The organism is Sphingomonas sp. HF-S4, assembly GCF_032911445.1.
Lineage (GTDB): Bacteria > Pseudomonadota > Alphaproteobacteria > Sphingomonadales > Sphingomonadaceae > Sphingomonas > Sphingomonas agrestis.
In genome coordinates this window covers 741575-799245 of the sequence record NZ_JAWJEJ010000001.1, presented here as the reverse complement: position 1 = coordinate 799245, position 57671 = coordinate 741575, and the positions used below count along the sequence as shown (strand labels likewise).

50 protein-coding genes and 1 riboswitch (2 of these 51 running past the window's edge) are annotated in these 57671 nt (G+C 67.7%); of the genes, 12 read left to right on the top strand and 38 right to left on the bottom strand.

Going from position 1 to position 57671, the window contains the following annotated elements:
• Positions 1-2602: the 5' portion of an amidohydrolase family protein gene (locus RZN05_RS03470; protein ID WP_317225229.1), read on the bottom strand. 752 nt of this gene lie to the left of the window's left edge; only the first 2602 of its 3354 coding nucleotides appear in the window; its start codon is at positions 2600-2602; its stop codon lies off the left edge, out of view.
• A gap of 152 nt (positions 2603-2754) precedes the next feature.
• Between RZN05_RS03470 and RZN05_RS03465 the strand changes: the two genes are divergently transcribed.
• Positions 2755-2982, top strand: a complete 228-nt coding sequence (locus RZN05_RS03465; protein WP_317225228.1) for a hypothetical protein — start codon at positions 2755-2757, stop codon at positions 2980-2982.
• Here the strand turns inward: RZN05_RS03465 and RZN05_RS03460 are convergent.
• Positions 2979-5237, bottom strand: coding sequence for a TonB-dependent receptor (locus RZN05_RS03460; RefSeq protein WP_317225227.1), 2259 nt, complete (start codon positions 5235-5237; stop codon positions 2979-2981). The genes RZN05_RS03465 and RZN05_RS03460 overlap by 4 nt on opposite strands.
• A 229-nt stretch (positions 5238-5466) precedes the next feature.
• Between RZN05_RS03460 and RZN05_RS03455 the strand changes: the two genes are divergently transcribed.
• From RZN05_RS03455 to RZN05_RS03440, 4 genes are read left to right on the top strand one after another with little or no spacing between them, the layout of a single operon-like run.
• Positions 5467-6081: a helix-turn-helix domain-containing protein gene (locus tag RZN05_RS03455; RefSeq protein WP_317225226.1), complete on the top strand. Its 615-nt coding sequence runs from the start codon at positions 5467-5469 to the stop codon at positions 6079-6081.
• Positions 6082-6137: 56 nt separating this feature from the next.
• Complete coding sequence (locus tag RZN05_RS03450) at positions 6138-6488, top strand: hypothetical protein (RefSeq protein WP_317225225.1); 351 nt, start codon at positions 6138-6140, stop codon at positions 6486-6488.
• Between the two features lie 39 nt (positions 6489-6527).
• Complete coding sequence (locus RZN05_RS03445) at positions 6528-6965, top strand: hypothetical protein (RefSeq protein WP_317225224.1); 438 nt, start codon at positions 6528-6530, stop codon at positions 6963-6965.
• Complete coding sequence (locus RZN05_RS03440) at positions 6878-7543, top strand: JAB domain-containing protein (protein WP_317227554.1); 666 nt, start codon at positions 6878-6880, stop codon at positions 7541-7543. The genes RZN05_RS03445 and RZN05_RS03440 overlap by 88 nt, the downstream gene beginning before the upstream one ends.
• A gap of 4 nt (positions 7544-7547) precedes the next feature.
• Here RZN05_RS03440 and RZN05_RS03435 read toward each other — a convergent pair whose 3' ends face one another.
• From RZN05_RS03435 to hemN, 3 genes are all read right to left on the bottom strand, one after another.
• A complete protein-coding gene (locus RZN05_RS03435) occupies positions 7548-7730 on the bottom strand; it encodes a hypothetical protein (protein ID WP_317225223.1) in 183 nt (60 codons plus the stop codon).
• A 115-nt stretch (positions 7731-7845) separates the two neighbouring features.
• Positions 7846-8556 carry a Crp/Fnr family transcriptional regulator gene (locus tag RZN05_RS03430; RefSeq protein WP_317225222.1) on the bottom strand — a complete coding sequence of 237 codons (711 nt, stop codon included), beginning with the start codon at positions 8554-8556 and terminating at the stop codon, positions 7846-7848.
• A 67-nt stretch (positions 8557-8623) separates the two neighbouring features.
• Positions 8624-9943 carry an oxygen-independent coproporphyrinogen III oxidase gene (gene hemN, locus RZN05_RS03425; RefSeq protein WP_317225221.1) on the bottom strand — a complete coding sequence of 440 codons (1320 nt, stop codon included), beginning with the start codon at positions 9941-9943 and terminating at the stop codon, positions 8624-8626.
• Between the two features lie 125 nt (positions 9944-10068).
• Between hemN and RZN05_RS03420 the strand changes: the two genes are divergently transcribed.
• Positions 10069-10743 carry an OmpW/AlkL family protein gene (locus RZN05_RS03420; RefSeq protein ID WP_394804775.1) on the top strand — a complete coding sequence of 225 codons (675 nt, stop codon included), beginning with the start codon at positions 10069-10071 and terminating at the stop codon, positions 10741-10743.
• Positions 10744-11118: 375 nt separating this feature from the next.
• Here the strand turns inward: RZN05_RS03420 and RZN05_RS03415 are convergent, their stop codons facing one another.
• From RZN05_RS03415 to RZN05_RS03370, 10 genes are read right to left on the bottom strand one after another with little or no spacing between them, the layout of a single operon-like run.
• On the bottom strand, positions 11119-11304 hold the full coding sequence (locus RZN05_RS03415; protein WP_317225220.1) for a hypothetical protein: 186 nt from the start codon (positions 11302-11304) through the stop codon (positions 11119-11121).
• The gene (ccoS, locus tag RZN05_RS03410; RefSeq protein WP_317225219.1) at positions 11304-11447 is read right to left on the bottom strand and encodes a cbb3-type cytochrome oxidase assembly protein CcoS; all 144 of its coding nucleotides are present in this window, start codon (positions 11445-11447) and stop codon (positions 11304-11306) included. Before ccoS ends, RZN05_RS03415 begins: the two co-directional genes overlap by 1 nt.
• On the bottom strand, positions 11444-13549 hold the full coding sequence (locus RZN05_RS03405; RefSeq protein WP_317225218.1) for a heavy metal translocating P-type ATPase: 2106 nt from the start codon (positions 13547-13549) through the stop codon (positions 11444-11446). Before RZN05_RS03405 ends, ccoS begins: the two co-directional genes overlap by 4 nt.
• Entirely contained in the window at positions 13546-13986 is a 441-nt protein-coding gene (locus tag RZN05_RS03400; protein ID WP_317225217.1) for a FixH family protein, read from the bottom strand. The genes RZN05_RS03405 and RZN05_RS03400 overlap by 4 nt, the downstream gene beginning before the upstream one ends.
• On the bottom strand, positions 13983-15488 hold the full coding sequence (gene ccoG, locus RZN05_RS03395) for a cytochrome c oxidase accessory protein CcoG (RefSeq protein WP_317225216.1): 1506 nt from the start codon (positions 15486-15488) through the stop codon (positions 13983-13985). The genes RZN05_RS03400 and ccoG overlap by 4 nt, the downstream gene beginning before the upstream one ends.
• Positions 15475-16440, bottom strand: a complete 966-nt coding sequence (gene ccoP / locus RZN05_RS03390) for a cytochrome-c oxidase, cbb3-type subunit III (protein WP_317225215.1) — start codon at positions 16438-16440, stop codon at positions 15475-15477. Before ccoP ends, ccoG begins: the two co-directional genes overlap by 14 nt.
• Positions 16433-16594 (bottom strand): cbb3-type cytochrome oxidase subunit 3, encoded by a 162-nt coding sequence (locus tag RZN05_RS03385; protein WP_317225214.1) that lies wholly within the window; start codon positions 16592-16594, stop codon positions 16433-16435. The genes ccoP and RZN05_RS03385 overlap by 8 nt, the downstream gene beginning before the upstream one ends.
• The gene (gene ccoO, locus RZN05_RS03380) at positions 16591-17322 is read right to left on the bottom strand and encodes a cytochrome-c oxidase, cbb3-type subunit II (RefSeq protein WP_317225213.1); all 732 of its coding nucleotides are present in this window, start codon (positions 17320-17322) and stop codon (positions 16591-16593) included. Before ccoO ends, RZN05_RS03385 begins: the two co-directional genes overlap by 4 nt.
• Positions 17323-17333: 11 nt before the next feature.
• On the bottom strand, positions 17334-18986 hold the full coding sequence (gene ccoN, locus RZN05_RS03375) for a cytochrome-c oxidase, cbb3-type subunit I (RefSeq protein ID WP_317225212.1): 1653 nt from the start codon (positions 18984-18986) through the stop codon (positions 17334-17336).
• Positions 18987-19022: 36 nt separating this feature from the next.
• Entirely contained in the window at positions 19023-19322 is a 300-nt protein-coding gene (locus RZN05_RS03370; protein WP_317225211.1) for a hypothetical protein, read from the bottom strand.
• 127 nt (positions 19323-19449) lie between these two features.
• Between RZN05_RS03370 and RZN05_RS03365 the strand changes: the two genes are divergently transcribed.
• Positions 19450-20109, top strand: a complete 660-nt coding sequence (locus RZN05_RS03365; RefSeq protein WP_317225210.1) for a Crp/Fnr family transcriptional regulator — start codon at positions 19450-19452, stop codon at positions 20107-20109.
• Between the two features lie 169 nt (positions 20110-20278).
• Here RZN05_RS03365 and RZN05_RS03360 read toward each other — a convergent pair whose 3' ends face one another.
• The 18 genes from RZN05_RS03360 to RZN05_RS03275 form a co-directional block, all read right to left on the bottom strand.
• Positions 20279-21841: a sensor histidine kinase gene (locus tag RZN05_RS03360; RefSeq protein WP_317225209.1), complete on the bottom strand. Its 1563-nt coding sequence runs from the start codon at positions 21839-21841 to the stop codon at positions 20279-20281.
• Entirely contained in the window at positions 21838-22542 is a 705-nt protein-coding gene (locus tag RZN05_RS03355; protein ID WP_317225208.1) for a response regulator transcription factor, read from the bottom strand. Before RZN05_RS03355 ends, RZN05_RS03360 begins: the two co-directional genes overlap by 4 nt.
• 11 nt (positions 22543-22553) lie before the next feature.
• The gene (locus tag RZN05_RS03350) at positions 22554-24146 is read right to left on the bottom strand and encodes a DUF4153 domain-containing protein (RefSeq protein WP_317225207.1); all 1593 of its coding nucleotides are present in this window, start codon (positions 24144-24146) and stop codon (positions 22554-22556) included.
• Positions 24147-24289: 143 nt separating this feature from the next.
• Entirely contained in the window at positions 24290-24610 is a 321-nt protein-coding gene (gene trxA / locus RZN05_RS03345; protein WP_317225206.1) for a thioredoxin, read from the bottom strand.
• Between the two features lie 54 nt (positions 24611-24664).
• Positions 24665-28087 (bottom strand): double-strand break repair helicase AddA, encoded by a 3423-nt coding sequence (gene addA, locus RZN05_RS03340; protein ID WP_317225205.1) that lies wholly within the window; start codon positions 28085-28087, stop codon positions 24665-24667.
• 141 nt (positions 28088-28228) lie between these two features.
• Positions 28229-31159: a double-strand break repair protein AddB gene (addB, locus tag RZN05_RS03335; RefSeq protein WP_317225204.1), complete on the bottom strand. Its 2931-nt coding sequence runs from the start codon at positions 31157-31159 to the stop codon at positions 28229-28231.
• A 125-nt stretch (positions 31160-31284) separates the two neighbouring features.
• On the bottom strand, positions 31285-32040 hold the full coding sequence (locus tag RZN05_RS03330; RefSeq protein ID WP_317225203.1) for a nucleotidyltransferase family protein: 756 nt from the start codon (positions 32038-32040) through the stop codon (positions 31285-31287).
• On the bottom strand, positions 32037-33011 hold the full coding sequence (locus RZN05_RS03325) for an aminoglycoside phosphotransferase family protein (protein ID WP_317227552.1): 975 nt from the start codon (positions 33009-33011) through the stop codon (positions 32037-32039). Before RZN05_RS03325 ends, RZN05_RS03330 begins: the two co-directional genes overlap by 4 nt.
• On the bottom strand, positions 33008-33454 hold the full coding sequence (tsaE, locus tag RZN05_RS03320) for a tRNA (adenosine(37)-N6)-threonylcarbamoyltransferase complex ATPase subunit type 1 TsaE (RefSeq protein WP_317225202.1): 447 nt from the start codon (positions 33452-33454) through the stop codon (positions 33008-33010). Before tsaE ends, RZN05_RS03325 begins: the two co-directional genes overlap by 4 nt.
• Complete coding sequence (locus RZN05_RS03315) at positions 33451-35781, bottom strand: PAS domain-containing sensor histidine kinase (protein WP_317225201.1); 2331 nt, start codon at positions 35779-35781, stop codon at positions 33451-33453. Before RZN05_RS03315 ends, tsaE begins: the two co-directional genes overlap by 4 nt.
• An 83-nt stretch (positions 35782-35864) precedes the next feature.
• Positions 35865-36113 (bottom strand): hypothetical protein, encoded by a 249-nt coding sequence (locus tag RZN05_RS03310; RefSeq protein WP_317225200.1) that lies wholly within the window; start codon positions 36111-36113, stop codon positions 35865-35867.
• A gap of 3 nt (positions 36114-36116) precedes the next feature.
• Positions 36117-36383, bottom strand: a complete 267-nt coding sequence (locus RZN05_RS03305; RefSeq protein ID WP_317225199.1) for a hypothetical protein — start codon at positions 36381-36383, stop codon at positions 36117-36119.
• Positions 36384-36435: 52 nt separating this feature from the next.
• The gene (locus RZN05_RS03300) at positions 36436-36759 is read right to left on the bottom strand and encodes a YnfA family protein (RefSeq protein ID WP_317225198.1); all 324 of its coding nucleotides are present in this window, start codon (positions 36757-36759) and stop codon (positions 36436-36438) included.
• A gap of 106 nt (positions 36760-36865) precedes the next feature.
• Positions 36866-39838: a TonB-dependent receptor plug domain-containing protein gene (locus tag RZN05_RS03295; RefSeq protein WP_317225197.1), complete on the bottom strand. Its 2973-nt coding sequence runs from the start codon at positions 39836-39838 to the stop codon at positions 36866-36868.
• A 201-nt stretch (positions 39839-40039) separates the two neighbouring features.
• Positions 40040-41455 (bottom strand): adenosylhomocysteinase, encoded by a 1416-nt coding sequence (ahcY, locus tag RZN05_RS03290; RefSeq protein ID WP_317225196.1) that lies wholly within the window; start codon positions 41453-41455, stop codon positions 40040-40042.
• A 121-nt stretch (positions 41456-41576) separates the two neighbouring features.
• Positions 41577-42011, bottom strand: a complete 435-nt coding sequence (locus RZN05_RS03285) for a DUF1810 domain-containing protein (RefSeq protein ID WP_317225195.1) — start codon at positions 42009-42011, stop codon at positions 41577-41579.
• A 14-nt stretch (positions 42012-42025) separates the two neighbouring features.
• Positions 42026-44491 carry a M10 family metallopeptidase C-terminal domain-containing protein gene (locus tag RZN05_RS03280; protein ID WP_317225194.1) on the bottom strand — a complete coding sequence of 822 codons (2466 nt, stop codon included), beginning with the start codon at positions 44489-44491 and terminating at the stop codon, positions 42026-42028.
• Positions 44492-44822: 331 nt separating this feature from the next.
• Positions 44823-45383 carry a YqgE/AlgH family protein gene (locus RZN05_RS03275; protein ID WP_317225193.1) on the bottom strand — a complete coding sequence of 187 codons (561 nt, stop codon included), beginning with the start codon at positions 45381-45383 and terminating at the stop codon, positions 44823-44825.
• Positions 45384-45477: 94 nt separating this feature from the next.
• On the opposite strand from RZN05_RS03275, the gene RZN05_RS03270 reads away from it, so the two are divergent.
• The 5 genes from RZN05_RS03270 to RZN05_RS03250 all read left to right on the top strand — a co-directional run bounded on the left by RZN05_RS03270 (position 45478) and on the right by RZN05_RS03250 (position 49468).
• Positions 45478-45960 (top strand): peroxiredoxin, encoded by a 483-nt coding sequence (locus RZN05_RS03270; RefSeq protein ID WP_317225192.1) that lies wholly within the window; start codon positions 45478-45480, stop codon positions 45958-45960.
• Positions 45961-46033: 73 nt separating this feature from the next.
• Positions 46034-46285 carry a hypothetical protein gene (locus RZN05_RS03265; protein WP_317225191.1) on the top strand — a complete coding sequence of 84 codons (252 nt, stop codon included), beginning with the start codon at positions 46034-46036 and terminating at the stop codon, positions 46283-46285.
• A gap of 70 nt (positions 46286-46355) precedes the next feature.
• A complete protein-coding gene (locus RZN05_RS03260) occupies positions 46356-47792 on the top strand; it encodes an AMP nucleosidase (RefSeq protein ID WP_317225190.1) in 1437 nt (478 codons plus the stop codon).
• A 96-nt stretch (positions 47793-47888) separates the two neighbouring features.
• Positions 47889-49244: a M28 family metallopeptidase gene (locus RZN05_RS03255; protein WP_317225189.1), complete on the top strand. Its 1356-nt coding sequence runs from the start codon at positions 47889-47891 to the stop codon at positions 49242-49244.
• Positions 49241-49468 carry a hypothetical protein gene (locus RZN05_RS03250; protein ID WP_317225188.1) on the top strand — a complete coding sequence of 76 codons (228 nt, stop codon included), beginning with the start codon at positions 49241-49243 and terminating at the stop codon, positions 49466-49468. Before RZN05_RS03255 ends, RZN05_RS03250 begins: the two co-directional genes overlap by 4 nt.
• 197 nt (positions 49469-49665) lie before the next feature.
• On the opposite strand, the gene metE is transcribed toward RZN05_RS03250, so the two are convergent.
• The 5 genes from metE to RZN05_RS03225 form a co-directional block, all read right to left on the bottom strand.
• Positions 49666-51951, bottom strand: coding sequence for a 5-methyltetrahydropteroyltriglutamate--homocysteine S-methyltransferase (metE, locus tag RZN05_RS03245; protein ID WP_317225187.1), 2286 nt, complete (start codon positions 51949-51951; stop codon positions 49666-49668).
• A 108-nt stretch (positions 51952-52059) separates the two neighbouring features.
• Positions 52060-52260: riboswitch (cobalamin riboswitch) on the bottom strand.
• 52 nt (positions 52261-52312) lie between these two features.
• Positions 52313-52906 (bottom strand): FMN-binding negative transcriptional regulator, encoded by a 594-nt coding sequence (locus RZN05_RS03240; RefSeq protein WP_317225186.1) that lies wholly within the window; start codon positions 52904-52906, stop codon positions 52313-52315.
• 28 nt (positions 52907-52934) lie between these two features.
• Complete coding sequence (locus RZN05_RS03235) at positions 52935-54659, bottom strand: amidohydrolase (RefSeq protein ID WP_317225185.1); 1725 nt, start codon at positions 54657-54659, stop codon at positions 52935-52937.
• Positions 54660-54733: 74 nt separating this feature from the next.
• Complete coding sequence (locus RZN05_RS03230) at positions 54734-56836, bottom strand: TonB-dependent siderophore receptor (RefSeq protein ID WP_317225184.1); 2103 nt, start codon at positions 56834-56836, stop codon at positions 54734-54736.
• A 199-nt stretch (positions 56837-57035) separates the two neighbouring features.
• Positions 57036-57671, bottom strand: the final stretch of a protein-coding gene (locus RZN05_RS03225) for a helix-turn-helix transcriptional regulator (RefSeq protein WP_317225183.1). 2037 nt of this gene lie beyond the right edge of the window; 636 of the gene's 2673 nt are visible here — the last part of the coding sequence; its start codon lies beyond the right edge, outside the window — the gene reads right to left on this strand; it ends in the stop codon at positions 57036-57038.

The following is a 57671-nucleotide window of genomic DNA, read 5'->3' as shown; positions in this document are numbered from 1 at the left end:
GGTTGTAGTTCTTGACGCTGTGCGCGCCCTGCGCCTTGAGGCGACGGACATGCGCGAGCGCATCGTCGAGGCTGTCGATCTGCGCGTACACGTCGGCGGCCTTGGCGCCGTAGACGATCTCGCCGGTCGAGAAGATGCGGGGGCCGAGGATCAGCCCGGCGCGCTGCATCTCGGACGCGGCGAAGATCTCGCTCGACCGGTTCGACGGGTCGTGGATCGTCGTGGTGCCGAGCGCGAGGTTCTGGTGCATCGACCAGTTGCTCTGCGGGATCAGCTCGTCGCTGCCCGCGGGACCGTGGGCATGGGCGTCGACCAGCCCGGGAATGATCGTCTTGCCGGCGACATCGACCTGCTTCGCGCCGGCAGGGATCGGCGTCGAGGCGCGCGGGCCGACCGCGACGATGCGGTCGCCGCGGATCACCACCACGCCGTCGTCGATGATTCCTCCATCGGCACCCGCCATCGTCACCAGGCGCGCGCCGGTGAGCGCCACCGTGCCGCTCGGCTTGGCGGCGGTGACTTCGCGGGCGAGCGAGACGCCGCTGGCGGGGGGCACGAACTTGGGCGCGTCCTCCCCGCGCGGCGCGCCGGCGAAGAACTGCGCGGTATCGGCGGTGTAGAGCGTCGGGCCGAGGCTCCAGTGGAGCCGGGTGCCGTCATTCGACCAATGGATATAGTCCGCACCGCCCGCGCTCACCCGCGTGACCGGCATCGCCTTGGCGTCGCTCGCCAGCGCGACCGACTGGTTGCCCGGCATCAGGGGGGCGACGAAGGCGGCGTAGTTCTGGCGGAAGGCGACATATTCGCCGGTGGGCGAGACGACGTAATCGGTGACCAGCTCGCCGCTGGCGTGGACGCGCTTGTCCTGGCCGCGCAGATCGGTGCTGACCAGCTCGCGCGCGCCCTTCTCGCCCTCGCCGATCATGTAGATGCGATCACTGGACGTGCCGAACTGTGGTGCGGCCATGCCCTTGGCGACGCGGACCGTCTCGCCGCCCGAGCTGGCGACGCGGTACACGCCGGGGTCCTGCGACCAATTGGGACTGGTGAGCCCGCCCGCCGAAACACGCTCGAACACGATCATCTTGCCGTCGGGCGAGAAGCGCGGGCGGGCATAATGGCCGGGCTGGCTGGTGACGTCGCGCGCGGCGCCGCCGCTCGCCGCCACGGTGCGGATGCGGCCGAGCCCGGCATCGGTCCAGCCAACGAAGACCACGCTGCGCCCGTCGCGCGACCAGCTCGGGAACAGCTCGAAGCCGTCGCCGTCGGTGGTGAGGCGCTTGGCGGCGCCGCCGCCCGCCGGCTTGATCCAGAGCTTGCCGAGACTTTCGAACACCACGCGATCGCCGGCGGGGGATACCGCGGCGAAGCGCGGCATCGTCGTCGTGAAGCGATCGGGCGCGACGGCGATCTGCGGGTGCGGCGCATCGATCACCCCGCGCGTGTCGTCGATCGCGAAGGGGATCTCGCGCGCGTTCGATCCATCGGCGTCGATGCGGCGGATCTTGCCCTTGGCCCAGAACAGCAGCGACTTGCCGTCGGGTGTCCAGGCCATGTTCGGATAGACGCCAGTGACCGCCCAGGTCTCCTGCACGTCCTGGTCGAGATCGCCGTAGATCTTGCGCTCCTCGCCCGAGGCTAGATCCTTGACGTAGAGCTTGGAGCGCGTCGCCTCGCGGCGGACGAAGGCGATCTTCCTGCCGTCGGGCGAGGGCGTCGGGCGCACCGATCCGCCTGCCCCCGTCACCGCCTTGCTGGTCTCGCCGGTGTCGAGGTCGTAGCGCTCGATGTCGAACAGCCCGGTGTTCGAATCCTGGGCATATTCGAAGATCGGGCCCGGCGTGACATTGCGCGTGAAGAAGATCGACTTGCCGTCACGCGCGTAGATCGGCTCGCCGAGCTCCTTTTGGTGCGTCTCGTTGGGGCGCTTGACCAGCATCACCCCGCCGCCACCCGAGACGTGGTATAGCCACACCTCGCCGGTGCCGAGCGAGCGGCCGGTGGTGAAATGCTTCTTGGCGGCGATGTAGCGGCCATCGGGACTCCAGCTCGGCTGGTTGAGCAGGCGGAACTCCTCCTTGGTGACTTGGCGCTTGTCGCCGCCATCGCGATTCATCACCCAGATATTGTCGCCGCCGCCGCGGTCCGACGTGAAGGCGATACGGCGCCCATCGGGCGAGAAGCGCGGCTGGACCTCCCAGGCAAGCCCCTCGGCGATCCGCGTCGGCGTGCCGCCCGCGATCGGCATCGTGTAGATGTCGCCGAGCAGCGCGAAGGCAATCGTCTGCCCGTCTGGGCTGACGTCGAGATCGATCCAGCTCCCCTCTGAAGTGCGGATCGGCACCTGGCGGATGACCGCGCCGACGGGCGCGTTGACGTCCCATTTAGCGGGCTTGTCGTCTTTGGCCGGCGCTGCGGCCGGTGCCGGCGCGCCGACGGGCGCGGGCCGGGGCGCCTGCTGCTCGGCCGGGCGGACGATTTGGTCCTCAGGGGCCTGGGTCTCCTGCACCGGCTTCTGCTGGCTGGGCGGCGCCACCTGCGCCGCCGCCTGGTGAGCGGCGAGGGCCAGGAGCGAGACGAGCGCGACCGCGTAAGGCTTCATGATATCCCCTTTATCGAATAGCCGCAGTATCGGCGGGGAAGCGCCGCGGCGCAATCCGCCCGCGAGCGACGAGCGGTTCGTCGCATCCGGCAGGTTCCGGGCCTTTCGCCGCGCCGGATCGTTCCTACCTTCCGGGCAAGGGAGTGAGGGAAATGACGCTACGGCTACCGACGATCGCACCCGAGGTGATCGAGTGCATCGCCGAGGGCAGGTCCCCGAGCATCGATGAACTCCACCGCGTCGCCGATCACATCTGGATCGACATCCAGGGCGACCGCTCCGCCTTCGCCTGGGGCGACCTAACTGCCGACAGCTCCGACCGGCGCCTGACCCTCAAGGCTGCGCAAGCTGCGCTGAGTGGGGAAACCCCGAAGGGCTAGAACCGCCGGCGTACCGCGAACTGCACCTGGCGGGGCTCCATCGGATAACCGATCGTTCCGACGCTGCCGGTGTTGAAGCGATTGTCGGTGAGGTTGGTCGCGGAAAGCGTGAACGACCAATCGTCCAGGTCGTAGCCGATCTGGGCGTTCGCCATCGTCGCGTCGGTCACGCGGTGCTGCGGCTCGTTGCACAGCGCGATGTTGTAGGACGAGGCGCCGCTGACATCGCCGCCGAGGTGCAGCCGCCCCTGCCCCATGCGCTGCTCAAGCCGCCCGCGGAGCTGATAGCGGAAAGCGGGGGTGAAGCGGAGGTCCAGGTTGCGTTCGTCGCGTACGAATGCCGTGCAGCCCGGGCTCGACTTCAATCGCGTGAACCGATCGTCGAGCGTGGCGACCCAGCCGCCGACCTCGATACCGCTGAGCGGCCGGAGGCTCCACTCGGCCTCGAGCCCCTGGATTCGCGCATCGCCGACATTCTGGCGGAAGATCTCGGGAGGCGAGGAATTGGCGCGCGCCGCCGAGAAGGCGATATCGGTATAGTCGTTGACGAAATAGGCGAGGTTGATCGTCAGGCGCCGACCCCACCAGTCGGACTTGATCCCGCCTTCGTAGCTCCACACGCTTTCGGGGGCGATCGCGCCTTGGCGATTGAGGACGAAATCGATGTTACGCGCGCGCCCGTCGAAGCTGCCGCTGCGGAAGCCCTTGGCCGCCGAGGCATAGACCAGCGCCTGCCACCCCTGCCCTTCGAGCCGGTAATCGGCAGCGAGCCGCGGCGACAGATCGTTCCAGCGCTTGGACAACAGTCGCTCGGCGCGGCGCCCGTCGGGCAGCACCAGCACCGTATCGGGCGTGGTGAGGAAGCGGACGTCGTAGCGCTTGCGCTCGTCGGTGTAGCGCAGACCGGCGGTGACGCTGGCGTGCGCGCCGATCCGGGCAGTCGCCGAGGCGAAGGCCGAGACGCTGTCGGTATCGAGCATCGGACGATAGGGCGACCAATTGCCGGTGGGCGAGGCGCCGCGCGAGGGCGCGACGAAGAAGTCGTCGGTGACGAACCGTCCCGAGGTACCCGCCGGGCTGGCGAAGCTCACCGCGGTAAGCTGCGCGTTGTGCTCGTTGAAATAGAAGAGCCCGGCGAGCAGGTCGACACGGCCCGAAAAGGCGCTGCCGGCGAGCTGGAGCTCTTGACTGATGCTGTGCTGCTTTTGGTCCTGCAGCAGAATGACGTTGCTGCCGACGCCGGGGGCATTGGCGGTCTGGTCGAACCCGATCCGTGAGCGCAGCGACCGATAGCCGGTGATCGACGACAGCGTGGCGCCACCCAGCGCGAGATCGGCGCGGAGCATCGCGCCGCCGGTGTCGGTCTTGTTGAGCGGATCGGTGTCGGCCGAGCGGAAATGGTCGATATCGCCGCCAGGCGTGGCGAAATCATTGGTGAAACGGCCCGGAGCGGCCGGATCGGCAAGAAATTGCTGGGGAAATCGCGGAGTCGAGCGCTCGATGCTCTTGTCGGCGGTGGCGAAGATGCTCAGCGTCGCGCTGGGCTCCCACAGCAAGGCGATACGCCCGCCGTGCAGGCTCTGGCCATTGACGACCGCATTGTCGGTAAGGTTACGGCCCCACCCGCGCTGGTTGCGCGAGATGCCCGATACGCGCACTGCGAGATCGCTCGCCAGCGGCAGGTTGAGCGTCGCGCGCGCGTCGACTCGGCGATAGGTGCCGAGCGTGAGGTCGGCGACGCCGCCGACGCGGTCGAAACTCGGCCGGCGGGTGACGACTTTCAACGCGCCGCCACTGGTGTTGCGGCCGTAAAGCGTGCCCTGCGGCCCGCGCAGTACCTCGAGCCGCTCGACATCGATCAGGTCGAGCAGCGCCCCGGTCGCGCGCGGCAGGATCACGTCGTCGACATAGACGCCGACCGGCGGATCGTTGGTGAAGATCGAATCGCCCTCGCCCACGCCACGCAGGAAGACCAGCGCACCCGACGTGGTGCCGAAATTGCGCGCCAGATAGAGATTGGGGACATAGGCGCCGATCCGGTCAAGGCTGCGGATGTCGGCATCGTCGATCTCCGCCGCGACGAGCGCGGTGACTGCGGCCGGAACCTCCTGAAGCTTTTGCTCGCGGCGCTGGGCAGTGACCACGATATCGCCGGGAACCTCCGGCGCAGCTTCCTGCGCGTGGGCGGCGGGAACGACGAAAGCCGTAGCGGCAATTGCGAACGCGGAGCGGCTGCGCCGAACGGACGGATTCACTTCGGTCTCCCTCAAGGTGGCGGGCGCTTGCAGCCTGTTGCGGGCATTTGGCAAGGGCGGCGGGCACGAGACCTGCGGACACGCCGGGCGGCGATGTGACGGACCGCGCCCGCACAGTAGGTTACGGGTTCATCGCGTCCCTCCTCATGGTATGAAGAAAGATAAAGAAGGGGCCGAGGAGTCGTACGATGCACATGGGCGCGCGATGCGAGACGCGAACGGATCGCCGATGACCACCACCGTTTCGCCCCGAGTCGAAGCCGACGAACTGGCCGCGGACTATTCGCCGGAGGCGACGGACAAATCCGATTCGCCGATCGCCCGGCTCACCCCGGCGCAGCTCGCCTGCCTGCGGCTGCTGCCTTCGCACGGCACGTTCAAGTGCATCGCGCAGCAACTCCAGATCTCCCCCGGCACGGTGGCGCAGCATATCACCGAGGCGCGGCGCAGGCTGGGTGACGTCTCGCGCTTCGAGGCGGCCTCGATGGTCGCCGAGTGGGACGCAGGGCATCCCCCCAAATCATATATACGATCGCCAGCCATTGATCCGGACCCCGATTCGGCGATTTTGGATGTGCCGCTGCCAAAAGCAGAGGCGCCGTGGCCGGCCCGATCGTTGAGGGAAGCGACCATCTCCTTTCGACCCGGGGATGGTATCGAGACGCTAGGGTCGGCCCGGCTATTTTTTCGATTGTGGATCAAGAGCCTGGTCGATGATCTGACGGGACCGGACCGGACCCGGGGGACGTTCAGGCTGGCGCTGGTGATTGCGATCATCACGCTGGCGCTGGTCGCCGTCGGCAATACCGTGCAGGTCACGCTTCAGACCTACGCCAACTCCTGACCCGCGCATCCTGAAACACCGCAAGGTCGCACGCTTGGCGGGCGCGGAGAAAACGCATGTCCAAAATCCTGTTGCAGTCAGCCGACGCGCTTTCGCAGAGCTTCGTGCCCGCGGAACGCACGCAATCCGAAGCCGCAATCGGTGCGGCGAAGAGCCTGGTCCTGGCACTCGAACTCCGGCAGATGCCGGCGTTTCAGACGGGCATCGGCGATCCGGCGCTTCAGGCGCTGTCGCGCGGCGTGGACCTGTCGGTCCAGGCCGATGTCGCACTGCGCGAAGCGCATCGCCTGTTCGCCCGCATGCTGCCGCGCAGCGTGCTGGCCAGCCTGGACTGGGGTTGCACCGACACCAAGTGCCCGGAGATTCCCAACGGAGCATCGGTCCATCCACTGCGCTCGGCCGCTTGAGCGCTTGACGAAGGAGCGCCGCGATGCTTCGCGAGCAGCGTGGCGTTCTATCTCTTTCTAGCCTTCGCGCTTCTGGTTGGCATCGCGCTTGGATTCGCATGGTGGAAGGGTGGCATGCCGGAGCGGATCGCTTCTGGCATGTTCTTGATCGCGTGGCTGGTATCGATGGCCACCGACTCGCCCTACGCCATCCGCTACCACGAAGTGCAGCTCAATTATCTGCTGATCGACTTCACGCTGCTGGTAGGCCTGCTGCTGCTCACGCGCGCCACGCGCCGCCGCTGGACCGTGCTGGCCGCCAGCCTGCAGAGCCTGATCGTGCTCGCGCATCTCGCGCGCGCGATCAGTCCGCATCAATGGGCGCTGGTCTATATGATCATGACGACGATCTGGCCCTATCTTCAGCTGCTCGTACTGATCGGCGGCACGGTGACGCACTGGCGGCGGACCGCAGTGCTGGAGAGCGCGCGCTCCTGATCGCGCTGCTGCGCGGGGGGCCCAGGATCGATCCGAGCGCCAGTGCCGAGCGGCTGCTCGACCGGTTCGGATCGCTCGGCGCCATCTTCGACGCCGATGGCCGGGCGCTGTTGGCCGGCGGCGCAACGCTCGGCGCTGCGCAGCGCATCGAGGCGGCCGCAGCCTGCGCGCGCCATATCCTCGAATACCGGCTGCACGAGCGCCCGATCCTCGACAGCATGCGCAGCCTGCTCGACTATCTGGCGCTGACCCTGTCGTTCAAGAGCCTGGAGCAGGTGCGGGTATTGTTCCTCGACGCCAAGCTTCATCTGATCCGCGACGAGACGGTGAGCCTGGGGTGCATAGCCGAGGCGCCGATCTTCGTCCGCCCCATCCTGAAGCGCGCGCTCGAGGTCGGCGCCAGTTCGATCCTGGTGGCGCACAACCACCCGTCGGGCGATCCGCGACCCAGCGACGCCGATGTCGAATCGACCCAGGCACTCGAGCGCGGCGCCGACGCGATCGGCGTCCGGCTGATCGACCATCTCGTGCTCGCCTGCGGGAGCTGGCGGAGCTTCCGCCAGCAGGGGCTGCTCTAGCGCCTCAATGCACCGGCCGTGGCGCATGGCCGACGGGCAAATGGTGCATCACTGCATAGATGTCGCGGCGGTCGACCGCCTGGTCGCACATCGGGCAGACCTCGAAGTGCACGAGTTCGTCTTCGCACGCGGCCTTGCTCCGGCGCGCGGTGGAACCGCTGAAATCGAAAATCGCCGCCTCAATCATCGCACTGCCTCTGCGTTAGCATCTTCTTCACCATTATAGGCGATGATCGGATGTCCGGGTGCGCATGCGCGAGATTCTTTTCGGAAAATCCTTAGTTGTAGCGGCGAGCGCGCTTTCAGGCGGGTTCGGCCTGGCCCTCGAGCGCGGCGGCGTCGAGGATAGTGACGGCGCGGGTGCCCGAGAGGCGGATCACGCCGGCGGTCTTCAGGCGGGTGAGCTGGCGGCTGACCGTCTCGATCGTCAGCCCCAGCACATCGGCGATCTGGCCGCGGGTGAGCGGCAAGTCGAAAGTCACCGGGCCTCCGGGCGTCGCACGGCACGAATTGGAGCCGGCGCGCGCTGCCATGTCGCGGACGAAGCCGGCGACCTTCTCCGGTGCTGACTTGCGCGCGAGGGTGAGCATCTGCGCGCGCGCGTCGCGTAGCGCCTGGAGCGTGCGCTGGAGCAGCAGCTTTTCCATCCGCCCGTGATCCTCGAGCACCCGCTCGAACGGCGCGCGGGGGAAGACGCACAGCTCGGCGTCGGTCACCGCGGTGATCGTGAAATCGGCTTCGCCCTCATAGGGCTGGCCGACGAAGTCCGCCGGATAGAGCAGCCCAACGATCTGCTCGCGGCCGTCGGAGGTGGAGGCGACGAGCTTGAGCACGCCTGAAAGCAGGTTGGCGCAGATCACGCTCTCCTCACCCGCCCAGATGATGCTCTCGCCGCGGACGACGCGGCGGCGCTGGCCGAGCCGGTTGAGCGCGATCAATTCCCGGTCGTCGAGGCTACCGCACAAGGCCTGGTCGCGGACGGCGCAGTCGGAGCAGATGTCCTGGTGAATCATGCCTTCCCTATTAGGAAGGTGGAAGCGGTTTGTCTCGCATCTGCCAACGATTCGAGACGAGCGGTGCTCACACCGCACTGCTGAAGCGATGCCCTTCCTGGCGATAGGCGTCGAGCGTCGCGGCGATCGCGCGGGCATAGGGCAGCGCCGCTCCGGCAAGCGTCACCCGCCTGCCCTGCCAATCCAGCAGCCCTTCGTCCTCGAACGGGGCGAGGCGCGCACGGATGCCTTCGAAGCCCGGGATATCGGACAGGTCGGCGGCGCCCGACGTGAGGATCGAGGTGATCGCACTGCCGCGGACGCGATCCTCGGCGGTGCGCAGCAGCCCGCGCGAGGTGGCGAAGCGGCCGGCGCCGATCGCTAGATGGTAGCGTCCGGTATTCTTCTCGTTCTGGAGCAGCCGGTCTGGAAAGGCGCTGATCGAGCTGGCGCCGAGGCCGATCAGCACTTCGGCCGGGTCTTCGGTGAAGCCTTGGAAATTGCGGCGGAGCGTGCCGTCATCCACCGCCTGCGCGATGGCATCGCCGGGTCTGGCGAAGTGATCGAAGCCGATCGCGCGATAGCCGGCGCCGGTCAGCGTCTCGTGCGCCTGCGCAGCCTGGGCGAAGCGCGCGGCGGCGTCGGGCAGCGCCGAGGCGTCGATCCGGCGCTGGCGAGGGATCATGTGCGGGACATGGGCATAGCCGAACACCGCAAGCCGATCGGGGGCTATCGCCAGCGCTGTCTCCAGCGTCGCGGCGAGGCTTACCTCGTCCTGTCCGGGGAGGCCATACATCAGGTCGAAGTTGATCGAGCTGACCCCGGCGCGGCGGAGCAGTTCGACGGTGCGCTCGATATCCTCGCCCGGCTGGACGCGGCCGATCCCGGCCTGGATCGCCGGATCGAAGGTCTGGACGCCGAGGCTGACGCGCGTCGTGCCGGTCGCTTCGAGCACCGCAGCCCATTCGGCGTCGAACCCGCGCGGATCGATCTCCACCGAAAGCACCGGATCGCCGCAGCGCAGCCGCGTCACCACGCGCTCGACCAGCGAAGCGAACGCAGTGGTGGGAATGGCGTTGGGGCTGCCGCCGCCGAACGCGATCCGCCCGACCCGCCCGCGCCCGCCAAGCCGATCGACAAGCAGGTCGATCTCCTCGTCGAGCCTATCCAGATAGGCGGCGAGCCGGCCGGTGCGGTTGGCGGCGCCGGTGTTGCACCCGCAATACCAGCAGATCTCGCGGCAATAGGGGATGTGGATATAGAGCGAGACGCGCTCCTCCGCGCCGATCGCGTCGAGCGCGATCGCCATGTCGGCATGGCCGACGCTGTCGCCGAACTCGGCGGCGGTGGGATAGCTCGTATAGCGCGGGACCGGGCGTGCGAGCAGCGCGGGATGATAGTTCCACATGGGTTTCCCCTGACCCAAGGCCCCTCGCTGCTCTTTGACCTTCGTCAAATTCAAGTTTGCGCGCGATCAAGGTTTCCTCGCCCCACGGGCCTAGGCGCTTGCTCCAGACAGTGAGGAGCAAGAAGATGAATACTATCCGCATCGCAGGCATGCTCGGCGTGATGCTAGCGGCCACGCCGGCGCTGGCGCAGGACGACACCGGAATCAAGGCCGGCGACGTGCTGCTGCGCGCCCGCGCGATCGTGGTGACGCCCAACGAGCGTTCGGGCGATATCCTCCCCGCTTTTCCGGGCGAGAGGGTCAGCATCAGCGACAGCGTGATGCCCGAAGTCGACATCACCTGGATGGCGACCGACAATATCGGCTTCGAGCTGATCGCGTCGACCACCAAGCACAAGGCCGATGGCCGCACCGGCACCACCGGATCGATCGGCGAGCTCGCCTCGACCTGGGTGCTGCCGCCGACGCTGACCGCGCAATACCACTTCAACCCGCGCGGCACGGTGCGCCCCTATGTGGGCGCGGGGGTCAACTATACGATCTTCTGGGACGAGAAGGCATCGACCGGGCTGACCGGCGCGGTGGGCCCGACCAAGGTCCATATGAAGGACAGCTTCGGCTGGGCGGCGCAGGCCGGGATCGACATCGACCTGTCGAAGAAGTTCTTCCTCAACCTCGACGTCAAGTACATCGACATCGACACCACCGCGCGGCTCGACACCACCGCGGCCGGCCGCCAGTCGGTCAAGCTCAACATCGACCCGCTGGTGTTCGGCATCGGCTTCGGCGTCCGACTCTGACGCTCGAGATCCGCCGCGGCCGGCCCCCACACTCGGCCGCGGCGGGATTCTTCCAACCTTTCGGGCGAGCCGCTGTAGGATCTGCAGCGGCTAACTTCGCATGTTGCGCGTAGAAACGTAATTCCGTTGCGCGGGCGCGTAATTTCCTGTCGCGGGGCTCGGCGGGATTTTCCTATCGGTCAAAGAGCGGGCCAGGCATGCCGGGCCGGCGATCAGGCAAGCAGACGAAGTCCTACATTGCAAGCGGTGGGCGAGTTCTGAGGCTCTAAGCCCCTCCCCTGAAGGGGAGGGGTTGGGTGGGGCGTGTCAGTCTCACCGAGCCCATCGCCCGCGGACAGGCCCCACCCCCAACCCCCCCCTGAAGGGGAGGGGCTTTTAGCGCCGCCCGCTTTTGCGGTCGCAGCCCAGGATTGCGTGGCAAGGCAGCGGGTTCGGATCGCCGCGCGCCGGCGCGGCCGGGCCCGAGCCGCACCAGCGGCCGATGCTTGCTTCCGCCATGGGGATTTGGCCGACGACCAGCCCAAGCGGATAGAGCAATGCGATGAGCAGGCGAGCGCGCATCACTCGTCGTCATCGAGCAGGATGCGCATCGCGGCGCCGTCGATATCGTCATACTGGCCCGCGCGGACCGACCAGAAGAAGGCGCCGAGCCCGATCAGGCCGAAGGACAGTGCGATCGGGATGAGCAAGGCGAGACCGGTCATCGGGCGGCACTCCGGAGGCGCAGGGCGTTGGCCACCACTATCACCGATGACCCCGACATCGCCAGCGCGGCGATCAGCGGCGTGACATAGCCCGCCATCGCCAGCGGCACGGCCAGGACGTTGTAGCCGATTGCCAAAGTGAAGTTCTGCCGAACGACGCGCAGGGTGCGGCGGGCCGCCGCGACCGCGACGGGGATCGCCGACAGGTCGTCGCCGAGGAAGAGCAGGTCGGCGGCGGTCTGGCCGACATCGCTTGCCGAGGCGGGGGCGATCGAGACGTGCGCGGCCTTGAGCGCGGGGCCGTCGTTGAGGCCGTCGCCGACCATCAGCACCTTCCGCCCCTGCCCGGCCAACCCCTCGATCCTGCCAAACTTGCCCTGCGGGCTGAGGTCGGCATCGCCCTCGATATCAAGCTGGCCGGCGACCGCGGCGACGACTTCGCGGCGGTCGCCCGATAGAATGCGCGCGGGCAGATCGAGGGCGCGCAACCGATCGACCGTGGCGCGCGCATCGGGGCGGAGCGCGTCGCTGAATTCGAGGATTTGGAGCGTGTCGGGCGCGAGCGCGAACGCCGTCGCCATCGCCGCACCGGGCGATTGCGCGCCGACCCAGTCGGGGCGGCCCAGCCGGGCGAGGCGGCCCTGGTAGAAGCCCTCGACCCCCTGCCCCGCGACTTCGCGGATGTCCGCGACTTCGACGGGCGCGATGCCGGCATGGTCGATCTCGCGCGCGAGCGCGACGGCGAGCGGGTGGCGGCTAGCGCTCGCCAGCGCGAGGGCGACGGCGCGCTCCTCAGTCGAAAGCGGCAGCGTGCCGACCAGCGCGGGCCGGCCGCAAGTGAGCGTGCCGGTCTTGTCGAAAAACACGATATCGGCCTCGGCGAGGCGCTCGAGCGCCGAGCCATCCTTGATCAGGATGCCGCGGCGCATCAGCGCGCCCGAGGCGACGACCTGCGCCACCGGCACCGCGAGCCCAAGCGCGCAGGGACAGGTGATGATCAGCACCGCCACCGCGATCGTCACCGCCTGGTGGACGCCGGCGCCGGTCAGCAGCCAGAAAAGGAAGGTAGCCGCTGCGAGGCTGTGGACCGCGGGGGCATAGATGCGCGCGGCGCGATCGGCGATGCGGAGGTAGCGCGACTTGGCGCCGCCCGCGGCCTCCATCAGCCGGGCGATGTCGGCAATCGCGGTGTTCTCGCCCGCGGCAGTGACCTTGACCGTCAGCGGGGCATCCAAGTTGATCGTGCCGGCGAGCACCGCGCTCCCCACCGTCACCTGGTCGGGGACGCTCTCGCCGGTGACCAGCGAGCGATCGACGCTGCTCGTGCCGACCTCGACCGTGCCGTCGGCCGCCAGCCGCTCGCCCGCGGCGACGAGCAGGCGCATGCCGGGCGCCAGTTCCTCCGCGGCGCGCCAGCGGCGGCTGCCCTCGGGGCCGAGGACGAAGCCGCCCGGCGGAGTCTGGCGAAGCAGCGCCGCGACGCCATCCTGGGCCCGGGCGCGCATCACGCTGTCGAGCACGCGGCCAGCGAGCAGGAAGAACAGCAGCATCACCGCGCCGTCGAAATAGGCGTGCGGCCCCCAGGTGAGGACTTCGTAGAGGCTCGACACGCAGATCACCGCAATGCCTATTGCGATCGGCACGTCCATGTTGGTGCGGCCGTGGCGAATCGCGCCCCACGCGCTGCGGAAGAAGGGCCGGCCGGCATAGGCGATCGTGGGGAAGGCGATCAGCGCCGAGAGCCAGTGGAAGAGTTGCCGCGTCGCGCCCTCGGCCCCCGACCATACCGAGACCGAGAGCAGCATCACGTTCATCGATGCGAAGCCTGCGACGGCGAGGCATTTGACCAGATCGCGGCTTTCGCGATTGGCCTCGCCCTCGACTTCGCCGAGGAACGGGTGCGCGACGAAGCCGATGCGTTCGAGCTCGTGGCGCAGCGCCTCGGCCTCGACGCCCTCGACATGCGAGACGCGGACGCGCTTCGAGGTGAAGTTGACCCGCGCCTCGAGCACCCCCTCGGTGCGGCCGAGTTCGCGTTCGATCTTCGAGATGCAGCCGGCGCAGTGGATGCCGGGGACGCTCAGCGTGGTGACCGCGTTCATCTGAGCTCGTCCTCGAAGCGTGCGCTATGCGCCCCGTCGCGCAACTCGATGCGCAGCTGCCAGCGGCCCGCGGGAAGCGGGGTTGCCGAGATGAAGCGCGCGCCGTGGCGGGTGAAGGCCAGCGCTTGATCGGGGGCACGGCCGAGCGGGTGGTGGATCGTCGCGGCGCCGGTGACGCCTGCAGGGGCATTGGTGGCGATGACCACGCGGCGTTGCGCGTCGAGACTCGGCGATGCGGTCCAGCCGAGCGCCCGCTGTGCGCGAGCCTGTGCGAGGTAGCGGTTATATTGCTGGCCGGCGACATAGCTGTTGTCGACCACGGTGCCGCCGAAGGTGCGGATCGCCGAGCGCGCCATCACGAAGTTGACCGCGACGATCGTGCCGAACATCGCGAAGAGGATCGCGAACATGTGCCAGCCGGTGAAGTTCCTGGTCATCGGCCGGTCTCCGGGCGTTCGAAATGGATCTGGTGGGTGTCCTCGCCCCCCTCGGCGTCGAGCGCGCGGACGCGGAAGGTCAGGTCGCTGCGCGACGGGCCGTCGCTGGGCGCCGCGACGAACAGGCGGAGCTTGGTGACCTTGTCGGCGGGGACGTTGAGGCGGATGCTCCGCTCCGCGCCTTGGCGGGCGGCGGTTTCGGACCATAGTGCGCCGCCTGGGAGCCCTTCGATCGATATTTCGACTTCGCGGGGGCGGCTCTGCATGTTGCGGACCTTGAGCGTGAAATTGTTGCGGATGCTGCCGTCGGAGAGGCGGACATAGACCGGGTTGCGGTTCTGGCTGACCGAGAGGTCGAGCCGGCTGCGCGTGCCGAGCGCGAACAGCATCGCGAGGCCGATCGAGGCCCAGATCAGGAAATAGGCGATCGCGCGGGGGCGGAGGAGCCGCTTCATCGGATGCTCGGGCGCCTTGCCATCGCCCGCCGCCTGCTCGTCGGCGATCGTCGAATAGCCGATCAGCCGGCGCGGGCGATCGAGCCGGTCCATGACTTCGTCGCACGCGTCGATGCAGAGGCCGCAGGTGATGCAGCCGATCTGCGAACCCTCGCGGATATCGATGCCGGTGGGGCAGACGGCGACGCAGGCGTTGCAATCGATGCAGTCGCCGATGCGCGGTGCCAGCTCCGGATTGGCGGCGAGCGCGACCAGCGAGAGGACGCGCTCCGGCGCAGCGCGCTTGAGGCCATGGGTGCGAGGCTCGCCGCGCCAATATTTGTAGGTGACGAGCAGCGACTTCTCGTCGAGCATCGCGCCCTGGATGCGCGGCCAGGGACACGCATAGATGCAGAACTGCTCGCGCATCAGCCCGCCGAGTACATAGGTGGTCGCGGTGAGAAGCGCGATCGTGGCGTAGGCGACATACGGCCCCTGCCCGGTCACGATCTCGCGCGCCAGGGTCGGCGCGTCGGCGAAATAGAAGACCCAGGCGCCGCCGGTCAGCACCGAGATCACCAGCCAGATGCCGTGCTTGGTCACGCGCTTGGCGATCTTCGAGGGGCCGAGCCGCGCCTTTTGCAGGCGAATCTGGGCGTTGCGGTCGCCGTCGATCGCGCGCTCGACATGGAGGAACAGGTCGGTCCACACCGTCTGCGGGCAGGCATAGCCGCACCAGGCGCGCCCCACCGACGAAGTGACGAGGAACAGCCCGATCGCCGCCATGATCAGCAGCCCGGCGACATAATAGAATTCGTGCGGCCAGATCTCGATCGCGAACATGAAGAAGCGGCGATTGGCGATGTCGACCAGCACTGCCTGGTCCGGGGCATAGGGGCCCCGGTCCCAGCGCAGCCAGGGGGTGACGTAGTAGATCGCGAGCGTCACCGCCATGATCGCCCATTTAAGGTTGCGATAGGAACCGCGAACCGCCTTGGGGAAGATCTTGCGCCGCGCCTCGAAATAGCGCGGCGGCCTGGGGGCGATCAGGTCTTCAGGGCTTGCCATTGGCTGACGGGGCCGGAGCCGCCTCCGTGGGGCTCGGCGCCGGCTGAGCAGGGTTGGGCGTCGGTGACGCCGGGGGCACGATCGCCTCGCCGCCGCCGAGCGAATGGACATAGGCCGCTAGCATCTTGATCGTCACCGGATCGAGCCGCGTTCCCCAGGCGGGCATCACCCCGCCGCGTGAATTGGCGATCGTCTGGACGATCGACTCGCGGTCGCCGCCATAGAGCCAGATCCCGTCGGTGAGGTTGGGCGCGCCAAGCTCGCGGCTGCCCTTGGCGTCGGTGCCGTGGCAGACTGCGCAGTTGGTGGCGAAGAGGGCCGCACCGCGCTGCGCAGATGCGCTCGGCTTTTCCTGCGCCGAGAGTACGCGGACATGGCTGGCGATGTCCTCGATCTCCTCAGGCTTGAGCAGCTGGTCGCGGCCGAAGGCGGGCATCAGCGACATATGAGTCTGGTCATTGCCGGGCTGGCGGATGCCGTTGGTGATCGTCGCGACGAGCATCTTGAGGTCCCCGCCCCACAGCCAGTCGTCGTCGTTGAGGTTGGGATAGCCCTTCGATCCTGCCGCGCCCGAGCCGTGGCACTGGACGCAATGGACCTTGAATGCCGAGGCGCCGCCGGCGACCGCGGCCTCGAACAGCTTCGAATTCTCGGGCAGCCGCTCGATCGGGATGCGGGCAAGTTCCTCGCGCACTGCGCTGCGGCGGACGCCCTCGGCGGCGACTTCCCTGGCGTATTCGCCGCGGCTCGACCAGCCGAGCACGCCGCGCGTGGCGTCGTGCACCAGCGGCCAGGCCGGATAGGCGACGACATAGCCCAGCGCGAAGATGATGGTGGCGTAGAAGGTGTAGAGCCACCAGCGCGGCATCGGGGTGTCGAGCTCCTCGATGCCGTCCCATTCGTGGCCGACCGTACGGGTGCCGGTCTTTTCGTCGATGCGCTGCTCAGCCATCGATGCGCTCCTCGTCGAAGATCATGCGGGCGGCGGCGTCGTGATGCTTGCGCGCGCCGCGGCGGAAGGCCCAGCCGGTCAGGGTGAGGAAGGTCACCGTCATGAAGACGAGCCCCCAGCTGTCGGCGAAGTGCCGCAGGGTTTCGTAGCTCATCGCGGCGTCTCCTGCGGCGCCGCGGCGCGATGATCGACCAGGGTGCCGAGCATCTGGAGATAGGCGACCAGCGCATCCATCTCGGTCACCTTGCTGGGATCGCCGTCGAAGTCGCGCGACTGCGCCTTGGGATAGCGCCTGGCGAGATCCTCGGTATCGGCGCCGGGCGTGGCCTGGTCGAGCATGTCCCTGGCCGCCTTCTCGATATCCACCTTGCTGTAGGGGACGCCGAGGCGCGAGAGCGCGGTGAGGCGCTGGGCCGCGTCGCGCGTGTCGAGCTCGCGGTTGGCCAGGAAGCCATAGGCCGGCATGATCGACTCGCCGACCACCGAGCGCGGCTCCTTGAGGTGCTGGACGTGCCACTCGTCGGAATAGCGCCCGCCGACACGCGCCAAATCGGGTCCGGTGCGCTTCGAGCCCCATTGGAAGGGGTGATCGTACATGCTCTCGGCCGCCAGGCTGTAATGCCCGTAGCGCTCGACCTCGTCGCGGAACGGACGGATCATCTGGCTGTGGCAGTTATAACACCCCTCGCGGACATAGATGTCGCGGCCGGTCTGCTCGAGCGGGGTGTAGGGCCGCATGCCCTCGACCTTCTCGATGGTCGAGTCGATCCAGAACAAGGGCGCGATCTCGACGATCCCGCCGATCGCCACGGTGACCAGCGCGAGCGCGCCGAGCAGGGTGACGTTGCGTTCGATCTTCTTGTGATCGATGAGCGAAGCCATTTCGAGGTTCCTTATTCCGCCGCGGCCGGCACGAGGGGACGATCCTTGGCGGGGTCGTAGGGAGCGCTGGACAGCGGCGCCTCGTCGCGGAGCTTGCCGCGGATGGTCATCCAGATGTTCCAGACCATGACGAGCGAGCCGGCGAGGTAGAACAGCCCGCCGAGCACGCGGATCAGGTAATAGGGCTTCATCGCGGCGACGACTTCGGCGAAGGCGTAGACGAGGTAGCCGTCCTCGCCGTACTCGCGCCACATCAGCCCCTGGGTGATCCCGGCCACCCACAGCGCCGAGGCGTAGAGGACGATCCCCAGCGTCGCGAGCCAGAAGTGCCAGTTGACCATGCGCAGCGAATAGAGCCGCTCGCGGCCCCAGAGCCGCGGCGCCATGTAGTAGAGCGCGCCGAAGGTGATCATCCCGTTCCAGCCGAGCGCGCCGCTATGGACGTGGCCGACGGTCCACTCGGTATAGTGGCTGAGCGAATTGACGCTCTTGATCGACATCATCGGGCCTTCGAAGGTTGCCATGCCGTAGAAGGCGAGCGCGAAGACCATCATGCGGATGATCGGATCGGTGCGGATCTTGTCCCACGCGCCGTTGAGCGTCATCAGCCCGTTGATCATGCCGCCCCAGCTCGGCATCCACAGCATCACCGAGAACACCATGCCGAGCGTCTGCGCCCAATCGGGCAGCGCGGTGTAGTGGAGGTGGTGCGGGCCGGCCCAGATGTAGAGGAAGATCAGCGACCAGAAGTGGAGGATCGACAGCCGATAGCTGTAGATTGGCCGCTCGGCCTGCTTGGGGACGAAGTAATACATCATCGCCAGGAAGCCGGCGGTGAGGAAGAAGCCGACGGCATTGTGGCCGTACCACCATTGCGTCAGCGCATCCTGGACGCCGGCGAAGGCGGGATAGGAACGCGAGCTCAACAGCCCGACCGGCATCGCCAGGTTGTTGACGATGTGCAGCATCGCGATCGTCAGGATGAAGGCGAGGAAGAACCAGTTGGCGACGTAGATATGTGGTTCTGCGCGACGCACGATCGTCGCGACGAACACGACGAGATACGCGACCCACACGACGGTCAGCCACAGGTCGATATACCATTCGGGCTCGGCATATTCCTTCGACTGGGTGATGCCGAGGACATAGCCGGTCGCCGCCAGCACGATGAACAGCTGGTATCCCCAGAACACGAACTTGGCGACGCCGGGGAACGCCAGCCGGACGCGGCAGGTGCGCTGGACGATGTAGAAGCTCGTGCAGATCAGCGCGTTGCCGCCGAAAGCGAAGATCACTGCCGAGGTGTGCAGCGGGCGGATCCGGCCGAAATTGAGATATTCGCCGAGGTTGAGATCGGGGAAGACGAGCTGCGACGCGATCACTACCCCGACGAGGAAGCCGACCACGCCCCAGAACAGGGTGGCGATCACGCCCCAGCGGATCACGTCGTCGTCATAGCGCGAGGCGACCGCGCGCTTGGCGACGGTGCCGGTCACCGGATCGCGGGCGACCCCACGCATCGTGATGAAGCCCGCGGCGATCCCCGCAAGCGCGAAGATGCCCATGTGGATGGCAAAGCCGGTATCGGCGGTTGCGGCTGCCGCGAAGAGCGCGACGATGCCGAGCAGCAACCAGCCCCCGGCGCCGGTGACGGCGTTATCCATGGATCAAATGCCCCAGAGAAGAAGTGAAGTGCGCGGTCATGGCCGCTGGACGGTGGGATCGTTCGCGGTCCAGTCCGACGCGATCGCCCCGCTGACATACAGCGCGAGGAAAGTGCCGAGCCCGATGCAGGAGGCACCGAACAATGCGGCGGCCGTCCAGAGGCCGGTGCGCGAGGTCCGCCGCGACGGCGGACGCGTGCGCCCCGGCACGATTTCGTTATCGGGCGTATCGGCCTCGCGCGCGATGGCGTTGGCGCGCAGCAGGAGCCAATATCCGGACGCGAAAGTGGTCAGGATCAGAAAAGCGAAGATCGCAGCGAATGCGCCGATCGGCATGGGTCACCCCGCGCTTCTGACCGCACGAGATTGCCCGGCCAGCTTGGCACTGCCCATTGCACTTCGCGAACCGGCTGAATTTGTCCGCGATCAAAGAAGCAGCGTTTGCGACGCGCGATGAAGGGGCATGACATCGCCAACGGGCCTCTTCTTCGAGGGACTGCCGCAGGAGCTGCTCACGCAGCTGCTCGAGGGCGGCGGACGCCGCAGCCATGCTCCGGGGGAGGCGCTGATCCGCGAAGGGGATGCGGCATCGCAGTTCCTGGTGATCCTGGGAGGACAGGTCCGCGTCTGGCGTACCTCTCCGCGCGGCACCGCGATGACGGTCCACCTGCTCGGGCCCGGCGACCTGCCCGGGGTCGCCGCGGTGGTGCAACACACGCCCTACCCCGCCACCGCCTCGGCCGTGACGCCGGTCAAGACGCTGAGCTGGCCGGCCGAGCGCGCGCTGTCGATGCTGTACGACCATCCGGCGCTGGCGGCCAACACGATGCGCTTCATCTCGCTGCGCAACGAGGAGATGCTCCAGAGGCTGCACGAGGTCTCGACCCAGCCGGTCGAGCAGCGGCTCGCGCGCGCAGTGCTGCGGCTGACCGACAACGACGCGAAATCGGTCGACATCTCGCGGCAGGAGCTCGCCGAGCTGACTGCGACGACGTTGCACACGGTGAGCCGGATCGTCAGCCGGTGGGAGAGCGAAGGGGTGATCGATGCGGCGCGGCGGCGGATTACGCTGTTGCAGAGCGGGGCGCTGGGAGACCGGGCCGGGGTTAGCGTGCGGGAGTAGATGGACCACCAAATCCCCCTCCCTGAAAGGGAGGGGTTAGGGGTGGGTTTCAGCTTCGGCCAGGGCTCGATGCCCTGGCCGAAGCTTCGATGCTTGGCGATAGATTCTTTGGGCGCGCAGACGCGCGCACCCACCCCCGGCCCCTCCCTTTCAGGGAGGGGAGATTTGCTTAGCGCGCAACCGGAAGCGTGACGACGAGGCGGGTGCCGCTCGCCTCGGGATCGAGCGCCAGCCCCCCTCCCCCTGCGCGCAGCAGCGACATCGAGATCGCCAGCCCCAGCCCGGTGCCGCCTGCGGCGCGGCGGGTGGTGAAAAACGGCTCGAAGATGCGCTCGGCATCGGCAGGGGCGATGCCGCGGCCATTGTCGGTCACGGCGATCTCCAGCGCATCGCCCTTTCGCTCCAGGTCGATCTTGGCTTCGCTGGCCCCGGCCTGGCGGGCGTTTTCGAGCAGCGTGGTGACCACGGCCTCGACCGTCGAAGCCTGGACCGCCACGGTCGCCGCGTCGCTCGCTCCCAATATCACCCGGAAGTCCGCCGCACTTTGTGCGTCGGTAACCTGGCGGATTACCGCGAGTGCATCGACCGCGACATCGGGGTCGGGCTGCGCCATGTCGGCACGGGCGAGGTCGAGCAGCCGGGTGACGAGCTGCGACAACCGCGCGGCATCGGCCTTGATGTTGCCGAGGAAGCGTTCGCGCTCCTCGGGCGTCATCGTTGCGCCATGGTCCTCGAACAACTCGATCGCGCCCGAGATGCCGGCGAGCGGGGTCTTGAACTCGTGACTGACCGAGGCGGCGAAGTCGCGGAGATAATGCGAGCGACGGTCGATCGTCGCGGCCATCGCGCGGAAATCCTCGAACAGCGCGCGGATCTCGATCGCAGCGGTGGCCGGGGTTTGCGGTACCGTCCCGGTGCCGCTCGCCACGCGCCGGGTCGCGTCGCCCAGCGCCTCGATCGGGCGGGCAATGCCGCGCGAGAGCAGCCCGGTCAGGCCCAGCAAGGTGCCGAAGATCAGCGCGATGCCGAGCAGGATCTTGCCGCGATCCTCGTAGAGTCCGCGAAACAGCGCCCGCGGCGAGCGCGAGAGCAACAACGCGCCGACCACGCGCCCGTCGACCACGATCGGCCGGACATGGTGGATGCGCAGCGACGAGGCGCGGCTGAGCCATTCGAAGGCGTAGCGCTGGGAATAGGCGCCATTGGTGCGCAGCACGGTGCCGACCCTGCCCTGGAGCGCCGCCGCCACTTCGGGCAATCTGGAATAGGAACGGCCGGCCTGGTAGCCGAGTATGATCGTCCCGCGGGCATCGACCAATTGGACCGACGCGAGCGTGGTGCGCGCGGTCGCGGCGACGATCGGTTGCAGCCGCCGCGCCATGTCGATCGCCGCCGGATCGGGTATCGTGGCGGCCTCCGATGCGCGCGGGCGTTCGTCGAGCACGCGCGTGGTGCGCAAGTCGATCGTCGAGCCTTCGGGGCGATAGGGGCGCGGATCAAGGGTGCCGGGCGCCGCCCCCGGCCACAACGCCTGCGCGGCGCCGGTCAGGGCGGCACCCTGCGCGATCAGCTCGGCCTCGGTCTGGCGGACCAGCGTGTTCTCGTAGACGCGCAGGAACAGCGCGCCGACGCCGGGCAGTGCCGCGGTGAACAGCAGCGTGCCGAACAGGATCGTGCGCAGCCGGAGCGCGGGCCAATGCCGCTTCAGGAACGCCTTGGCGCGTCCGATCACGCCGGCGCGCCCGCGCAGCTCCCGATGCGGTAGCCGACGCCCGCGCGTGTCTCGATGATGTCGGTGCCGCCGATCTGGGCGAACTTGGCGCGCAGGTTGCGGATATGGCTGTCGATCGTGCGGTCGGTCACTGCGAAGCCGGGGCCATGGAGGCGATCGATGATCGCGTCGCGGCTGAACACCTTGCCCGGCATCACCGCGAGGGTGCGCAGGATCGAGAATTCGGTGACGGTCAGCGCGATCTCGGTTCCCGCCCAGGTCGCGCGCCAGCCGTCCACGTCGAGCGCGAGGCGGCCGTGGTCGATCCGGCGGCCGTCATCGGCCGCGACGGGCTTGGCGCCAGTGCGGCGCAGGATCGCCATCGAACGCGCGACGACTTCGCGGGGGCTGAACGGCTTGACGACATAATCGTCGGCACCCAGCTCGATCCCGAGCACGCGATCGATCTCGTCGTCGCGCGAGGAGAGGAACAGGATCGGCAGGTCGCCGGCGGTGCGCAGCCGCCGGCACGTCTCGAGCCCGTCCATCCGCGGCATGTTGATGTCGAGCACGACGAGATCAACGTGCCGGCTTTCGACGAGGCTCAGGACTGCCACACCATCATCGGCTTCCAGCGTGTCGAGCCCGGCCTTGGCGAAGGCGAAGGCGAGCAGCTGGCGGATGTGCGGATCGTCGTCGGCGATCAGGATGGTGCGCGGCATGGGGCATAGGATCATCGCACGGCCTCGTTCGTCAATGGTGTGGGCGTGGGCATCCGGTTCGGCAGCGGCGATGCGCTTAGGGCCGGCGCCGGTTCGGGAGTGAACGGGGTGCCGTCGCAATGGCGTCCGGCCGGGCCGTCGCCGGGGCTGGCGCGAAGCTTGCGGCCGGCGAGCATCGCCGCGACCTGGCGGAGGCGGCGGTCGTTGCGCCGGATCCACTCGCCGCCGCGCTGACGCTCGATCGTGTCGGTCAGCACGCGATGCCGGACCCAGGCGATGCGCTCGGCGAAGCCGGGATCGAGGTCGTTCTCCAGCTCGAGCGCGACGAGCGACCTCAGCGCCGAGGGCCCCTGCCAGGCGAGATAGCAGAGGTCGAGGCCCGCCCCCTTGCCACCGATTTCGCGGGCGTGGCGGACGTTCCACGCGGCGGAGACCGCACCGAAATCGACCATCGTGCAGGCGGCCAGGACCAGCAGCGCGGCACCGGCATTGGCGTTGATGAGCCAGGCCGCGCTTCGCCCGCGCAACATCCGCCACAGGATCAGCACCAGCCCGAGCGCGACCAACGCCATCCACAGCAAGGCGGCGATACGCAGTTCGGTGAGCGAATAGACTTCGACATAGTCGATCGTGCGGAGGATGCTCGACGCGACGAGGAAGACGTTCTGCGCGACCCACAGGACCACCAGCCGACGGATCGCGGGAACTTTGGCAGTCTCCGACCCCGGCCGCAGCGCGACGAGGACGAACAGCCCGGCGAGCAGCGCGGTGGCGATCAGCGGGTAGGCGCCGCGATGGGCATATTCGGCAAGGCTCACGCCCGCAGGCAGCGGCGCGCCGCTCCACAGGAAGGCGATGTCGAGCCCGTTCTGCAGCGCGAACAGCGCGTTGAAGGTGAGCAAGGCGAGCAGCACCGAGCCGGTGGTCACGCCGGGCAGCGCCTGGGGCATGGTCGCTTCCGGCAGGTTCGAGACGAGGCGCAGCCGGCGCGGGCGCAGCGTTGTCCAGACCGCGGTGAGGATCACGCCCCAAAAGAGCATGCGCCCGATCGTCGCATCCTCGAACCGCGGGGTGCCGAGCGCGACCAGCGCGTCGCCGATCACTGGATTGGCGTTGGCGAAGAGCGCGAGGAACACCACGCCGCCGAACAGCGGCAAGGGCAGCAGCGGCAGGATGCGCTGGCGGGGCAGGCCCCGGCTGAACGGCTTGCGGAGCCGGATCAGGTCGCGCCACGGACCGATCAGGCTGACCACGCCCTGGAGGAGCAACCGCAGAACCCAGCTGCCGGCATGGCCGAACCGCGTCATGCGGGGCAGCAGCACCGCCGTCGCCAGGCAGGTGCCGAACAGCAGGAAGGCGATCGGTCCGGGACTGTCGAGCAGAGGCAATGTGAGCAGCAGTGCGCCTGCCGCGGCGATCCAGCTACGCCGGTCGCGCCAGGCCGCAGGGCTCAGCGCCAGCGTCGCCAGCGCCCAGGCGAGCGCGAAGATGCCGAGATTGGAGCCGATCCCCTCCCCCGCCCAGAACAGCCGGTCGGCGAGCAGGACGAGCCCGCCCGCGGCGGCGACCTTGGCGAGGAAGCTGGAAGATAGTCGCAAGCGCATGTGAAACTCCCGATGTTCGGGGAGTTTCATCGCGCGGCGATGTGCCGACCGACCGGTGGCCGGCGTCAGCGCATCATGGTGATGTCGTGCAGATCCGGTTCAGGCCGCGCCGCCGGAGGGGGCGGCCTGCCGGGTTCAGCCGATCAGAGCTCGCGCTCGATCCACTGCTTGATCGCGCTCTTGGGCAGCGCGCCGACCTGGGTCGCGGCCTGTTGGCCATTCTTGAACAGGATCATCGTCGGGATGCCGCGCACGCCGTATTTGGTCGGCGCTTCGGGATTGGCGTCGATGTCGATCTTGACGATCTGGACCTTGTCGCCGAGCTCGGTGGCGAGCTCTTCGAGCGCCGGGGCGATCATCCGGCAGGGGCCGCACCATTCGGCCCAGAAGTCCACGAGCACAGGCTTGTCGGCCTGGAGGACATCGGCGTCGAAGCTGGCATCGGTGGTAGCCTGAGTGGCCATGAAACGTCTCCTGAGTGAGTCTTGTGCGTTATCTATGTGCGCCGGGGTTCCGGCTCAAGCGCGCGAAGCCAAGCTTTGCTCCGCCGCGACCAAGTCGGCCTTGTGCGCCGCGAGCAGATCGGGCGGCAGCAGGTGGAGCGTCGGCCCCGCGGTGTAGAGCAAGGCCGGCTCGATCCGCTTGCCCGGGAAGATCACTGCCAGCGCCGCGGCATAGGCGGCCATCTGGCGAAGATGGTAGGGCGGGATCGCGTCGAGCGTCGCGGGCGCGCGCCGCCCGGTCTTGAAATCGACGATGCGCACCACGTCGCCCGCGACGACCAGCCGGTCGACCGTGCCCGAGACGACCAGCCCGCTCTCGACCACTGCGGCGATCGGTGCCTCGGCGAGCGCATCTGGAGTGAACAGGGTCGAGAAGCGCGGATCCTCGATCACCGCCAGCGCGGCGCCGGCGATCTCGCGGCGCGCCTCGGCATCGGTGACGCCGCCGGGGCCTGCGAGCCAGCGCTCGGCGGCGGCGGCGCGGGTCTCGGGCGCCAGGGCGGGGAGCCGCTCGAACAATGCGTGGAGCAGCCGGCCGCGCTCGGCGGCGCGGCGCGTCGCGGGCGTCGGCGGCGGATCGGCGACGCTGTCGTCGCCGAGCGACGAGGGGGCGAGCGGGCGTGGCGGGCGGGCTTCCTGCGGCGCCGGGCGGGCGAGCCAGTCAGGGAGCGCGGGGGGCGATGATTCGGCTTTGGATTCGCCCCGAAGCGCGGCGACCGGAGCAGCAGGGTTCCGCCCGCGATACTCGCGAACCGCTCCCTCGGGTACGCCGAGCGTATCGAGGGCGCGGGCGCTGGCGGCGTACCAGCTGGCGACGGGCGGTTCGCCCTTGGCCTGGGGACCGAGCGCGCCGGCGATGACCAGCCGCTCCTCGGCGCGCGTCGCCGCGACGTAGAACAGGCGCCAATGTTCCTGGAGTTCGCGCGAATCGGCGCGATCGAGCACGCTATCGAGCGGTCCGCCACGCTCCGCGGCGCGCGGGCGGAAGATCGGGAACGGCGCGGCGTCGTGGTCCTCGGGCGCCCAGAGCAGGAAATCGCGCGGGGACCGCGTCGGATCGACCGTGGCGTCGGCGAGGATCACCAGCGGCGCCTGGAGCCCCTTGGCGCCGTGCGCGGTCATCACCCGCACCGCGCCGGCGGGCTGGGCGGCGTCGCGGACGATCTCGACATCGCCGCGATCGAACCAGTCGAGGAAGCGCTGGAGCGATGGCGTCGCGACATTCTCGAAATTGAGCGCGGCGTTGAGCAGTTCCTCGATCGGATCGCGCGCTTCCTCGCCGAGACGGAGCAGCAGTTTCCGCCGCCCGTCGAGCGCGCCCGAGAGGATTTCCTCGAGGAAGCGATAGGGCGTGGTGAAGTCGGCGCGGTTGAGCAGCGCTTCGAGCGGGCCGATCCGGTCCCTGGCGACGGCGCGCAGGTGCGACCAGAGCGACGCGCCCTTCGGCCGTAGCGCGACCTGCATCAGATCCTCCTGGCTCCAGCCGATCAGCGGCGAGACGAGCAGCGACGCGAGTGACAGGTCGTCCTCGGGCTGGAGCACGAAGCGTATCGCGGCGAGCAGATCCTGCACCGCGAGCGGCGCATTGAGCCGCAGCCGATCGACCCCGGCCACCGGCACCCCCTCGGCATAGAGCCGGGCGACGATCAGCGACGCGAGCTCGCCGCGGCGCTTGACGAGGATCATCACGTCCTCGGGGCGCAGCGGACGGCCCTTGCTCTCGAGCATCAGCCCTTGCGCCAGCCAGTCGCGAATCGCCCGCGCGATGTCGCCGGCGAGTTTCCGCGTGGTGTCGCCGACCCATTCCTCCTCGTCGGCTTCGGTGCCGCCCTCGACCGTCGCCGGCCACAGCGTCACTGTCCCCGGCCCGGGGACTTCGCTGGCATGTGGCTCGGCGTCGCTGAGGTCGCCCATCCCCGGTTCGGGCAATCCGCCGAGCGCGGCATCGACGAACTCCAGCACCGGACGCGTCGAGCGGAAGCTGTGGGTAAGCGACAGCGACTCCAGCTCGGCCGCCTCGACATCGAACTCGGCCTGGACGCGCGAGCGCTGCCAGAAGCGCTCGAACGCGGCGCGGAAATAGATCGGGTCGGTGCCCTGGAAGCCGAAGATCGCCTGCTTGTAGTCGCCGACGGTGAACAGCGTGCGCACTGCCTCCCCCCGCGCGCCCTGCCCGGCGAAGAACTCGTCGGCGATCGCGCTGACGATCGCCCATTGCTGGGGATTGGTATCCTGCGCCTCGTCGATCAGCACGTGCTCGGTGACCTGATCGAGCTTGTAGCGCACCCACTCGCCCATGCCGGGCTCGCCGAGCAAGGCGACGGTCTTGCGGATCAGATCGTTGAAATCGACCGCGCCGACGCGGCGCTTGGCGCGCGCGTAGGTGTCGGCATAGGCGCGGCCCGCCTCGAGCCCGCGCGCGAGCAGGTCGGCGAACTCGGCCTGAACCTTCATGCCGAGCAGCGCGGCGCACCGCCCGTGGAGCCGCATCGCCAGATCGGCATAGCCCGGCTCCTGCGGCGCCTGGCCCTTGCCGAACGAGCGCGGCTCGCCCTTGGCGGTGGCCCAGACCGAATGGAGATCGGCGAGCCGCAGTGCGCGCCGCGCAGGCGGCAGCGTCAGCCACATCGCGATTTCCTCGGCGCGTCCGAGGCCCGACTTGGTGCCCCAGGCGGCGTTCATTGCGGCGACTTCGCGCAGGCTCCCGAGATCGAAGGCGTCGTCGCCGCAGCTTCGCTCGATCTCGGCGGCGATGTCGCCGCTCGGCAAGTCGAGCGCGCGGCGCAGGAAGGGCTGGATGCCGCTGGGCAGCGCCGCCATTGCCTCGCCGTTCGATGCGCAAAGCTTGAGAAATGCCTCGGCCTTGCCCTCGCCGAGCCGAAGGCTGAGCGCGCCGACCGCGTCGATCATCGCAGTGCGCCCTTCGCGAGACGCATCGACAAGCATCTCGGCCAGCGCCTCGCGCGCGAGCACGGCCTCCTCGCGCTGGTCGAGCGGGCGAAAGCCGGGGACGAGTCCTGCCTCGACCGGGAAGGCCGAGAGCAAGGACTGGCAGAAGCTGTGGATCGTCTGGATGCGGATGCCGCCGCCCGGCGCGTCGAGCACCTTGGCGAAGAGCGTGCGGGCACGGGCGCGGCCTTCGGGGGCGATGCTTTCGCCCAGAGCCTCGAGATCGGCGACCAGCTCGGCATCGCTCGCGCGGACCCAGCGCGCGAGGCGGCTGGTGATCCGTTCGGACATTTCCGCGGCGCCGGCCTTGGTGAAGGTCAGGCACAGGATCGCGCCGGGATCGGTGCCGGCGAGGAGCAGCCGCCAGACGCGCGCGGCGAGCACCTGGGTCTTGCCAGTGCCCGCCGAAGCGGAGAGCCAGATGTGGCGCGCGGGATCGCTGGCGCGGCGCTGGTTGCCCTTCAGGGGGTGGAGGGGGCGGACGCTCACCAGGCTCCCCTCTCTGAAAGGGAAGGATGATCGGGTGGCGCGCGCAGCGAGCCTCCCTCGGCTGGCGTCAAGCGCGACCCTGCGGGCCGCGCACCCACCCCCAGCCCCTCCCTTTCAGAGAGGGGAGCAAGAAGAGGGACCTCAATCACGGCCATACCACTCGTCCCGCCGCATCAGCTGGTCGTATTCCGCATACGGCGCATAATCGGGGTGGAGCTTGGCCGTGAACGGCGCGTCGCCGGTCAGCCATTCGCGCGCCGCGCCCTCGAACTGCGCCACCGCCCGATCGACGAATTCGTCGGCCGGCAGATACTCGCGCCGCCGCGGATCGCACGGGCTTTCGACATAGCCGAACGCCCCCCGGCTGTTCTTCGACAGCGACCAATATTCGAACTGCTTGGCCCGCCCCTCGATGCCATCGAACCCGCCGCGTTCGGCGATCAGCCCGAGCAGCCCCAATTGCAGGCTGAACCCCTCGCGCACCGCGGCGAGGCTCGGCGGCTTGCCGGTCTTGTAGTCGACGATCGCCAGACTGCCGTCGGCCATCCGGTCGATCCGGTCGAACGTGCCGCTGAGTTCCACCCCGCCGAACGGGATCACCCCGCGTTTCTCGACCGCGATTACCTTCCGGGAGGGATCGGCGGCGATCTGCGTCGCGATCCAGTCGATCGCCTCCATCAGCCGCGGCGCCCAGAGCGCGCGCATCATCGGGTGGGTGCGCTCGTCGGCGAGCATCGCCTCGGCACGATCGCGCAGCCGCTCGGGCGCGCAATCGTCGTGCTCGAACCATTTCTGAAGAACCTCGTGTACCGCGGTGCCGCGCCACGCCGCGCTGGGATCGGCATCGACCGGATCGAGCGGCATCAGCCGCAGCATCCGGCGGGCGTAAAAGGCGTAGGGGTCTGCTTTGAGGCGATCGACTTCGGTGACCGACAGCGCCTTGGGGCGCTGTTCGACCGGTGGCTGCGGGGCGGGACGCTCGGCGGGTTCGTGACGGCCCGGCGCGTCGATCGCGCGCAGCCAGGCCTCGATCGCGTCGGCGCGTTCGAGACCGCCCGACAGCGCTTCGAGCCGCAGCCAGAACCTTGACGCAATCGTCGGCGCGCTGGCATCGCGCCGGGCGCGGGTGAGCAGCACTTCGGGGGCGCCGAGGGCTCCCGCCAGGTCGTGCGCCGAGAGGCCGATGCGGCGTTCGAGACCCGGCAGCCCCAGTTCGGCGCGGATGCGCGGGGCGAGCCAGGGGTCGGGCGCGGGCAGGCCCGGCCACACGCCTTCGTTCAACCCGCCGAGGATCATCAGGTCGGCGGTCTGCAGCCGCGCCTCGATCAGGCCGAGGATCGCGAGCCGCGGATGCCCTCCCTGGGGCGGGCGCACCGCAACCTCCTCCATCAGCGTGCGCAGCAGCGGCGCCAGCGCCTCTGGCTCGGCACGCGGGGGGCCGAACGCTGCCTCGCGCTCGGCAGCGTCGAGCAGGCTCGCCGCTTCGCGCCCTTCGGCACGTGCCCAGAGCGCATCGCCACCCAGCGCCTGCGCAGTCTCGCGCAGTGCGGCGAGCAAGGCCGGCACCGGCTGCGGCCCGCCGGCGAACACTGCCTCCAGCGGTTCGAGCAGCGCGCGCGCCTCAGGCCACCAGCGCAGTGCCGCGCGGCGGAGATGGCCGTCCCGGCCCTCCTGCTCGGCAAGGTGGCGGTCGATCCCGGCGAGCCCCGGCGCGGGGCGCGGGCCGCGCAGCGCGCGATCGAGCAGGCGGGCACCTTCGAGCCACTCGGCGCGCCGCTCCGCCATCACCAGCGGGTGCTTGAGCAGGGTCAGCAAAGGCAGCGGCGCGAAGCCCTGCGCGGCGGCATCGGCGAGCGCGAGCAGCAGCGTGCCGGGCGGCAGGATCGATAGCGGCTGGCCGGCGGAATCGTCCACCGCGATCCCCCAGCGTGCGCAATGCGCCGCCACCCGCCGGGCAAGCGCACGATCGGGGGTGACCAAGGCGGCAGTGCGCTCGGGCGTCTCCAGCACCTCGCGCAGCGCCAGCGCGATTCCCTGCGCCTCCTCGGCCGGCGTCGCGACGTCGAGCGCGCGCACGCCGTCGAGCCGCCGCTCGGCAGCGGGCAGCGATGTCCAGCCATGCGTCAGCTCGGGCGGCGCCATCGCCGAGGCGATCGCCTTGCTGCGCGCGGGCGGCGCATCGTGATCGCTGGCAACACGCCACGGATCGAACTCGCTGCGATGCACGCCCATCCGATCGAGCAGCAGCTTGAGGTGGAATTGCGGATGGCTTTCGAGGCTGCGCCGCCGCCGGCCAGTGACGGGATCGGGCTTGTGCGGGCCGAGCGCGTCCCATTCCATGTCGCCGAGCGCAGTGGCGAGGCCGGGCAGCACGACCATCCCGTGCGGCATCCCGGCAACGCTGCGCAGCAGGCGCGCGAACACGGGGGCCGGCGCGGCGACGCCGGCGGCGCAGACGAAGCCCTCGGGCGGGGCAGTGCGCCAGCGCTTTGCCACCTTGTCGATCAGCCGGCGGCGGCGCTCGGCCAAGTCGATCCGGCCGAGCCGCGCAAGCTCCCTCGGCCAGCGCGTCAGCACCACTTCGAACAGTGCCAGCGAGCGCTCCCAATGCGCCGACAGTTCCTGGCTGAGTTCGATTTCCCTGAGCGCGCGGGGGGCAACTTCCTCGATCAGCAACTGGTCGAGCGTAGTGGCGAGATCGCCGGCCAGCCGCACCGCTTCCGCGGCATCGACCGGCGATCCCGCCTCCTGGATCAGCCGGGCGAGGATCATCCGCCGCTGGAGCGGCTCGACCGCGGGGGGGATCGGATCGTCGTCGCCGGCGGTGTCGAACACCGCTTCGTCGAGCTCCGGATCGCCGACCGCGACCAGCCGCGGGAGCAGCAGCCCCTTGTCGCTCGCGCGGACGAAGGCGTCCTGGATCGCGCGCTTGGCGCGGTTGTTGGGCAGCAGCACCAGCCCGCGCGCGAGCCTGAGCGGATCGCTGCCGAACCGCCGGATCAGCCCGATCGCCAGCGCATCGGCGAAGGCGCGGTGCGGCGGGATGGTGTAGAGATGGAGGCGGTCAGGCATTAGCACTCTTAAAGCCCCTCCCCTTTCAGGGGAGGGGTTGGGGGTGGGGCTGTGTCTCACAGAGACTGGTGCTTGGGAAGTCTGCCCCACCCCAACCCCTCCCCTGAAAGGGGAGGGGCTATCGATCACATCTCCGCCAGCACGGCCTCCGCAGCGCCCACTGCGGCCGGCGTGCCGACGTCGAACCACAGCCCCTGGTGGACCACGCCCCACAGCCGCCCCGCCTCAAGTGCGCGGGTGAAGAACAAATTGGTCGAGAACGGCCCCTCGGGCCAGTCGCGGATCAGCCGGGGCGAGAGGATCGACACGCCGATGAACACGAACGGCGCGAGCCGGCCGGGCTTCCGCCGCTCGGTGATCCGGCCCATCGCGTCGAGGCGGAAATCGCCCTGCCCCTTGTGGCAGTTCGCGCGTGCCAGCGGGACGAGCAGCAGCAGCGCGTCCATCTTTGCCTCGTCCCATTGCGCGGCGAGCGCGCGGATCGCGTCGACCGGGCCGTCGACCCACAGATTGTCGCTGTTGACGCAGAGGAACGGCTTGTCGCCGATCAGCGCGCGCGCCTGGACGATGCCGCCGCCGGTCTCCATCAGCTGCCGGCGCTCGTCGGAGATGACGAGGTCCACGTCCTTCACGCGAGCCTTGAGATGGGCCTCCATCTGGTCGGCAAGATAGTGGACGTTGACGATCGCGCGCTTGACGCCCGCGCTGCGAAGGTGATCGAAGGTGTGGTCGATCAGCGTCTTGCCGGCGACTTCGACCAGCGGCTTGGGACGAGTCGCGGTGAGCGGGCGCATCCGCTTGCCGAGCCCGGCGGCCATCACCATCGCAGTCTCGGGCACGGCCGCATCGGGTTGCGGCCGCAGCGAATAGATCGCGGTCATTCGCCGACGATCGCCAGCGGGTCGCCGCGCATTTCCGCCGGCACGTTGGCGTCGAACCAGTCGGCGACGGGCTTGAGCGCGGGATGCCTGAGGTCGCGTTCGAGATAGCCCCAGACGCGCGGGCACAGCCCGGGATAGCGCGGCTTGCCGTCGCGCTTCCACAGCCGGGTGAAGATCCCGACGATCTTGGCGTTCCGCTGCGCGCCGAGGACGTGATAGGCCACGTCGAAGGCGTCGCCCGCGCCGGTGATGCGCTTGTAGCGATCGAGCATCGCGGTCTCGAGCTCGGCGGGCACGTCGCGGCGGGCATCCTGGAGCAGCGAGACGAGATCGTAGGCCGGGTGGCCAGCGAGCGCGTCCTGGAAATCGAGCAGGCCGAGCGTCTCGCTGCCCTCGATCAGCATGATGTTCTCGGCATGATAGTCGCGCAGCACGGTGACCGGGGTGTGGTCGGCCAGCAGGGGGGCGAGCACCTGGTCCCAGGCGTCGGTATAGCCGGGCATATCGACTTCGAGGCCGAGCGCAGGCGTGTACCATTCGGGGAGCAAAGCCGCCTCGCGCTGATACTCGGCAAGGTCGTAGGGGCGGATGTCGGCGGCATCGTGCTGGCCGAGGCGGACGAGCAGCTCGACCGCTTCCTCGTAGAGCCGCAACTCGCTCTCGGGCGCGGCGTCGACGGTCTCGCGCAGCCGGGCGTCGCCGAAATCCTGGAGGAGGACGAGGCCTTCGCCCAGGTCCTCGGCGAGGATCTCAGGAGCCGCGAAGCCGCGCTCGGTGAGCCAGCGCGCGATCGAGATGAACGGGCGCGGATCCTCGTGCGGCGGCGGCGCGTCCATCAGGATCGCGCTGCGATCGTGGTGGACGACGCGGAAATAGCGGCGGAACGAGGCGTCGCCGGCGAGCGGGCGGATCTCGGCCCCTTCCCATCCGGCAGCAATCAGGAAATCGGGCGCCGCGGCGGGCGGGTTCATATCAGGGGCCATCGATCCTCCCATGCCGAGGGCACCTTCGCTGTCAAGCCGCGCGCGCCGTCCGGCTTCACTTCCAGGCTCAGCCACAGCGCATCGTGCCAGGTGGATGCGTCGAACCGCTCGGGCCATTCGACGATCAGCAGCGAATCGTAGCGGGCGTCGTCGAGGCCGAGTTCCTCGGCTTCGCCTGGGTCCTCGATCCGGTAGAGGTCGACATGGAGCACCGGGAAACGAACTTCGGGCGGGGCGTAGGGCTGGACGATCGCAAAGCTTGGGGACGGCGCTTCTTCCTCCAGCCCGAGCGCGGCGAGCAAACCGCGCGCGATGCTGGTCTTGCCCGCGCCGAGCGGGCCGGACAGTGCGATAACGTCGCCGGGGCGGACCAGCGCGGCGAGCTTCGCGCCGAGCGCGAGCGAGTCTTGGGCAGAAGCGAGCCCCCTCACCGCGGCAGCTCCACCGTCACCAGCGTCCCCTCGCCCGGCTCGGAGATCAGTTCGATCCGGCCGCCATGCGCCTCGACGAACTGCTTCGCCAGCGGCATGCCGAGGCCGAGCGCGCGCTCACCGCTGCGCGAGATGCCATGCGTCGCGAAGCTGTCGAACGCCCGCGCGACCGCGTCCTTGCTCATCCCCGGCCCATTGTCCGACACGATCACGCGCGCGACCTTGGCGTTGCCGTCGAGGTGGAGCAGCACGCGGCCTTCTTCCTGCGTGCAGGCCACCGCGTGACGCAGCAGATGCTCGACGACCTGGCGGAGCCGCTTGAGATCGCCGGTCACGCTGCCCGCAGTTCCGGCATCCTCGACCACCAGCTCGATCTTCTTGGCCTTGGCGAGCGGCGCGATCGCCTCGGCCGCCGTGTGCGCGGCGAGCTCGAGGTCGACCGGCAGCTTCTCCAGCGGTGCGCCCTCGCTCTGGGTCAGATCGAGCACGTCGTCGACCAGCGCGCTGAGGCGATCGACCGAGGTCAGGATCGCCTCGGTATATTCGACGGCGCTCTTGGTCAGCTTGCCCGCAAAGCCGCCGTGGAGCATCTCGCTGAACCCCTTGATCGAGGTGAGCGGCGTGCGCAGCTCGTAGCTCATATTGGCGACGAACGCGGTCTTGACCCGGTCGGCCGCGACCAGCGCCTCGTTGCGGTCGCGCAGCGCGCGCTCGGCGCGGTGGTGATCGGTGGTGTCGAGCATCGTCACCAGCGCGTTACCGTCGGGCAGCGGGACGGCGGTGATGTCGAAATGCCGGCCATCGGCAAAGGCGATCGTGCTGCCGCGCGTCTGGCGGTCCTTTGCAGCGAGCCGGATCAGGTCGCCGATCACCTCGGCGCGGGCGGGGTTGGCGAGCCTGCGCTCGACGGCCTTGACCAATTGGCCGATCTGGGGATGCCCGTCGAGGAAGGCGTCCTCGAAATCCCAGACCTGGCGGAACTTCCGGTTCCACAGCTGGAGCCGTCCCTTGCCGAACACCCCGACGGCCTCGGCGAGGCTCTCGAGCGTCGCGGTGCGGACCTGCTGCATCTCGCCATGCTCGCGCTGGAGCTCGAACTGCTGGGTGCGGTCCTCGAAGATCAGCAGCAGCCCGCCCTCGGGCAAGGGCTGGGCGACGACGCGCAGATGCGTCCCCGAAACGCTCCAAATCTCCTCTACCGCGTCGGGCGCGGTGAACCATTCACGGCGCTCGGCCTTCCACGCGGGGTAGTCGCGCACCTCGGGCAGCCGGCTGGTCTCGCGCATCCGATCGAGCACGCGATCGAATTCGGGCCGGTCGGCAAGCCACTCCATCTTTATAGCGAACATGCGCCGGAACGGCTGGTTGCAGAAAGCGAGGCTGCGATCGGGCGCGAACTGCGCGACGCCTGCCGAGAGCCGGTCGAGCATCGCGCGCTGCGCCTCGCCGAAGCGCTTGAGGCCGCCGCGAAGCTGCTCATATTCCTCAATATCGATCGCGAAGCCCGCCACCCCCCCGGTGGGCAGCGGCACGTCATGGAGCCGCAGCATCCGCCGCGCGCCGCCGATCGTCGCGGGCATCGTGCCGGTCTGCGGCTGGCCGGTGTCGCGCGCGATCGCGGCGTTGGCGAGCGGCCCGCCCAGCCCGGCACCCTCGACCAGCTCGACGCCGCGCGCCACCACTTCCTCGCTGTCGCCGCCCTCGACCGCTCGGACATAGGCCGAATTGACCATCAGCAGCCGCAAATCGGGCCCGCGATACCACATCGGCATCGGCGCCGCCTCGATCAGCGCGGTGAGCGCGTCGAACGCCGCGCGCAGCCGGCTTGCCTCGATCTGGAGCCGCTCGATCTCGCTCTCGGTCTCGGTCGCGTCCAGGAACCAGAGGACGACGCCGCTCCGCGCGGCATCGGTCAGCCGCTCGCCGACGACCAGCAGCGCGCGCTCGGAACCCTGTGCCTGCACCGGCAAGGTGAAGGGCTGCCCGGCCTTTTGCGCGGCGAGGACATGCCCCTCTAGTGCAGTCGCATCCGCCGGGTACAGTCCGTTGTCGATCCCGGCCAAGTCGGCCAGTTCGCGCGGCAGGTGATCGAGCCCGAGCCAGTCGGCGAGCCGCCGCGGCGCCTCGATGCGCCCATCGGGGCGGACCAGCATCGCCTGGGCGGGCGAGCGCGCGACCATCTCGGCCAGCACCGCATTGCGCTCGGTCGCCTCGCGCCCCTCGGCTCGAGCACGTAGCCCGGCAAACAGGATCCACGTGGCGCCGAACAGCAGCAGCGCGAGCACCGCGCCTACCCCTATCGCCGCCGACTGCGGAATCTCGATCAAGCCGTCTCTCCGCGGCTTCGTTGCGCCATCATGAAACGATCCTTAGGCAAAGCGCCGCGGATCGGAAAGCGACTTGCGTATGTCTATGCCCGCATATCGCCATCCTGCCGGCCCAGCAGCCGCCGGAGCAGCGGCCTGCGCGCGGAGAGGCCGGCGGCATCGTCGGGCAGCGGGGCGGCATTGGCCAGCGGCTCGATCGAGAGGTGCAGCATCAGCCGCCGCGTCTCGTCCTCGAGCGCATCCTCGTCTGGAGGGCCCAGGGCCGTACGCAGGATCTCGGCGATCCGATCGCGCGCGTGCCCGGCATCGGGATTCGCTTCGCTATTCTTCACAACTCAGGGTTCGAACGAAGCGAGCATCTCCTCGGCTGCACCCTCGGCCCCGGTTGCGCGATGGTCCGACCCAAATCCCGGATCGGCGGACTCGACCACCACTGTCTGCGCAGGAAGCTCGGCTTGCCAAGCACTTGCCGATGCCTGGCGATAGAATTCGAACGAGCCGGAAGTGGTGTAGTTGGCCAGGCCTATCCCGGCCACGCCGCCGCAAGCACAGACCGCCAGGCCTCCCAGAATCAGCTTTGCGAAGGTTTCGCCCCGCATCATCGTCTCCCTGTCGGGAGCAGAACGTGGCGGCGCAGGCGGCGTTCCGCGCGGGCTATGCGGGCCGCGGTCCCCACAGGATGATCGCTGCACCGGCGAGGCAGATCGCGGTGCCGATGAGGTCCCAGCGATCGGGCCGCATCCCTTCCGCGAGCCACAGCCACGCCACCGCCGAGGCTATATAGACCCCGCCATAGGCAGCATAGGTCCGTCCGGCATGCTCGGCATCGACCAGGGTGAGCAGATAGGCGAACAGGCAGAGCGAGGCGATGCCCGGCACCAGCCACCACACCGATCGATCGAGCCGCAGCCACGCCCAGAAGGCGAAGCAGCCGGCGATCTCCGCCAGCGCGGCGCCCAGATATGCGAAGGCAGTCATGCGGATGCTTGTCGCAGTGCGGCCGGGCAAAGCAAAGGGGCCCGGCAAGTGCCGAGCCCCTTCCCTTTTCCGACCCGCGCTGCATAATCAAGCGCTGCGCGCTGTGTCAGAACAGCTTGGCCTTGACGCCCATGAAGAACGCCCGCCCGGTCGCGCTGATCGGATAGCCGACGCCGCCGACATCCGGCTTGTAGTCGAACAGGTTGTTGACGCCGCCATAGAGGTTGAAGTTCTCGTCGACGTCGTAGCTGAAGTAGAGCTCGTGGTCCCACTTCTCCTTGTACCAGAAATAGCCCGGCTCGATGTAATCCGGGTTGGCTGCCTGCTGCTCGCGAGTGACCCGGCGAGTCTTGGTCTGCCAGTTGATACCGTAGTTGATCGACAGCGGCCCCTTGATCCAGGTCAGGTCGAACATCGCGCTATACTTGGGCGCTGGATAGACCGACGAATCGAGCTCGTTCTCGGGGTCCGCGCCTGCGGTCGGAACGAACTCGAGCTTGTCGAGGTAATTGCCCTGGAACGAGACTGCGAAGGTGCCGAGATTGTCGAACGGCTCGAACCGGTAGTTCAGCGTCACGTCCAGGCCTGCGGTCTGGAACGACGCCACGTTCTCCGGAATGATCGTGAAGAACGAGATGTAGCCGTTGGTCGCGCTGCGATTGATCACGTCGCAATAGATGTTGTCGAGGTTCGGCTGATCGACGCACAGGTCGACGACGTCCTGCGCGGTCGAATACTGGATCGCCTGCTTCAGGCGGATGTCGTACCAGTCGGCGGTGATGCTCAGACCGGGCACGAAGCTCGGACGGAGCACGACGCCCGCCGTCCAGGTCTTGGCAGTTTCCTCGCTGAGCGTGCGGTTGCCGCCCTGGAAGCCGAGCAGGCTGCTGTTCTGCGGCGAAGTGAAGTCGTTCGACGGATCGAACGTAGCGGGGTTGACGCCCAGCGCCGTCAGCGCGGCGGTGCAGTTGGCGGCGCGATACTGCGTGCCCTCCGCCACGCGGTCGACGCCGCAAGGATCGACGATGAACTGATAGGTGCCGCTGCCGCCGGCGAACAATTCGGTGATGTTCGGTGCGCGCACCGCCTCCGAATAGGTGCCGCGGAAGGTGATGTCGCGGATCGGCGAATAGCTGCCGTTGACGTTCCACGTCGTGGTGCGGCCCACGGTCGAATAGTCCGACAGGCGGATCGCGCCGCCGACCGACAGATTCTGGAAAAGCGTCACGTCCGCCAGGATCGGCAGATTGATCTCGGCGAAGGCTTCCTTGACGTCGAAGCTGCCGCGATCGATGCGCGCCGGCGCATCGTCCATCAACTGCCCTGCCAGGCTGTATTCCGACGGGATGTAGTTGCTGCTTTCCTTGCGATACTCGCCGCCGATCGCGAAGCCGACCGGGCCGCCGGGCAGGTTGAAGAACGAACCCGTATTGCCCGAGAGTACGCCGGTGACGACGTGCTGCTGGATGCGCGCCCAGGCGCTATGGTCGACGGTGACGAAGTCGAGCGCCGCCTGCGAGGGCGAACCCTGGCCGAGGACGTTGAGCGGCACGCACTGCCCCTTGGTAAAGGTCAGCGGCGCGCCGTTATAGACCGGCTGGCCACCGTAATTGTTGCCCTGAATGGCCGTCTGACCGGGCAGATTGATCCGGCAAGTGATGCCGCCCGCGCCGTCGGAAACTGCATCCAGTGCCGCATAGTAACGGTCGGTGATGCGATCGTTGCGGTTGGTGCTCTCCTGCGTCGACTGGCCGAAGACATAGGAGAAATCGTAGTTGAGGTTCGAGGCGATCTCGCCCTTCGCGCCCACCACCGTGCGGAACAGCTCGCGCTCCATCTCGTAACGGCGAATGCCGAAATCGAAATTGTCGCGGCTGACCAGCGCACCGTTCGCGCCATCGGAGCCGAAGCGCTGGGCGAGATATGCGTTGTCCGGCGCAAGCTCGGTATAGAAGTCGTAGGTCGGCTGCGCGAAGGTATACGCCTTCGAGCGGACATACTTGCCCTCGGCGTAGAGTTCGAACGCCGGACTGAACTCGTACCGAGCCATCACATTGCCGATGTGGCGCCGGGTGTACGGCGTGAAATCGCCATAATAGGTCTCGCGCGGCGTGCTCGAGCCACCGATCGTGAAGGCGGTGCCGGGTAGATAGGTGCCGGGATCGTAAATGCCGCCCTCGCCCGTGCGATCGGGTACGCCATCACCATCGAGGTCGATCGCGCCGCCCGGCGCGCTGTCGGCCCAGCGCAGGTCAGTGTAGAGTACGCGATCCGGTACGTTGGGATCGTCCGGGAAGTCGGCGCGATTGCGCGCAAACGAGTAAGACGGCCCGGTCCGGCCGTAGTTCAGGCGATCGCTCTGGCTGAACCGGTCGGTCTGGTTGTATTCATACGCGAAGGTGACATTGCCCTTGCCATCGGCGAAGTTCTTGCCCGCCGTCGCCGCGATGAAGCGCTCGCCCGCGTCGCCGCGCTGCGAGATGCTGTTCTGGCCGCGGATCCGGAATCCGTCGAAATCCTTCTTGAGGATGAAGTTGACCACGCCCGAGACGCCATCCGCGCCATACACCGCCGAGGCGCCGCCGGTGAGTTGCTCGACGCGCTCGACCAGATCGGTGGGGATGGTGTTGATGTCGACCGCAGCGACGCCGGGCGTGCCGGCGACATGGCGGCGGCCATCCACCAGGGTCAGCGTGCGCGAAGCACCGAGGTTACGCAAGTCAAGCAGGTTGACGCCGACGCTTTGTGCGTTGGCGAGGTTCGAGCCCGCGACGTCGATGTTGCTCTGCGAGCCGATCAGTGCCGGGCTGTTGATCAGGAAGTCGGTCAGGTTGGTCTTGCCCGACTGCTGGATCGTCTCGGCGGTGACGACCTGAACCGGGTTGGGCAGCGACAGCTCCGAGCGCGAGATGCGCGAGCCGGTGACGACGATGTCGCCTTCGGGCTCCGCGGTGGTTTCCTCCACTGTCGCAGCGTCCTGCGCAAACGCAGGCGCGCCCATCGTCAGCGCGAGCAACGACGACGCGATCGCGAGACGGGCGCGGGCCGGCCTGCGCGAGTGGATGACAGAATACGCCATGAGGATTCCCCTTTTAACTAAGCCGCCACGATTCTGAGCGTTACGTTTCTGTCATGTTTCCGATCCCGCTGCAGTGCAACATCGCATGACGGTTCTGCCGCAGGTGTAGCATAACAGCAACACATCCTCGACAACACAAACGAAAAGGGCCGCGCCTCCAGTGGAGACGCGGCCCAATTTCACGGTCGATGCCGAAAAGACTTAGTAGCGATAGTGATCCGGCTTGAACGGACCTTCGACCGGCACGCCGATATAGTCGGCCTGCTTCTGGCTGAGCTTCGACAGCTTGACGCCGAGCTTCTCGAGATGCAGCGCCGCGACCTTCTCGTCGAGGTGCTTCGGGAGCACATAGACTTCGTTCTTGTAGTTCTCACCCTTGGTCCACAGCTCGATCTGGGCGAGCGTCTGGTTGGTGAAGGACGACGACATCACGAACGACGGGTGGCCGGTCGCGCAGCCGAGGTTCACCAGGCGGCCCTTGGCGAGAATGATGATCTGCTTGCCGTCGGGGAACTTCACCAGGTCGGTGCCCGGCTTCACTTCGTCCCACTCATAGTTCGAGAGGGCAGCGATCTGGATCTCGCTGTCGAAGTGGCCGATGTTGCAGACGATCGACATCGGCTTCATCGCGCGCATGTGATCGGCGGTGATCACGTCGGCATTGCCGGTCGCGGTGCAGAAGATGTCGGCGCGCTGGACGGCCTCGTCCATCGTCACGACCTCGAAGCCCTCCATCGCCGCTTGCAGCGCGCAGATCGGGTCGATCTCGGTGACGAGCACGCGTGCGCCGCCGTTGCGGAGCGACTGGGCCGAGCCCTTGCCGACGTCACCGAAGCCGGCGACGCAGGCGACCTTGCCGGCGAGCATCACGTCGGTGGCGCGGCGGATCGCATCGACCAGCGATTCCTTGCAGCCATAAAGGTTATCGAACTTCGACTTGGTGACGCTGTCGTTGACGTTGATCGCCGGGAACGGCAGCTCGCCCTTCTTGGCGATCTCGTACAGGCGGTGGACGCCGGTGGTCGTCTCTTCCGACACGCCCTTCAGGTTCTTGACCGTCTGGGTGAGGTAGCCCGGATACTTGGCGATGAACGCCTTCAATGCGCGCTGGAACTCGACCTCTTCGTCGTTTTCGGGCTCGCCCAGCGTCGCACCGGCTTCGAGCTTGGCGCCCCACAAAGCGAACATCGTCGCGTCGCCGCCGTCGTCGAGGATGATGTTGGCGGTGGTGCCGTCGCCGTCGGCGCCCCAGTTGAAGATGTCGCCGACATAGTCCCAATAGTCGGCCAGGCTCTCGCCCTTCACGGCGAACACCGGGATGCCGGCAGCGGCGATCGCGGCAGCGGCATGGTCCTGGGTCGAGAAGATGTTGCAGGTCGCCCAGCGGACGTCGGCGCCAAGCGCGGTCAGCGTCTCGATCAGCACCGCGGTCTGGATCGTCATGTGGAGCGAGCCAGTGATCCGTGCGCCTTTAAGCGGCTGTGCTGCACCGAATTCCTCGCGCAGGCTCATCAGGCCGGGCATCTCGGTCTCGGCGATCTCGATTTCCTTGCGGCCGAAGGCGGCGAGTTCGATGTCCTTGATGACGTAGTCGTTCTTGTCGAGCACGGTAGCCACGGGCTGATCTCCAGCAGGGATAAAAGGGTAAGCGCCGGACTCGCCGGCCGCGATCCGGGCGCCCTAGCGATTCAGATGGGAAGGCGCAAGTCAGATATAAAGATATCTTTATATGATCTGATCAGACGCCCCAGAGGCGTGCCAGGCCGCTGATCGTGCGCGGATCGCGTACGCCGTCGCACAGACGATCGAGCACTTCGCGGAAGATCGCCTCGGAAGGCGCAACCGCTTCAAATAGCGTTATAGACGACCGGAACTTGAGATCGTCGGGCGAACCGAAGATTTCCGCCCGGCTCCGCCCGCTCGTCAGTGCCGCCGCGGCCGCCTCGCAGAGCCGCGGCCCCAGCACCGGATGCCGCAGATGCGCCTCGGCCTCCTCGCGCGAGTGGATCGCATAGGCTTGCGCGGTCGGGCTTGCGCCGAGCCCGGCGAGCTGTGGGAAAACGAACCACATCCAGTGCGTCCGCTTGTGTCCCGCCCGCAGTTCCGCGAGCGCCGCCGCATATACCGGCGCCTGCGCCGCCACGAAGCGCTCGAGGTCGAAGTTCGCACGCATCGTGCGGACGACGCCTAGAGATAGAAGTCGGTTCCGATCAGCGAGACATTGCCCTGCAGCGCGAAGCCGAAATCGGCGACGCCGTCGCCATTCAGGTCGCCGCTGACGAGCATCTGCCCCGCGGAATATTGCGCACGCAACTGGCCCGCCACGCCGCTGAACCCCGCCCCGCCGATGAAGCTGAACGCCTGGTTGCCGGTAGCGAGGAGGTTGGCGTCGATCGCGGACAGGTTGATCTTGTCGCCGTCGGAGCGCTTGAAATCGACGATGCGGTCGCGATCGTTCGTCAGCGAGTCGCTCGCCGCGGCGAAGCAGAACTGGTCCGCCCCGGTGCCGCCGAACAGGTCGTCGCCGCCCGCCCCGCCCCACAGCATGTCGTTGCCGATCCCGCCGTCGAGATAGTCATCGCCGCCGCCGCCGAAGAGTTGGTCGTTGCCGCCGAACCCATAGATGCCATCGGCCCATTGCGTCGCGTGCGACTGCCCGGCCACGCTGGTGGTTTCGTTGATCAGGTCCGCGCCGGCGGTGCCCTCGATCCGCTGCCCGGTGTCGATGACGTCGGTTACGCTGATCGTCAGCCGCTGCGTGTCGCTGCTCCCCGCAGTCGATTTCGCCGTTACGATCACGTCGTAGCGATTGTCGCGATTGGCATCGGTCGGCGCCTCGAAATCCGGCGCGGCGCGGAAGCGCAATTCGCCGGTCAGGGGATCGATCGTGAAGCGCGTGGCGTCGGTGCCGCCCAGGATTACGAAGTGGTCGAGTGTCTCCACGCCCCCGGCGGTGATCGTCGCTGCGACGCTACTGTTCTCGGCGACCGAGATTGTGGCCGTGCTCCCGCCGCCGTACGAAGTGATCGCGAACTCGTTGATGTCCTCGACCTGGACGCGAACCTGCTGGCTATCGGCATATTGGCTCGTAGATGCCACCACGACGACGTCGTAGATATTGTCGTGGTTCTGGTCGGTCGGATGCTCGTAGTCGGGCGCCGCCACGAAGCTCAGGCTGCCGCTTAGCGCGTCGATGACGAACCGCGACGCGTCAGCACCACCGCCGATCGAGAAGCGCGTATCGGCCGACGGGTCCTCGACCGCGATCGTGGTGACGAGGCTGCCATTCTCCGCGACGCTGACGATCCCGCTCGGATAGGTGTCGCCAAAGAGGATGCGCGGGATGCCGATATCGGCGACACTGATCCGCAGCGTCTGGAAATCATAAGCGAGCACTTCGCCCGCCGCGCTTCGATCGATCGCGGCAACCGTCACTTCATAGATGCCATCGCCGTTCGCATCACCCGGATGCTCATAATCGGGCGCCATGTAGAACCGTAGCTGGCCCTGATAGTCGATCCCGAACAGCGCGGCGTCGGCGCCGTCGAAGATATGGAATTGCGGCGCGCCGGCGCCGTTGGCAGCGGCGAGCGTCGTCACGACGGCGCTGTTCTCCGCAATCGTTACGCTGGCGGTGTCGCCGCCGCCGTTCGAGACGATGCCGAACTCGACCTCCTCGGTGACGTTGATCGTGATCCACTGCGCCTCGACATGCCAATCCGAGTGCGCGAGCACCTGGACGCTGTAGACATTGCTTCCGCCGTCCGCCGGATCGTGGAACTCGGGCGTGACCTTGAAGCGCAGTTCCCCGGTATCGGAATCGAGGGTGAACCACGACGAACTGACATAGTCTGCAAAGCGATAGGTAACGATGCCCTCTTCGCTGTTGGTGGCATGGACCGTCGTGATCAGCGTCGTCCCTTCGACGACATCGACCTCGGCGTCCTCGACTCCGCCATCAGACGTGAATTCTATCTGCCCATAGGGCGTGTTGGTGACCGTGATCGCCATCGCCTGGGTCGTCGTTCCGCTCTGGTCGGTCGCCGCGACGGTGACCTGGTACACGCCGTCGCCGTCTGCATCCCCCGGCGCCTCGAAATCGGCCGCGTGGTTGAAGCGCAGATATCCCCAGCCATCGACCGTGAAGAGCGCCGCATCGGCGCCGCCCGCAATAGCATAGCTGATTTGCTCGCCGTCGATATCGCGCGCCTCGAGCGACACCACGTCGACCTGGTTCTCCTCGACCAAAACCGCGGCAGGAGTGACGAAGGTCGGCGCGTCGAGGACGTTCATCATCCCGTACACCAGCTTCACCATGTCGCTGGACACGCCGTCGCTTGCAGTGACGTCGACATAATAGACCGTCGGCAGCCTGCTTCCACTCGGCGCCTCGGCATCAGGCGCGACCAGGAAGCGAAGCTCGCCGGTCACCTGGTCGATCGTAAACTTGTCGGCGTCATAGCCGCTCAGCGTGAAGTGGATGGGATCGCCTTCGGCACCCACCGCCTGGATCGTATCGACTAGCGTGGTGTTCTCGTAGAAGGAGTGTCCCATATAGCCGCCGGTATTGCCGACGATATGGACGCCTCCGTCAGCCCCCAAAGTCGCATCCTGTACCAGAAACTGCCAAGCCTGCCTGTCGAGCGTCGCCATCCGATCCCCCTCCGCATCCGTAGCGCTTGAGCGGATTTACTTCCGCCATCTTACATTTTTTATGCCGGAAAAGGTTAAGGCTGCTTTTCGCGGGTTTCACACCAAGTAAATTCAAGACACAGCTCCGCTCGCCGCGTCTTACAAAAGGAGACATATCTACTATGTTCCTGTTAGGTTCGCTTGTCTGCAACTCGTTTCCCGGACGCCAACACGAACGGCATGTAGGAAATTTGCTTGCGCGTATGCGCAACGGTATTTCCGATTCCACGGGAAAAGTGCGAAGTTAAACCCCGCAGATCCAACATCCGCGGCGCTCGCGCCTGCCAGCGCCTCAGGCCGTGCCGGTGCTGTTCGCCAGAAGCCGCGGATCGATCCCTGCGGCCTCGAAGCCCCTCGCCCAGCGTCGCTCGGCATCGATATCGTAGAGCAATCTGGTGTCGCCCGCAGTGCTGAACCAGCCGTGGCGAGTCATCTCCTCGTCGAGCTGGCCCTCGCCCCAGCCGGCATAGCCCAGCGCGACCAACCAACGGCTCGGGCCGCTGCCGTCGGCGATCGCCTTGAGCACGTCGATCGTCCCCGACAGCGACCAGCGCCCGCCGACGTCGATCGTGTCCTGTCCGCCCCAGTCGGTCGAATGGAGCACGAAGCCGCGCCGCGGCTCGACCGGGCCGCCGAAATGGACCGGCGCATCGGGCGCGTCGCCGGGATCGATCTCGAACTGGCGGAGCAATTCGTGCAGCCCCAGCCCCTCGATCGTGTCGCCGATCCCGATGCCCAGCGCGCCTTCGTCGTCATGCGCGCACATCGCGATCACCGCGCGCTCGAAGCGGGGATCGCCGATCCCGGGCATCGCAAGGAGGAACTGGCCGGTGAGATAGGGAGTCGAATCCATGCCCGATCAACTTATCGCTTCGGTTTCGGGTCCGTCACGCTTGAAAATGTCCACGGCCGCGCCAATTGGTGCGCTACCCTCAAAAGGAGAGTTTATGACCATCCAGGTTGGCGACCGCATTCCCAGCACCCCGCTCGTCAAGGTGGGCGCGGAAGGCCCCGAGCAGATCGGCTCCGACGAGTATTTCGCCGGCCGCAAGGTCGCCTTGTTCTCGGTGCCCGGCGCATTCACCCCGACCTGTTCGGCCAAGCATCTCCCCGGCTTCGTGGAGAAGGCCGACGAACTGAAGGCCAAGGGTATCGACGAGATCGCCTGCACTGCGGTGAACGACGCGTTCGTGATGGGCGCATGGGGCCAGGCCTCGGGCGTCGATGGTAAGGTGACGATGCTGGCCGACGGCAACGGCACCTTCGCCAAGGCGCTGGGCCTCGAGCTGGACGGCAGCGCCTTCGGTCTTGGCCAGCGCGGCCAGCGCTATTCGGTGGTGGTCAATGACGGCGTGGTCGAGCAGCTTCACGTCGAAGCGCCCGGCGCGTTCGAAGTCAGCTCGGCCGATTATCTGCTCGGCCGGCTGTAACGGACGGGGCCGTAACGGAACTGGCGCGCAGGTGCGGGAGTTGAGTCGAGTGATTTCTGCGAAGGGAAGAACCATGGCCAACACCAGCAACAGCAATTCGGGCAACGACAACACCGCATCGACTTCGGCTTCGACGACCGAGAAGTCGTTCATCGCCAGTGCGCAGGAAGCGATCGGCGACGCCGTCGACGCGACCGTGCAGGCAGTGAAGGAGCATCCGGTCGCCGCCGCCGCGGTCGCTGCGGGTGCCGCCGCTGCAGTGGGCGGCGCGGTCTATGCCGCCACCCAGCTGGGTGGCGAGAAGGACACGCCTTCCAAGAAGTAAGTCTCGCCGGGGTCCGTTCGCGGGCCCCGGCAGTCTTGCCAGAGTCATCTTCGCGCATTAGCGATCCAAGATGACTCAAGCATCCGACATCGTCGCCGAGCTGGACCGCCTCTATCGCGCCTCGGTCGATCGCCTTCAGACCGCCCTCAACCGTTACCTCACCGACGGCACGCCGCCGGCCACGAGCAGCCGAACCGACGGTTCGTTCGCCTATCCCGAGATCCGGCTCACCTATCGCGGCGGCAGCGATCGCCCCGCCCCGCCCCGCTCGTTCGGGCGGCTGATCGATCCGGGCGAGTATCGCATCAGCGTCACCAAGCCGGCGATGTTCTCCGACTATCTGATCGAGCAACTCACCCTGCTGATCGAGGATTACGACGTCGAGGTCGACGCCGCGACCGGGCGCCAGGAAATCCCCTTCGCCTATGTCCTCGATCCCGGCCATGCGCTGCGGCTCGACGAAGTCTCGGCGACAGAGCTGGCGCGCCACTTCCCCGCAACCGAGCTCGCCCATATCGGCGACGAGATCGCCGACGGGCTGTGGATGTCGCATGACGGCACCCGCCCGCTCGCATTGTTCGACGGGCTGCGCACCGATTTCAGCCTCGCGCGGCTCCGCCATTATACCGGCACGCCGACCGAACACGTCCAACAGTATATCCTGTTCACCAACTATCATCGGTATGTCGACGAGTTCGTCCGCTGGGCCTGCGCGCAGCTCGGGCCGGAAAGCCGCTTCACCGGCGTGTCGGGCGCGGGCGGGATCGTGATCGAGGATGCCGCCGACATGGACCGGCTGATCTCGGACAGCGCGTGGCGCCGCCACCAGATGCCCGCCTATCACCTGATGGCGCCAGGCAATACCGGCATCACCCTGGTCAATATCGGCGTCGGCCCGTCCAACGCCAAGACGATCACCGATCACCTCGCGGTGCTGCGCCCCGAGGCATGGCTGATGATCGGGCATTGCGGCGGCCTGCGCCCCAGCCAGCGGATCGGCGACTATGTCCTCGCCCACGCCTATCTGCGCGACGATCACATCATGGACGACGTGCTGCCCCCCGAGATCCCGATTCCGGCGATCGCCGAGGTCCAGCTTGCGCTCGCCCGCGCGGCGGAGACCGTTTCGGGCCAGTCGGGCGACGAGCTCAAGCAGCGGCTGCGCACCGGCACGATCGTAACCACCGACGATCGCAACTGGGAGCTGCGCTATTCGCGCACGGCCTTGCGCTTCTCGCTCAGCCGCGCCGTCGGGGTCGATATGGAGAGCGCCACGCTTGCCGCGCAGGGCTATCGCTTCCGCGTGCCCTATGGGACCTTGCTATGCGTTTCGGACAAGCCGCTCCACGGCGAGCTGAAGCTGCCCGGCCAGGCCAATCGCTTCTACGAGCGCGCGATCAACGAGCATCTCCGCATCGGCATCGAGACGGTGGAAGAACTCCGCCGCGAAGGCGCCAAGCTCCACTCGCGCAAACTGCGCGCGTTCAACGAGCCGCCGTTCCGCTGATCGGAGGCGCATGCGCGCGATTATCCTGCCGCCGCCCCGTTGCCCTACTCCGCGCGGCTTCCTAAGGATGGCGCACCTTCCAGAACGCGGGGCACCATGAAGCCGAAGACCATCCTCCTTGCCGGCGCACTGGCGGTGGGGCTCGCCACCGCCGCCCAGGCGCAGCGCGCACCCGCGCCGATCACCCCCGAGCAGGTCCGCGCGCATGTCGACGTGCTCGCCGGCCCGGCGCTGCGCGGCCGCGGCAGCGCGACGCCCGACGAGGCCGCGGCGGCCGCCTATGTCGCGGCGATGTTCCGCGGTCATGGCCTGGCGATCGCACCGGGCATGGCCGGCTATACCCAGCCGATCGACGTGATCAGCTTCAAGCTCGAAGGCGCCCCAGTCCTCACCGCGAACGGCGCGTCGGTCGATGCGCCGATGCTGTTCTCGTCGAATGGCGATCCGATCCGCGGCAAGCTCACTCTCTTCGCCGGCACCGATCCCAAGGCCGCGCCGGCCGCCGACGTGCTGCTCGTCACCAATCCCGCAGCCAACGGGCTCCAGGTCGCGGGCCAGGTCGACCAGTCGAAGGTTAAGCTCGTCATCATCCGCGCCACCGAAGAGGTGCGCGGCTATTACGATGTCATCGGCGCCCGCCCCCGCCTGCCACGCTATATCAAGGGCGAGACGGCTCGCCCCCGGCGCAACATCCTGGCGCTGAACGACGCCGCCTTCGACAAGCTCGCCGCGCAGGATGGCGCGCAGATCGCGCTCGAACTGCCGGGGCTGGTCCAGCAGCAGCAGGTCACCACCAACGCGATCGGCTACCTCCCCGGCACCGATCCGGCCGCGGGCGTGCTGCTGGTCACGGCGCATCTCGACCATCTCGGCGTCCGCCCCGACGGGCAGGTGATGTACGGCGCCAATGACGACGCCTCGGGCACCGCCGCGGTGATCGAGCTGGCGCGGGTGCTGGCCGGCAAGAAGCACCGCCGCGGCATCCTGTTCGCCGCTTATGGCAGCGAGGAGGCGGGCGGCTTCGGCGCGCACTGGTTCGCCGATCATCCGCCGGTGCCGCTCGCCGACATCGTCGCCAATCTCGAGATCGAGATGATCGGCCAGCAGGATCCCAAGCTCCCCGCGGGGACGATGATGATGACCGGGTTCGAGCGCTCGACCTTCGGCGACACCTTGAAGGCGCATGGCGGGCTGGTCACCACCGATCCCTATCCCGAGCAGAACTTCTTCCAGCGCTCGGACAATTACGCCTTGGCGCTGCGCGGGGTGGTGGCGCACACCGTCTCGGGCTGGGCGACCGTGCCGACCTACCACACGCCCGAGGACACGATCGACAAGCTCGACTTGCCGTTCATGGCGCGGGCGATCCAGTCGCTGGTCAAGCCGCTCGCCAGCCTGGCGAACAGCAAGGCCAAGCCCGAGTGGAAGCCCGGCGGCCGCCCCAGCGAATGACCGCGGGCGACCTCGAGGACGTTCTAGTGAACGCGCTGGTCCGAAAGGCCGGCGGCACCAAGCGCGACTGGCGCGCCGCGCTCGGGCGGGTGCGCGTCTACAGCGCCGAGACGCACCCGCACTGCAACTGGGCGGTCGCTCCCTCAGGTAGCCCCGGCGAGAACGCGATCATCGAGCGCCTGCTCGACGACGTCCGCGGCAAGCACCCGCTGGTGGAAGGCTAAGATGGTTCCCCTCCCTGCAAGGGAGGGATGATCGGGTCGGCCATGCCCCTGGCATGGCCTGAACAGCGCGGGGCGCTGTTCACCCGATCATGGGTGGGTAGCGAGCGCAGCGAGCTCCTTCGCTCGCCGCCGAGCCGCTGTCTTCGCAGCGGCACCCACCCCCAGCCCCTCCCTTTCAGGGAGGGGAGTTGCAGGGTTCACCCCGCCCGCAAGGTCCGCGCCGCCGCGACCATCCCCTCGATCGCTGGCTTCACTTCCGCCCAGTTCCGCGTCTTGAGCCCGCAATCCGGGTTCACCCAAAGCTGCTCAGGCCGTAGATGCGCCTGCGCCAGCCGCATCAGGCTGACCATCTCGGCCTCGCCGGGTACCCGCGGCGCATGGATATCGTACACCCCCGGCCCGATCGCGCCGGGATAGCGATACGCCGCAAACCCCTCGAGCAATTCCATCTGCGACCGCGCGGTTTCGATCGAGATCACATCGGCTTCCATCGCCCCGATCGCCGGCAGGATGTCGTTGAACTCGGAGTAGCACATATGGGTGTGGATCTGGGTGGCATCCCCCACCCCCGCGGCGGACAGCCGGAACGCGGCGACCGCCCAGTCGAGATACCCGGCCCAATCCTTGCGCCGCAGCGTCAACCCTTCCCGCAGCGCCGCCTCGTCGATCTGGATCGCCTTGCACCCGGCGGCTTCCAGGTCGGTCACTTCGTCGCGGATCGCCAGGGCGATCTGCCTGCACGACTCCGCCCGAGGCTGGTCGTCGCGGACGAACGACCAGTTGAGGATCGTCACCGGCCCGGTGAGCATCCCCTTGACCGGCTTTTCCGTGAGGCTCTGCGCATAGCGCCACCACGCGACCGTCATCGGCTTGGGCCGCGAAACGTCGCCGAACAGGATCGGCGGTCGCACGCAGCGCGAGCCATAGGACTGGACCCAGCCATTGATGGTGAAGGCAAACCCCGAAAGCTGCTCGCCGAAATACTGGACCATGTCGTTCCGCTCGAACTCGCCATGGACGAGCATGTCGAGCCCGATTTCCTCCTGCCAGGCGATCGTCCGCTCGGTCTCCTCCCGCAGGAAGGCCTCGTACGCTGCCGCGTCGAGCTCGCCCCGGTTGAACCGCGCCCGGGCATTGCGCACCTCACCGGTCTGCGGAAACGACCCGATTGTCGTCGTCGGAAACGCCGGCAGGCCAAGCACCGCCGCCTGCGCCGCAGTCCGCACGCCAATCTCCGACTGCCGCGCCTCCATCGCCGCCGTCACCCCGGCCACCCGCTCGCGGACCTGCGGGTTGTGCACTTGCGGCGACGCCTTGCGGCTCGCCGCGGCCTGCGAGGCTTCGGCCAGTTCGCCGGCAACGCTGCCGCGCCCGTTGTTGAGCGCCCGCTTGAGCAACGCCAGCTCCTCGATCTTCTGCACCGCAAAGGCGAGCCACTGCGTCACCTCCGGATCGAGCTTCTTCTCCAGCGCCAGATCGACCGGCACGTGGAGCAGCGAGCAGGACGGCGCGAGCACCAGGTCCCGCGTCGCCGCGATCGGCTCGATCCGCGCGAGCAGCGCGTCGAGGTCGGCGAGCCACACGTTGCGCCCGTCGATCACCCCGAGCGACAGCAGCAGCGACTTCGGCGCGGCCTTGAGCACCGCGTCGAGCTGCTCGGGCGCGCGCACCAGGTCGACATGCAGCCCCGCCACCGGCAGCGCCGCCGCAAAGGAGAGATTTTCGCCGAGCCCGCCGAAATAGGTGGTCAGCATCAGCTTGGGACCCGAGCGCGACAGCCTGGCATAGGCGCGGGTCAGCGCGCGACGCTGTTTGTCATCGAGATCGAGCACCAGCACCGGCTCGTCGATCTGCACCCATTCGGCACCGACCTGCGCCAGATGTCCGAGGATTACCGAATAGAGCCCCAGGACTTCATCGAGATAGTCGAAGGGATCGACGCCCCGGCCCTTGGCGAGGCTCAGCCAGGTCACCGGTCCGAGCAGCACTGGGCGCGTTTCATAGCGCTGCGCCTTGGCCTCGCGATATTCGTCGACGATCTTGAGCCGGTTGAGCGCCAGCTTCTGCCCGGCGACCAACTCAGGGACGAGATAATGATAATTGGTGTCGAACCACTTGGTCATCTCGCACGCGGTGACGCTGCCATGGCTGCACGCGCCGTGATCGTCCCCGGTTGTGCCGCGCGCCATGGCGAAATAGGTCGCCAGCCCCGCCTCGCCATCGGCGCTGCGATAGCGCTCGGGGATCGCCCCCAGCATCACGCTGGTGTCGAGCACGTGATCGTAGAGCGAGAAGTCGTTTGAGGGCAGCCAGTCGGCGCCCAGCGCCTTCTGCCGCGCCCAGGCGGCGGTGCGCAGCCCCGATGCGGCGTCGAGCAGCTCGGCCTCGCCGATCTTGCCCGCCCAATGCGCCTCTAGCGCGTGCTTGAGCTCACGGCGCGGGCCGATGCGGGGAAACCCCAAGGTAGCAACGGTAATGGTCATGTTCTTCAACCCCGAAGAATGGGGCGAGAGACGCGAACTAGACGCGCACATGCGCGACCAACGACCCGGCCGGCACGCAAGCGGCCAATCCGGGCACCCCGCCGGTGGACGTTATCGCGTCGAAGGCAGGTCTCCTGGCTCGCGGGTCACAGCCGATGGTCCGTCTTCCCAGGGCACGCCCCAGTGACATTTTGGACCGCAGCTCGCCGCTTACAGTTGCGGGGGCAGCGCCGGCATCGCACCGGCTTCCCGTCTTAGCTCCGACGCAGGGCGAACCCCGGACGAAGAACCTTGACCCGCGCTCAATTGCACCACGGGCAAGTCGCGTCAAGCGTCATATAAAGAATTCTTTATATGACGCTCAATACTGCGCTTGGTCGAGCATCGCGTGCGCCAGCGGGGTGTCGCCCAGCGCATCGACGATCTCGCGGAAGGTCTCGCGATCCTCGTCCTGGCCGAGCTTGAACCGCGCGCTTTGACGGATGACCTGCGCGCGGAACGCGACGACATGCGGCGTGAGGCGGGAATAGCGCTCGCCCATCTGCTCCGGCGTCCAGGGCTGGGGGAAATCCTGCTCGAGCGCATCGACCAGCAAGCGGATCGCGGCATCGCCCTGATCGGGTTCGAGCGCGATCTCGACTTCGAACTGGGCGAGTTGATAGTTCCAGCTCGGCGCCCAGCCCGGCTTCGAAACCGCCGCCGGCCCGATATAGCCGTGCGGCCCGAGGAAGCTGATCAGCGCCTGCGGGTTCGCCTCGACTCGCGCGACGTGCGGGTTGGCCTTGGCGAAATGGCCGATGATCGTATGCACCGCGCCGTCCTCGCCGGTTTCGGCGAGAAGCGGCAGCGGCGTCGAGATATAGCCCTGCGCGTCGTGCGTGACGACGAGACCAAGCATCTCGCTTCGCACGAACCTGGCGACGTCGCCGGGGCGGCGGGGGGCATAGCGGCTCATCGGTTCACTTCGATCGACCGGATCCGGCTCAGCGCGCCACGCTGTCGAGCTTGCCGAACACCGCACGGCCCTGGAATAGCGTCAGCAGCACCTTGGTCTGGTGGATCTGCTGCACCGGGATGCGGAACAGGTCCTTGTCGAGTACGATGATGTCGGCGCTCTTCCCAGCCACGATCGAACCGGTCAGCTTTTCGAGATGGTTCACATAGGCGACGTTAAGCGTGTAGGAGCGCAGCGCCTGTTCGAGGGTCACCGCCTCGGTCGCGATCAAGGGCGCAGACGTGCCGCCCGGTGCGACGCGAGTGAGCGCCACTTCGATTCCTTCGAGCGGATTGGCCGAAGCGACCGACCAGTCGGCGCCATAGGCGACCAGCCCGCCGCCCTTGCGGATGCTGTTGGCGGGATAGATGTACCCTGAGCGCTTGGGCCCGATCCGCTCGATCGTGAGCCGCATATAGGCTTCGTCGCAGGCCCAGAGCGGCTGGAAGATCGCCGCGACGCCAAGCTTGCCGAAGCGCACCTGGTCGGCGGGATCGATCACGTTCATGTGCGACATCATCGGCCGCGTGTCGTGCGCGGCGTTCTGGCCGCGAACCTTCTCGACCGCGTCGAGCGCCTGGCGCACGCCGGCATCGCCGATCGCGTGGAAATGCGACTGCATGCCCTTCGCGTCGAGCGCCGCCACCGCTTGCGCCAGCGTATCGGGCGCGATCTGGGTGGCGCCCTTGACGTCGGTGCCCTCATAGGGTTCGAGCATCGCCGCGGTCTGCTGCGGGATCACGCCGTCGATGAAGAACTTCACGCCATTGGCAGTTAGCCCGATCTCCTTTGCTTTCGCCGAAAGCTTGAGGATGTCGCCGAGCTGGTCCATTCCACGGTCGTTGTTCCAGTGCCAGTCCATCGCGGTGTGGACCGTGAGCGTGCCGCGGGCTTTGGCGGCCTGATACGCGTCGAGCGCCTTGCTGCCGTTCTTGTCCCACTCGACCGAGGCGTCGTGCCACGAGGTGATGCCCAGGCTGTTGAAGAAGCGCGCGGTATACGTGATCGCGCCTTCGAGATCGGCGGGCGTCGGCGCCGGGATCAGCGGCTCGACCAACGCCATCGCCGATTCCTCGAGCGCGCCGATCGGCTCGCCCTTCTCGTCGCGGTCGATCGTGCCGTTCTTGGGGTCCGGCGTGTCGCGGGTGATCTTGGCGAGCTCGAGCGCCTTCGAGTTCACCCACAGCGTGTGGCCATCGGATTCGAAGATCAGCGGCCGATCCTTCGACACCGCATCGAGGAACGACTTGTTGGGAATGCCCTTGGGCGGGAACAGCGTCTGGTTCCAGCCCGATCCGAAGATCGTTCCGGTGCCCGGGGTCTTGTCGACGCACGCCTTGATCAGGCGCTGATAGTCCTCGATCGTATTGCCCGAATGGAGCGAGCAGCGCGCATGGCTCATGCCGCCGAAGATCGGGTGCGCATGCGCGTCGCCGAACGCGGGCATGACGAACTTGCCGCCCATATCGACCACCTTGGTCGCCGCGCCCTTGCGCGCCGCGATCTGCTTCGCCGATCCGACCGCGAGGATCTTGCCATCCTTGATCGCCACCGCCTCGGCCCAGGGCTGGCCCTCTTCGACGGTATAGACGCGCGCATTGGTGAGGATCAGGTCGGCGGTCGGGCCCTTGGGCGCCGGGCCGGCGCCGATCGCGAGCAGCGCGGCGCCCCCGAGCAGCAGGCGGAGGACAGGCGAGGTGGCGGTGCGGTGCATGCGATGATCCCGATATTCATGTTGCAAGACGGAGCCGCGCATCGTTGCGCGGCTCCGGTCGTCAGGTCGATCCGTCAGAAGCGACGGCGCAACGTGCCGAGGACCGTGCGGTCCTTGCCGAGGTAGCAATAGCCCTCGTTGACCGGCGCGCCACCATAGCTGCAATTGGTGTAGACGCGCTCGTTGAAGATGTTCGAGCCGTTCACCGAGAGCGACCATTTGCCGTAGCTCAGCTCGGCCATCGCGTCGGCCAGCGTCACCGGATCGACGCGGTAGAGCTGGTCGAAGCTGACCTTGTCGCTCTGGTAGCGCACGCCGGCGCCGAGCTTGAGGGCGAGGTCGCCGCCCAGATCGAACCGCTTCGACGCCCAGGCCGACGCCTGATGCTCGGGCAGGTTCTCGCGACGGTCGCCGCGCAGCCGGCCATCGGCCACCAGATACTCCGCGCGGGTGTAGCTGTACGACGCAGTCAGATCGAGATTGCCGGGCAGCTTCACATTGGCTTCCGCCTCGATGCCGCGCGAGCGAGTCGATCCGCCCTGGATGAAGTTCTGCAGCTCGTTCGGATCAGCGATCAGGACATTCTGTTCCTCGATGTCGTACGCCGCGACGGTGAACAGCATCCGCGAGGTCGGCTGGAACTTGATGCCCGCCTCATATTGGCGACCGCTCCGGGGCACATAGGCCACGCCGAAGAAGTTGGATCCGAACACCGGCAGGAACGATTCGGAATAGTTGAAGTACGGCGACACGCCCTTGACCACGTCGGCGATGATCCCGGCGCGGAAGGTCCACGCCTTGTTGCCTTCGAGCTGCACGTTGTTGACGTTCGACTTCACATCGTCGTGCCGCGCGCCGAACACCAGCGAGACGCGGTCCCAGGCGCGGATCTGATCCTGGAAGTAGAATCCGGTCTGCGAGTTCTTGGTGTCGGTCATCCAGCCCACGCCCGATGCGAACGGCACGCCATAGACCGGGTTGTACAGGTTGAGCCCCGGCGCCTGGCCGAATCCCTCCTCCTTGTCCTCGCGGAACTCGGTATAATCGAACCCGCCGAGGATCTGGTGCTCGAGCGGGCCGGTGCCGAAGGTCAGCACCAGATTGTTGTCGCTGTTGAGCCCGGTGTACTTGGCGCGGTTCAGATACCAGGCTCGGTTGGCGATCGTGCGGCCGGCATCGGCATAGGCGCCGCCGAAGCCGGTATAGCCGAACACTTCCTGGTAATCCGTGTCCTGCTCGAACGCGCGGTTGCGGCTGTTGAACGCGAGGTTGTCGCTGAAGCGATGCGAGACCAGCAGCGAGAACGCATAGTGGCTCGAATGCGTGTGATTATAGTCCGGCTCGCCGAGGTAGAAATCGTCGGAGATCTTGGTCGCGCCGCTGCCGTCGACGGTCTTGCTGGTCGGCAGATAGGTCTGGCTGCCCAGCTTGTCGCGCTGGTACAGGCCGATGAAAGTCACTTCGGTGTCCGGACCGGGACGCAGCGTGACCGACGGCATCACGACGATGCGATCGTTCTTCTGCCCCTTCTGCTGCAAGTCCGCATCGCGAACCATGCCGACCAGGCGCGCCGAGACGCCGTCGACCAGCGGGCCGGTGACGTCGATCTGCGCCTGCTTGTAGTCGTCGGTGCCATAGATGATCCCCATCTCGCCGCCGAACGTCTCCTGCGGACGCTTGCTGATCGAATTGAGGATGCCGCCCGCGCCGCCGCCGCCGTACAGCGTCGACGAAGGCCCGCGCAGCAGCTCGGCGCGCTCGATGGTGAAGATCTCGAGCCGGCCGCCATAGATGAAGCCTGGCATGCGGTTGAGGCCGTCGAGATACTGCTCGGCGCCGGTGCCGCGCACCGCGAGGAAGTCGCCGCGGGTATCGACGCCGTTGAGCTCGGGAGTGGCGCCCGCGCTGTAGCGGATGACGTCCTGGAGGTTGACCGCCGCACGATCGGTGAAGTCCTCGGCGGTGATCACGCTCACCGACTGGGGGATCTCGGTGACCGGGGTGTCGGTCTTCGTGCCCGAAAGCGCGCGCTCGCCGGTGACGATGATGTCCTCATCGGGCTCGCCGGCCTCCTGCGCCATCGCCGTGCCCGACCATGCGACCAGCGCGCAGGCCGTCAGCAGCCCCCGCCTGAGCTGCCGCGTCCTCGAAATTCCCGAAACCAGTCGCTGTGCCATGTGCAAACCCCCGCTCTGTCCAAAAGACGCTCTCCAGCCTCGGGCTATTTGCCTCTAGGTGGCTTGGCGCCGGAAAATGGTTCCAAAATCCTGCACCCCATTGAACATGGCAGGAGCGGAAAGCGTCACGCGCTTTTCAGGGTAAGGCCTGGGCAAAAGTGGGTAAGGCGCCGGCGCGCCGCCGGGCAAGCGGCGCCGATCAGGCTGCCGGCGCCGGGTCCGCCGCGGCGATCAGGCCGCGTTCGTGCGAGACGCGCACCGCATCGCGCCGTTTCGTGACACCAATCTTACGAAACACCGATTTGAGGCGATATTTCACCGTATCGGGCGACATGCCGATCAGCCGGGCGATTTCCTTGTTCGAATACCCCTGGCTCAGATGGAGCAGGATCGCCGCTTCCGCATCGCTCAAGCTGTCCGGCGCGGCCGGCACCGCGGCGGGGCGGCGGCTGGCCAGCGCCCGTGCGAGGTTCTTGAGGAACTGCGCGCGGAAGCGATCGACGCGCGGCGCCGCGGCCAGCGCCTCCTCCAGTCCCTGCCGGACGAAGCGCTGCGCATCGACGAACGGCCGGACGATGTCCTGGAACATCGCCGTGCCCACCGCCTCGTCGAAATAGGCCTGTGCCTTGGCCAAGTCGCCAGCCGCGCGGCTGCCAAAGCCCTGGAGCAAATTGAGTTCGATCAGCAGCCGCCCTGCCCCGTGCTCGCGCGCCCATCGCTCGGTCGCCGCGAGCTCGGCAAGCGCCTCGCCGTGCCGCCCGTCGATCAGCGCAAGCCGGACCCGGCACAAGGTCGCGGCGACCGCGACCGGGCGGTAGAGTGGCGATTCCTCCGA

Coding starts and splice junctions, on each gene's coding strand:
- RZN05_RS03465 (WP_317225228.1), top strand. CDS start 2,755: ATGACGCTACGGCTACCGACGATCGCACCCGAGGTGATCGAGTGCATC.
- RZN05_RS03455 (WP_317225226.1), top strand. CDS start 5,467: ATGACCACCACCGTTTCGCCCCGAGTCGAAGCCGACGAACTGGCCGCG.
- RZN05_RS03450 (WP_317225225.1), top strand. CDS start 6,138: ATGTCCAAAATCCTGTTGCAGTCAGCCGACGCGCTTTCGCAGAGCTTC.
- RZN05_RS03435 (WP_317225223.1), bottom strand. CDS start 7,730: ATGATTGAGGCGGCGATTTTCGATTTCAGCGGTTCCACCGCGCGCCGG.
- RZN05_RS03430 (WP_317225222.1), bottom strand. CDS start 8,556: ATGATTCACCAGGACATCTGCTCCGACTGCGCCGTCCGCGACCAGGCC.
- hemN (WP_317225221.1), bottom strand. CDS start 9,943: ATGTGGAACTATCATCCCGCGCTGCTCGCACGCCCGGTCCCGCGCTAT.
- RZN05_RS03420 (WP_394804775.1), top strand. CDS start 10,069: ATGAATACTATCCGCATCGCAGGCATGCTCGGCGTGATGCTAGCGGCC.
- RZN05_RS03415 (WP_317225220.1), bottom strand. CDS start 11,304: ATGCGCGCTCGCCTGCTCATCGCATTGCTCTATCCGCTTGGGCTGGTC.
- ccoS (WP_317225219.1), bottom strand. CDS start 11,447: ATGACCGGTCTCGCCTTGCTCATCCCGATCGCACTGTCCTTCGGCCTG.
- RZN05_RS03405 (WP_317225218.1), bottom strand. CDS start 13,549: ATGAACGCGGTCACCACGCTGAGCGTCCCCGGCATCCACTGCGCCGGC.
- RZN05_RS03400 (WP_317225217.1), bottom strand. CDS start 13,986: ATGACCAGGAACTTCACCGGCTGGCACATGTTCGCGATCCTCTTCGCG.
- ccoG (WP_317225216.1), bottom strand. CDS start 15,488: ATGGCAAGCCCTGAAGACCTGATCGCCCCCAGGCCGCCGCGCTATTTC.
- ccoP (WP_317225215.1), bottom strand. CDS start 16,440: ATGGCTGAGCAGCGCATCGACGAAAAGACCGGCACCCGTACGGTCGGC.
- RZN05_RS03385 (WP_317225214.1), bottom strand. CDS start 16,594: ATGAGCTACGAAACCCTGCGGCACTTCGCCGACAGCTGGGGGCTCGTC.
- ccoO (WP_317225213.1), bottom strand. CDS start 17,322: ATGGCTTCGCTCATCGATCACAAGAAGATCGAACGCAACGTCACCCTG.
- ccoN (WP_317225212.1), bottom strand. CDS start 18,986: ATGGATAACGCCGTCACCGGCGCCGGGGGCTGGTTGCTGCTCGGCATC.
- RZN05_RS03370 (WP_317225211.1), bottom strand. CDS start 19,322: ATGCCGATCGGCGCATTCGCTGCGATCTTCGCTTTTCTGATCCTGACC.
- RZN05_RS03365 (WP_317225210.1), top strand. CDS start 19,450: ATGACATCGCCAACGGGCCTCTTCTTCGAGGGACTGCCGCAGGAGCTG.
- RZN05_RS03355 (WP_317225208.1), bottom strand. CDS start 22,542: ATGCCGCGCACCATCCTGATCGCCGACGACGATCCGCACATCCGCCAG.
- RZN05_RS03350 (WP_317225207.1), bottom strand. CDS start 24,146: ATGCGCTTGCGACTATCTTCCAGCTTCCTCGCCAAGGTCGCCGCCGCG.
- trxA (WP_317225206.1), bottom strand. CDS start 24,610: ATGGCCACTCAGGCTACCACCGATGCCAGCTTCGACGCCGATGTCCTC.
- addB (WP_317225204.1), bottom strand. CDS start 31,159: ATGCCTGACCGCCTCCATCTCTACACCATCCCGCCGCACCGCGCCTTC.
- RZN05_RS03330 (WP_317225203.1), bottom strand. CDS start 32,040: ATGACCGCGATCTATTCGCTGCGGCCGCAACCCGATGCGGCCGTGCCC.
- RZN05_RS03325 (WP_317227552.1), bottom strand. CDS start 33,011: ATGAACCCGCCCGCCGCGGCGCCCGATTTCCTGATTGCTGCCGGATGG.
- RZN05_RS03305 (WP_317225199.1), bottom strand. CDS start 36,383: ATGATGCGGGGCGAAACCTTCGCAAAGCTGATTCTGGGAGGCCTGGCG.
- RZN05_RS03300 (WP_317225198.1), bottom strand. CDS start 36,759: ATGACTGCCTTCGCATATCTGGGCGCCGCGCTGGCGGAGATCGCCGGC.
- RZN05_RS03295 (WP_317225197.1), bottom strand. CDS start 39,838: ATGGCGTATTCTGTCATCCACTCGCGCAGGCCGGCCCGCGCCCGTCTC.
- RZN05_RS03285 (WP_317225195.1), bottom strand. CDS start 42,011: ATGCGTGCGAACTTCGACCTCGAGCGCTTCGTGGCGGCGCAGGCGCCG.
- RZN05_RS03280 (WP_317225194.1), bottom strand. CDS start 44,491: ATGGCGACGCTCGACAGGCAGGCTTGGCAGTTTCTGGTACAGGATGCG.
- RZN05_RS03275 (WP_317225193.1), bottom strand. CDS start 45,383: ATGGATTCGACTCCCTATCTCACCGGCCAGTTCCTCCTTGCGATGCCC.
- RZN05_RS03270 (WP_317225192.1), top strand. CDS start 45,478: ATGACCATCCAGGTTGGCGACCGCATTCCCAGCACCCCGCTCGTCAAG.
- RZN05_RS03265 (WP_317225191.1), top strand. CDS start 46,034: ATGGCCAACACCAGCAACAGCAATTCGGGCAACGACAACACCGCATCG.
- RZN05_RS03260 (WP_317225190.1), top strand. CDS start 46,356: ATGACTCAAGCATCCGACATCGTCGCCGAGCTGGACCGCCTCTATCGC.
- RZN05_RS03255 (WP_317225189.1), top strand. CDS start 47,889: ATGAAGCCGAAGACCATCCTCCTTGCCGGCGCACTGGCGGTGGGGCTC.
- RZN05_RS03250 (WP_317225188.1), top strand. CDS start 49,241: ATGACCGCGGGCGACCTCGAGGACGTTCTAGTGAACGCGCTGGTCCGA.
- metE (WP_317225187.1), bottom strand. CDS start 51,951: ATGACCATTACCGTTGCTACCTTGGGGTTTCCCCGCATCGGCCCGCGC.
- RZN05_RS03240 (WP_317225186.1), bottom strand. CDS start 52,906: ATGAGCCGCTATGCCCCCCGCCGCCCCGGCGACGTCGCCAGGTTCGTG.
- RZN05_RS03235 (WP_317225185.1), bottom strand. CDS start 54,659: ATGCACCGCACCGCCACCTCGCCTGTCCTCCGCCTGCTGCTCGGGGGC.
- RZN05_RS03230 (WP_317225184.1), bottom strand. CDS start 56,836: ATGGCACAGCGACTGGTTTCGGGAATTTCGAGGACGCGGCAGCTCAGG.